The sequence below is a fragment of the Priestia sp. YIM B13491 genome, from assembly GCF_042787605.1.
Lineage (GTDB): Bacteria > Bacillota > Bacilli > Bacillales > Bacillaceae_H > Priestia > Priestia megaterium_E.
In genome coordinates, this window is the sequence record NZ_JBHZOR010000001.1 from 922747 (window position 1) to 979414 (window position 56668).

The 56668-nt window shown below is 39.4% G+C and carries 57 protein-coding genes, 1 tRNA gene, 1 riboswitch and 1 other annotated feature (2 of these 60 running past the window's edge); of the genes, 37 read left to right on the forward strand and 21 right to left on the reverse strand.

Going from position 1 to position 56668, the window contains the following annotated elements; genetic code table 11:
* Window positions 1-1018: the 3' portion of an alanine permease AlaP gene (gene alaP / locus ACFX4E_RS04715; protein ID WP_377237856.1), read on the forward strand. It extends 386 nt beyond the left edge of the window; the window shows 1018 of its 1404 coding nt (coding positions 387-1404); its start codon lies beyond the left edge, outside the window; its stop codon occupies window positions 1016-1018.
* Window positions 1019-1088: 70 nt separating this feature from the next.
* Here the strand turns inward: alaP and ACFX4E_RS04720 are convergent, their stop codons facing one another.
* Window positions 1089-3200, reverse strand: coding sequence for a TerD family protein (locus ACFX4E_RS04720; RefSeq protein WP_377237855.1), 2112 nt, complete (start codon window positions 3198-3200; stop codon window positions 1089-1091).
* Between the two features lie 233 nt (window positions 3201-3433).
* Complete coding sequence (locus ACFX4E_RS04725) at window positions 3434-3832, reverse strand: GNAT family N-acetyltransferase (RefSeq protein WP_377237854.1); 399 nt, start codon at window positions 3830-3832, stop codon at window positions 3434-3436.
* A 112-nt stretch (window positions 3833-3944) separates the two neighbouring features.
* Here ACFX4E_RS04725 and pdxR point away from each other — a divergent pair, with 112 nt between their 5' ends.
* On the forward strand, window positions 3945-5348 hold the full coding sequence (gene pdxR, locus ACFX4E_RS04730; protein ID WP_377237853.1) for a MocR-like pyridoxine biosynthesis transcription factor PdxR: 1404 nt from the start codon (window positions 3945-3947) through the stop codon (window positions 5346-5348).
* Window positions 5349-5376: 28 nt separating this feature from the next.
* Window positions 5377-5886, forward strand: a complete 510-nt coding sequence (locus ACFX4E_RS04735; RefSeq protein ID WP_377237852.1) for a hypothetical protein — start codon at window positions 5377-5379, stop codon at window positions 5884-5886.
* Between the two features lie 60 nt (window positions 5887-5946).
* Here the strand turns inward: ACFX4E_RS04735 and ACFX4E_RS04740 are convergent, their stop codons facing one another.
* Window positions 5947-6666, reverse strand: a complete 720-nt coding sequence (locus ACFX4E_RS04740; protein WP_377237851.1) for a poly-gamma-glutamate hydrolase family protein — start codon at window positions 6664-6666, stop codon at window positions 5947-5949.
* Window positions 6667-6924: 258 nt separating this feature from the next.
* Here ACFX4E_RS04740 and ACFX4E_RS04745 point away from each other — a divergent pair, with 258 nt between their 5' ends.
* Window positions 6925-7587, forward strand: coding sequence for an MgtC/SapB family protein (locus ACFX4E_RS04745; RefSeq protein WP_028410954.1), 663 nt, complete (start codon window positions 6925-6927; stop codon window positions 7585-7587).
* Window positions 7588-7675: 88 nt separating this feature from the next.
* Here ACFX4E_RS04745 and ACFX4E_RS04750 read toward each other — a convergent pair whose 3' ends face one another.
* Window positions 7676-7819 (reverse strand): hypothetical protein, encoded by a 144-nt coding sequence (locus ACFX4E_RS04750; RefSeq protein WP_377237850.1) that lies wholly within the window; start codon window positions 7817-7819, stop codon window positions 7676-7678.
* Window positions 7820-7974: 155 nt separating this feature from the next.
* On the opposite strand from ACFX4E_RS04750, the gene ACFX4E_RS04755 reads away from it, so the two are divergent.
* Both ACFX4E_RS04755 and ACFX4E_RS04760 read left to right on the forward strand, forming a co-directional pair.
* A complete protein-coding gene (locus tag ACFX4E_RS04755; protein WP_060747138.1) occupies window positions 7975-8616 on the forward strand; it encodes an NAD(P)-dependent oxidoreductase in 642 nt (213 codons plus the stop codon).
* Window positions 8617-8683: 67 nt separating this feature from the next.
* On the forward strand, window positions 8684-9178 hold the full coding sequence (locus tag ACFX4E_RS04760) for a GNAT family N-acetyltransferase (protein ID WP_028410956.1): 495 nt from the start codon (window positions 8684-8686) through the stop codon (window positions 9176-9178).
* Window positions 9179-9199: 21 nt separating this feature from the next.
* On the opposite strand, the gene ACFX4E_RS04765 is transcribed toward ACFX4E_RS04760, so the two are convergent.
* The gene (locus ACFX4E_RS04765; protein WP_016765247.1) at window positions 9200-9949 is read right to left on the reverse strand and encodes a sulfite exporter TauE/SafE family protein; all 750 of its coding nucleotides are present in this window, start codon (window positions 9947-9949) and stop codon (window positions 9200-9202) included.
* 155 nt (window positions 9950-10104) lie between these two features.
* On the opposite strand from ACFX4E_RS04765, the gene ACFX4E_RS04770 reads away from it, so the two are divergent.
* The 4 genes from ACFX4E_RS04770 (at window position 10105) to ACFX4E_RS04785 (ending at window position 13980) form a co-directional block, all read left to right on the forward strand.
* Window positions 10105-11004, forward strand: coding sequence for a LysR family transcriptional regulator (locus ACFX4E_RS04770; protein ID WP_028410957.1), 900 nt, complete (start codon window positions 10105-10107; stop codon window positions 11002-11004).
* Window positions 11001-11639: a hypothetical protein gene (locus ACFX4E_RS04775; protein WP_263033807.1), complete on the forward strand. Its 639-nt coding sequence runs from the start codon at window positions 11001-11003 to the stop codon at window positions 11637-11639. Before ACFX4E_RS04770 ends, ACFX4E_RS04775 begins: the two co-directional genes overlap by 4 nt.
* A gap of 121 nt (window positions 11640-11760) precedes the next feature.
* Window positions 11761-12327, forward strand: coding sequence for a TetR/AcrR family transcriptional regulator (locus ACFX4E_RS04780; protein WP_098965855.1), 567 nt, complete (start codon window positions 11761-11763; stop codon window positions 12325-12327).
* Between the two features lie 426 nt (window positions 12328-12753).
* Window positions 12754-13980, forward strand: a complete 1227-nt coding sequence (locus tag ACFX4E_RS04785) for a DUF819 family protein (RefSeq protein ID WP_060747143.1) — start codon at window positions 12754-12756, stop codon at window positions 13978-13980.
* A gap of 42 nt (window positions 13981-14022) precedes the next feature.
* Here ACFX4E_RS04785 and ACFX4E_RS04790 read toward each other — a convergent pair whose 3' ends face one another.
* Window positions 14023-15393 carry an amino acid permease gene (locus tag ACFX4E_RS04790; protein WP_098331968.1) on the reverse strand — a complete coding sequence of 457 codons (1371 nt, stop codon included), beginning with the start codon at window positions 15391-15393 and terminating at the stop codon, window positions 14023-14025.
* A gap of 67 nt (window positions 15394-15460) precedes the next feature.
* Window positions 15461-15692 (reverse strand) — a binding site (T-box leader).
* Between the two features lie 237 nt (window positions 15693-15929).
* Between ACFX4E_RS04790 and ACFX4E_RS04795 the strand changes: the two genes are divergently transcribed.
* From ACFX4E_RS04795 to ACFX4E_RS04825, 7 genes are all read left to right on the forward strand, one after another.
* A complete protein-coding gene (locus ACFX4E_RS04795; RefSeq protein ID WP_098792036.1) occupies window positions 15930-16814 on the forward strand; it encodes a DUF4405 domain-containing protein in 885 nt (294 codons plus the stop codon).
* A gap of 109 nt (window positions 16815-16923) precedes the next feature.
* Complete coding sequence (locus ACFX4E_RS04800; protein WP_057234040.1) at window positions 16924-17109, forward strand: Fur-regulated basic protein FbpA; 186 nt, start codon at window positions 16924-16926, stop codon at window positions 17107-17109.
* A 195-nt stretch (window positions 17110-17304) separates the two neighbouring features.
* Window positions 17305-18432: an NADH-dependent flavin oxidoreductase gene (locus ACFX4E_RS04805; protein WP_253351755.1), complete on the forward strand. Its 1128-nt coding sequence runs from the start codon at window positions 17305-17307 to the stop codon at window positions 18430-18432.
* 151 nt (window positions 18433-18583) lie between these two features.
* Entirely contained in the window at window positions 18584-19483 is a 900-nt protein-coding gene (locus tag ACFX4E_RS04810) for a DMT family transporter (protein WP_060747147.1), read from the forward strand.
* Window positions 19484-19535: 52 nt separating this feature from the next.
* A complete protein-coding gene (locus tag ACFX4E_RS04815) occupies window positions 19536-19889 on the forward strand; it encodes a cupin domain-containing protein (protein ID WP_060747148.1) in 354 nt (117 codons plus the stop codon).
* A gap of 406 nt (window positions 19890-20295) precedes the next feature.
* Window positions 20296-22218, forward strand: coding sequence for a lipoteichoic acid synthase (gene ltaS / locus ACFX4E_RS04820; protein ID WP_028410968.1), 1923 nt, complete (start codon window positions 20296-20298; stop codon window positions 22216-22218).
* Window positions 22219-22292: 74 nt separating this feature from the next.
* Window positions 22293-23273: an LCP family protein gene (locus tag ACFX4E_RS04825; protein WP_377237848.1), complete on the forward strand. Its 981-nt coding sequence runs from the start codon at window positions 22293-22295 to the stop codon at window positions 23271-23273.
* A 37-nt stretch (window positions 23274-23310) separates the two neighbouring features.
* Here ACFX4E_RS04825 and ACFX4E_RS04830 read toward each other — a convergent pair whose 3' ends face one another.
* A complete protein-coding gene (locus ACFX4E_RS04830) occupies window positions 23311-23892 on the reverse strand; it encodes a YitT family protein (protein WP_013058630.1) in 582 nt (193 codons plus the stop codon).
* 200 nt (window positions 23893-24092) lie between these two features.
* On the opposite strand from ACFX4E_RS04830, the gene ACFX4E_RS04835 reads away from it, so the two are divergent.
* Window positions 24093-24590, forward strand: a complete 498-nt coding sequence (locus ACFX4E_RS04835) for a GNAT family N-acetyltransferase (RefSeq protein WP_028410970.1) — start codon at window positions 24093-24095, stop codon at window positions 24588-24590.
* A gap of 27 nt (window positions 24591-24617) precedes the next feature.
* On the opposite strand, the gene ACFX4E_RS04840 is transcribed toward ACFX4E_RS04835, so the two are convergent.
* Window positions 24618-25331 carry a YoaK family protein gene (locus ACFX4E_RS04840; protein ID WP_028410971.1) on the reverse strand — a complete coding sequence of 238 codons (714 nt, stop codon included), beginning with the start codon at window positions 25329-25331 and terminating at the stop codon, window positions 24618-24620.
* A 123-nt stretch (window positions 25332-25454) separates the two neighbouring features.
* Window positions 25455-27497, reverse strand: a complete 2043-nt coding sequence (locus tag ACFX4E_RS04845) for a catalase (protein ID WP_098249119.1) — start codon at window positions 27495-27497, stop codon at window positions 25455-25457.
* A gap of 172 nt (window positions 27498-27669) precedes the next feature.
* Between ACFX4E_RS04845 and ACFX4E_RS04850 the strand changes: the two genes are divergently transcribed.
* Together ACFX4E_RS04850 and ACFX4E_RS04855 are read left to right on the forward strand one after the other, a co-directional pair.
* Window positions 27670-28641 carry an NAD(P)H-dependent flavin oxidoreductase gene (locus ACFX4E_RS04850; protein WP_028410973.1) on the forward strand — a complete coding sequence of 324 codons (972 nt, stop codon included), beginning with the start codon at window positions 27670-27672 and terminating at the stop codon, window positions 28639-28641.
* Between the two features lie 70 nt (window positions 28642-28711).
* Window positions 28712-29107, forward strand: coding sequence for a hypothetical protein (locus ACFX4E_RS04855; protein ID WP_013058625.1), 396 nt, complete (start codon window positions 28712-28714; stop codon window positions 29105-29107).
* A gap of 27 nt (window positions 29108-29134) precedes the next feature.
* Here ACFX4E_RS04855 and ACFX4E_RS04860 read toward each other — a convergent pair whose 3' ends face one another.
* Window positions 29135-30487 (reverse strand): cation:dicarboxylate symporter family transporter, encoded by a 1353-nt coding sequence (locus ACFX4E_RS04860; RefSeq protein WP_028410974.1) that lies wholly within the window; start codon window positions 30485-30487, stop codon window positions 29135-29137.
* A gap of 234 nt (window positions 30488-30721) precedes the next feature.
* Complete coding sequence (locus ACFX4E_RS04865) at window positions 30722-31486, reverse strand: sulfite exporter TauE/SafE family protein (RefSeq protein WP_025750122.1); 765 nt, start codon at window positions 31484-31486, stop codon at window positions 30722-30724.
* 271 nt (window positions 31487-31757) lie between these two features.
* Here ACFX4E_RS04865 and ACFX4E_RS04870 point away from each other — a divergent pair, with 271 nt between their 5' ends.
* Together ACFX4E_RS04870 and ACFX4E_RS04875 are read left to right on the forward strand one after the other, a co-directional pair.
* The gene (locus tag ACFX4E_RS04870; protein WP_028410975.1) at window positions 31758-33032 is read left to right on the forward strand and encodes an ATP-binding protein; all 1275 of its coding nucleotides are present in this window, start codon (window positions 31758-31760) and stop codon (window positions 33030-33032) included.
* 137 nt (window positions 33033-33169) lie between these two features.
* On the forward strand, window positions 33170-33367 hold the full coding sequence (locus tag ACFX4E_RS04875) for a hypothetical protein (RefSeq protein WP_240717348.1): 198 nt from the start codon (window positions 33170-33172) through the stop codon (window positions 33365-33367).
* 7 nt (window positions 33368-33374) lie between these two features.
* Here ACFX4E_RS04875 and ACFX4E_RS04880 read toward each other — a convergent pair whose 3' ends face one another.
* Window positions 33375-34277 (reverse strand): TetR/AcrR family transcriptional regulator, encoded by a 903-nt coding sequence (locus tag ACFX4E_RS04880; protein WP_028410976.1) that lies wholly within the window; start codon window positions 34275-34277, stop codon window positions 33375-33377.
* 264 nt (window positions 34278-34541) lie between these two features.
* Between ACFX4E_RS04880 and ACFX4E_RS04885 the strand changes: the two genes are divergently transcribed.
* A complete protein-coding gene (locus ACFX4E_RS04885) occupies window positions 34542-36065 on the forward strand; it encodes a DHA2 family efflux MFS transporter permease subunit (RefSeq protein ID WP_098526136.1) in 1524 nt (507 codons plus the stop codon).
* Between the two features lie 34 nt (window positions 36066-36099).
* Here ACFX4E_RS04885 and ACFX4E_RS04890 read toward each other — a convergent pair whose 3' ends face one another.
* Window positions 36100-37152: an aromatic ring-hydroxylating oxygenase subunit alpha gene (locus ACFX4E_RS04890; RefSeq protein WP_063248321.1), complete on the reverse strand. Its 1053-nt coding sequence runs from the start codon at window positions 37150-37152 to the stop codon at window positions 36100-36102.
* 209 nt (window positions 37153-37361) lie between these two features.
* Here ACFX4E_RS04890 and ACFX4E_RS04895 point away from each other — a divergent pair.
* The 5 genes from ACFX4E_RS04895 (at window position 37362) to ACFX4E_RS04915 (ending at window position 41857) form a co-directional block, all read left to right on the forward strand.
* A tRNA-Thr gene (locus tag ACFX4E_RS04895) sits at window positions 37362-37434 on the forward strand.
* Between the two features lie 265 nt (window positions 37435-37699).
* Entirely contained in the window at window positions 37700-38650 is a 951-nt protein-coding gene (locus ACFX4E_RS04900; RefSeq protein WP_098579882.1) for an ABC transporter ATP-binding protein, read from the forward strand.
* A complete protein-coding gene (locus tag ACFX4E_RS04905) occupies window positions 38650-40173 on the forward strand; it encodes an ABC transporter permease/substrate-binding protein (protein WP_028410980.1) in 1524 nt (507 codons plus the stop codon). Before ACFX4E_RS04900 ends, ACFX4E_RS04905 begins: the two co-directional genes overlap by 1 nt.
* 278 nt (window positions 40174-40451) lie before the next feature.
* Complete coding sequence (locus ACFX4E_RS04910; RefSeq protein ID WP_377237847.1) at window positions 40452-41198, forward strand: YwaF family protein; 747 nt, start codon at window positions 40452-40454, stop codon at window positions 41196-41198.
* A gap of 140 nt (window positions 41199-41338) precedes the next feature.
* Window positions 41339-41857, forward strand: a complete 519-nt coding sequence (locus tag ACFX4E_RS04915; RefSeq protein WP_060747166.1) for an NAD(P)H-dependent oxidoreductase — start codon at window positions 41339-41341, stop codon at window positions 41855-41857.
* Window positions 41858-41883: 26 nt separating this feature from the next.
* Here the strand turns inward: ACFX4E_RS04915 and ACFX4E_RS04920 are convergent, their stop codons facing one another.
* Together ACFX4E_RS04920 and ACFX4E_RS04925 are read right to left on the reverse strand one after the other, a co-directional pair.
* Window positions 41884-42249 carry a hypothetical protein gene (locus tag ACFX4E_RS04920; protein ID WP_014458652.1) on the reverse strand — a complete coding sequence of 122 codons (366 nt, stop codon included), beginning with the start codon at window positions 42247-42249 and terminating at the stop codon, window positions 41884-41886.
* A gap of 214 nt (window positions 42250-42463) precedes the next feature.
* Window positions 42464-43420, reverse strand: a complete 957-nt coding sequence (locus ACFX4E_RS04925; protein WP_371264487.1) for an LCP family protein — start codon at window positions 43418-43420, stop codon at window positions 42464-42466.
* 312 nt (window positions 43421-43732) lie between these two features.
* Here ACFX4E_RS04925 and ACFX4E_RS04930 point away from each other — a divergent pair, with 312 nt between their 5' ends.
* The 3 genes from ACFX4E_RS04930 to ACFX4E_RS04940 all read left to right on the forward strand — a co-directional run bounded on the left by ACFX4E_RS04930 (window position 43733) and on the right by ACFX4E_RS04940 (window position 46384).
* Window positions 43733-44407: a hypothetical protein gene (locus tag ACFX4E_RS04930; protein ID WP_098249107.1), complete on the forward strand. Its 675-nt coding sequence runs from the start codon at window positions 43733-43735 to the stop codon at window positions 44405-44407.
* A gap of 75 nt (window positions 44408-44482) precedes the next feature.
* Window positions 44483-45583, forward strand: coding sequence for a M24 family metallopeptidase (locus ACFX4E_RS04935; RefSeq protein WP_377237846.1), 1101 nt, complete (start codon window positions 44483-44485; stop codon window positions 45581-45583).
* Window positions 45584-45805: 222 nt separating this feature from the next.
* Window positions 45806-46384, forward strand: coding sequence for a suppressor of fused domain protein (locus ACFX4E_RS04940; protein WP_013084584.1), 579 nt, complete (start codon window positions 45806-45808; stop codon window positions 46382-46384).
* Window positions 46385-46425: 41 nt separating this feature from the next.
* Here ACFX4E_RS04940 and ACFX4E_RS04945 read toward each other — a convergent pair whose 3' ends face one another.
* From ACFX4E_RS04945 to ACFX4E_RS04955, 3 genes are all read right to left on the reverse strand, one after another.
* Complete coding sequence (locus ACFX4E_RS04945; RefSeq protein ID WP_377237845.1) at window positions 46426-47367, reverse strand: DMT family transporter; 942 nt, start codon at window positions 47365-47367, stop codon at window positions 46426-46428.
* Window positions 47364-48044 carry a GntR family transcriptional regulator gene (locus tag ACFX4E_RS04950; RefSeq protein WP_377237844.1) on the reverse strand — a complete coding sequence of 227 codons (681 nt, stop codon included), beginning with the start codon at window positions 48042-48044 and terminating at the stop codon, window positions 47364-47366. Before ACFX4E_RS04950 ends, ACFX4E_RS04945 begins: the two co-directional genes overlap by 4 nt.
* Before the next feature lie 75 nt (window positions 48045-48119).
* Entirely contained in the window at window positions 48120-48638 is a 519-nt protein-coding gene (locus tag ACFX4E_RS04955; protein ID WP_034649541.1) for an acyl-CoA thioesterase, read from the reverse strand.
* A gap of 150 nt (window positions 48639-48788) precedes the next feature.
* Here ACFX4E_RS04955 and cuyA point away from each other — a divergent pair, with 150 nt between their 5' ends.
* Window positions 48789-49781: a D-cysteate sulfo-lyase gene (gene cuyA, locus ACFX4E_RS04960; RefSeq protein ID WP_377237843.1), complete on the forward strand. Its 993-nt coding sequence runs from the start codon at window positions 48789-48791 to the stop codon at window positions 49779-49781.
* A 35-nt stretch (window positions 49782-49816) separates the two neighbouring features.
* On the opposite strand, the gene ACFX4E_RS04965 is transcribed toward cuyA, so the two are convergent.
* The gene (locus ACFX4E_RS04965) at window positions 49817-51166 is read right to left on the reverse strand and encodes a sensor histidine kinase (RefSeq protein WP_377237842.1); all 1350 of its coding nucleotides are present in this window, start codon (window positions 51164-51166) and stop codon (window positions 49817-49819) included.
* Complete coding sequence (locus ACFX4E_RS04970; RefSeq protein ID WP_028410990.1) at window positions 51163-51834, reverse strand: response regulator transcription factor; 672 nt, start codon at window positions 51832-51834, stop codon at window positions 51163-51165. Before ACFX4E_RS04970 ends, ACFX4E_RS04965 begins: the two co-directional genes overlap by 4 nt.
* A 222-nt stretch (window positions 51835-52056) precedes the next feature.
* Here ACFX4E_RS04970 and ACFX4E_RS04975 point away from each other — a divergent pair, with 222 nt between their 5' ends.
* Window positions 52057-53331 carry a S1C family serine protease gene (locus ACFX4E_RS04975; RefSeq protein WP_013084577.1) on the forward strand — a complete coding sequence of 425 codons (1275 nt, stop codon included), beginning with the start codon at window positions 52057-52059 and terminating at the stop codon, window positions 53329-53331.
* Complete coding sequence (locus ACFX4E_RS04980) at window positions 53328-54230, forward strand: peptidyl-prolyl cis-trans isomerase (protein WP_377237841.1); 903 nt, start codon at window positions 53328-53330, stop codon at window positions 54228-54230. The genes ACFX4E_RS04975 and ACFX4E_RS04980 overlap by 4 nt, the downstream gene beginning before the upstream one ends.
* Before the next feature lie 274 nt (window positions 54231-54504).
* Here the strand turns inward: ACFX4E_RS04980 and ACFX4E_RS04985 are convergent, their stop codons facing one another.
* The gene (locus ACFX4E_RS04985) at window positions 54505-54960 is read right to left on the reverse strand and encodes an Lrp/AsnC family transcriptional regulator (RefSeq protein ID WP_025750098.1); all 456 of its coding nucleotides are present in this window, start codon (window positions 54958-54960) and stop codon (window positions 54505-54507) included.
* A gap of 120 nt (window positions 54961-55080) precedes the next feature.
* On the opposite strand from ACFX4E_RS04985, the gene ACFX4E_RS04990 reads away from it, so the two are divergent.
* The 3 genes from ACFX4E_RS04990 to ACFX4E_RS05000 form a co-directional block, all read left to right on the forward strand.
* Window positions 55081-55539: a carboxymuconolactone decarboxylase family protein gene (locus ACFX4E_RS04990; protein WP_377237840.1), complete on the forward strand. Its 459-nt coding sequence runs from the start codon at window positions 55081-55083 to the stop codon at window positions 55537-55539.
* 115 nt (window positions 55540-55654) lie between these two features.
* A riboswitch (cyclic di-AMP (ydaO/yuaA leader) is annotated at window positions 55655-55799 on the forward strand.
* A 124-nt stretch (window positions 55800-55923) separates the two neighbouring features.
* Window positions 55924-56583 (forward strand): potassium channel family protein, encoded by a 660-nt coding sequence (locus ACFX4E_RS04995; protein WP_013058591.1) that lies wholly within the window; start codon window positions 55924-55926, stop codon window positions 56581-56583.
* 3 nt (window positions 56584-56586) lie between these two features.
* Window positions 56587-56668: the start of a TrkH family potassium uptake protein gene (locus ACFX4E_RS05000; protein WP_028410995.1), read on the forward strand. Its footprint extends 1238 nt past the window's final position; only the first 82 of its 1320 coding nucleotides appear in the window; the start codon lies at window positions 56587-56589; its stop codon lies beyond the right edge, outside the window.

Here is a 56668-nt window from a genome sequence, read left to right on the forward strand (position 1 = left end):
GGCGTTATCGGCGCTTGTCATCATGACAACAGTTAACTTCTTAGCTGTTAAGGCATATGGTGAACTGGAATTTTGGTTTGCACTTATTAAAATTTTAGCGATTGTGTTAATGATTGCCGTTGGATTATTAATGATTGTGTTTGGAATCGGCAACGGCGGCGTTGCGACTGGTATTAAAAATTTGTGGGACAACGGCGGACTGTTCCCGAACGGATTCAAAGGTATTTTGCTGTCGCTGCAAATGGTCATGTTTGCGTATTTAGGAATTGAAATGATCGGCGTTACCGCGGGAGAAGTGAAAAATCCGGAAAAATCTCTAGCAAGAGCGATTGATTCTGTCTTTTGGCGTATTCTGATTTTCTACGTCGGTGCGTTATTTGTCATTATGTCGATTTATCCGTGGCAAGAAATTGGTTCACAGGGAAGCCCGTTTGTATTAACATTTGAAAAAATCGGCATTCCAGCGGCGGCTGGTATCATTAACTTTGTTGTACTAACAGCAGCTCTTTCTTCTTGTAACAGCGGTATTTTTAGTACAGGCCGTATGCTGTTTAACTTAGCAGAACACGGAGAAGCGCCAAAAGGATATGGCCAGCTTACAAAAGGCGGCGTACCGGGAAAAGCTGTTTTAGCATCAGCAGGTGCGCTATTAGTCGGAGTAGCGTTAAACTACATTGTGCCTGCCAAGGTATTTACGTGGGTAACAAGCATTGCAACATTCGGTGCGATTTGGACATGGGGAATTATTTTGCTTTCTCAAATTAAGTATCGCAAAACGTTAAAAACAGGTGAAGAGGCAAAGCTGAAATATAAAATGCCTTTATTTCCGTTAACATCTTATGTGTCACTTGCGTTCCTAGCGCTGGTAGTGGTTCTCATGGCATATAATCCAGATACAAGAATTGCAGTTGTCATCGGACCATTATGGTTTATCGGTCTTATTATCGCGTACTACGCAAAAGGATTTCATAAACGAAGTCAAGGTTCAGCTGAGACTGAGCAAAAGCTAGTGAAATAAAAGAAAAGACCTCTTTCTTGGAAAGAGGTCTTTTCTTTTATTTTATTTGTTCTTAATTTCCTATAAATAATTAGTTTAGGTAGGTTTCAATAATTGTTTCAATATCATAAGGAGTAATACCTTCATCAAGCGAATAAATAGTGTCAGCTTTTTGTTTGTCATAGACAAGTGTTCCTCTAGCTTGTGCGTGAAATGAAAAAAGATCATAAAGCGTTGGCTTCAAAAGCTTTGTCATGGCTTTTCCCATAAGAGAGAGAGATCCATTGTTTTGTTCAAGATTATTTTGAAATTCAACATGATGATGCAGTGAAATATCCGTCCAGATTAATTTTCGCTCTTGTAAATCAAAAATTAAAGGGATGGAAATGGTGGAATCACTAGCAAGATCTACTTTATTTTGTACGGTAGAAGGTTCGAATATTTCGCCGGACTCTACGTGCTGTCTCATCATCCATCCTCCAAAGCATTCGGGGAGCATAACAAAAGGTTGAATGGAAAATGAATAAACGTTCATTAATACATAACGGCCGCCTTTTTTTAGAACAGTAGGGATATGCAAGTCAATAAATTCACATGCTCCCTTAGGGGCAGATGTAATATCTCCGCTGTGGAAAGCTTTGAAGCTTTTTGAAGATAAGTTTGTATAGGAAATATGCTCTTTATACAGCCAGTTTTCATCGTAAATTCCGGCAGATAAATCAATATCTACATTACCAGTGTGTTCACCATTACCAGTGTGTTCACCATTTACAAAGCCTTCTTTCCACCAAATGAAAAAACGAAGCGTGTCGCCTTCAGGTATTGTTAATTTACTGCCGCGGCTAATCGTTTTTAACGTTTTACTGCTTGAACGCTGTGAAAATGGTATAGTTTGTTCATGCAAACGTTCATCAACCCATACATTTCCAAGAGGTGGCAGCTTGGCAAAACGGTCATGTAAAGCATCTTTGCATGCATTTATTACACCTTCACAAAGATCCTTACGAAGAGAAGGTAAGGGATTATCAAGCGCCATTACTTTGGACACATTCCCTTTAGGAAACACTACGCGCATATCTTGTTTATGATGTCGATGCTTCATATGAGAATAGAGCTGAAGCAGTACTGGCGTAGAGACATGATGAGCGACCGTTGCAAATGCTGTAATAATAGAAGCTGCTTCTTGTTCCCCAGTAGATAAGCGCAGTAAATGGTCAATTCGTCTAGCAAAGTCACCTGGACGTTTTTCTAAAAGTGAAACTGCTTTTGAGACGTCTTTTTGCTCGAGTGCTTTCTCTACTTTACTATAGAAGGTCAATGGTTTTTTATGATTTCGAACAGCATCGAATCCTTTAGCAGCGCGAGGAAATCGATGTTTGTATTCCCCAGGATGTAAAATTTCACCTAAACGAATCCACTTTACTTTATAGCGAAACATATCTTCTTCTATGTTTGAAGTGCTTTCTAGCAGCTGCAACAAGCTTCGACGTTCAAAACGACTAAACTTCTTAAATAAAGTGGGTGATGAAAGGCTAATATCTCCATCAGATAAAGCGGTTGCCAAACGTAAAACGTCTGTTGCTGTTTTAAAATAAGAAGACAAGACATCAATAGGTAGTTTTTTTGTTTTAATTAAAACTGAGCTAACAAATGCACCATTTTCTTTTTGAGGAATGACTTCTGGAAGTAGGTCTAATGCATGTAAATGGACAAGCGACCATTCAATGTCTGCTCGATCCGTTTGCGATAATGAGGTATTGGCACCAATTAATTGACTCATCATAAGGCCGAATTCTTCATCTGTTCCGAGGTCAATAATCCGCAAATCTGTAGTATCTAACAGTGGGAAAACATCTTGTTTTTCACTGTTTGGTAAAATCCCAGTCAGATAGTGAACCACGGCATTTATGTATAGTTCTGCTTCCGACGCTTGCATGACTTCGTTTGGAAAGTTAGGATACATCGGTTTATATTTGACATGAGCGCCAACAAGTCTTTTTAAAGATAAGAGAAGCTGCTCATAAAAAGACATAAATTCGTAGAACGAAAGAGTGAGTAACCGATCAATTAAAGAAGCTGAAGCTGTAAATCCTAATGCCTCAATGTTTTTTAACATGGAAGCTACATAAGCAGGAGCTAATATATCTGATCCTTGATTTATAATTACTTTAGATTGTCTTCTTAAAAAAATATCGTTTTTCATTCAAACACCACCATGTATGATTTGCACAGAAAAAGCCAGGCGCTGTGCTTCCTGACTTTGAATATATGTATAGTTAGGTTAATGGATTAAGGAAAGGGATACCTCTAAATTCTAAGAGTTGGATGAGAAGGAAGAAGTATCATAGCCTTAATCTTTGAATATTGTACCATCATATTGAAAAGATGTAAAATAATAATAGTTTAGTAGGGCAGGAAGTTTTTTGTCTTTTTTACCTATCGAATTCTCCCAATTTTAAACCCATTATCAATTTGATGAAAGCCGACTTTTGGATAGTAGTTCATAGCAGAAGGAGCTGAAAGTAAAATCAGCGCGGTTTCTTCGCCGATTTCTGATTGAACATGTTTGATGAGCTGTGTACCGATTCCTTGCTTTTGATAGTCTTTTACAACAGCTAAATCCGATAAATAGCAGCAGTAGCTAAAATCTGTTAACGCTCTGGCTATGCCAATGAGTTGGCTGTCGTTCCAAGCGGTAATGGTAAGAGAAGCGTGATCAAGCATTCTTTGAATCCGATCAAGATCTTGTGCAGGACGTTTAATGCCTGAATGCACAAACACTTCAGCAGCTTGTTCGGCACGGATTGAGACGTTGGTTTTATAAGTAATAGTCATTGTGTCATCTCCTTGAGTTATAAGATATAGTTCAGTATATGAAGAAACTGAACTGAGAGTAAGTGTCAGAAACAGCGAATTTAATAGTATCAGTTAGAAAGGAAAGAACACTATGTTAGAGCTAATGCCTTTGCTTGATAAAAGAAAAGCAGATCCCTTGTACATGCAACTTTATATCTACATAAAACAACAAATTCAAAAAGGTACCATTCCGCCTCATGAAAAATTGCCTTCTAAACGAAAGCTAGCTCTTCATTTAAGCATTAGCCAAAATACGGTTGAAGCGGCTTATGTACAGTTAGAAGCTGAAGGCTATATTGAGATACTAGCCAGGAAAGGAGCATTTGTAAAAGAGATAAAAAATGAAGTCGTGCTTCAAGAACTGCCTCCTATCTCTATATCTCTGCAACAAGAAGATCAAAAATTAACTGCCCTTGATTTTAGCCATGGAAAGATAGAAGTAGAAAAATTTCCGTATAATACGTGGAAAAAGCTAACGGTTCAAGCTATTTATCATGATGAAAGCCAGCTTTTTTATAGCGGACATCCGCAGGGCGAACTGCTTCTTCGCCAAGAAATTGCGTCGTACCTTTACCACTCAAGAGGAGTGCGCTGCACAGCGGAGCAAATTGTGATAGGTGCAGGTACACAGTACCTCATGTGGCTGCTTTCTGTCATTCTGGGAAAAGAAAAGATAATTGGGTTCGAAAACCCAGGCTTTCACCGAACGAGGCACGTTTTTCAAGAACAAGGCATGTCGGTCGTCCCTGTTTCTCTTGATAGTTCTGGCTTGAAAGTCAAGGAACTGAAAGAAAGCGAAGCGGATGCGGTGTACATTACGCCGTCTCATCAATTTCCTGTTGGCATGGTCATGCCGATTGCAAGAAGGCTTGAACTACTAGAGTGGGCGAAGGAAGCGAACGGCTATATTATAGAAGATGACTATGACGGAGAATTTCGCTATAAAGGAAAACCGATTCCGGCCCTTCAAGGATTAGATCAAGACGATCGCGTTATTTATACGGGGACGTTTTCAAAATCGTTGATGCCTTCTCTTCGAATCAGTTATGCCGTGCTGCCACACCGGCTTCTTACAAGATATGTGAAGCACTGTGGACTTTTTAAACAGCCTGTTTCAAGACTTCATCAGCATACGCTTTTTCTTTTTATGAAAGAAGGACACTGGGAACGTCACTTGAATAAAATGAGAACAGCATACCGCAAAAAACAAGCGCTGCTGCTAGATTGTTTGACTGCTATTATGGGAGAACGTGTAGATATTGTTGGAGAACATTCCGGCTTGCATATTCTTCTTGAGGTGAAAAATGGAATGAGTGAACAGAAACTAATTGAAGCAGCTGCCAAGCAAGGGGTAACGATTTATCCAACGTCTATTTATTATCATAGTGCCGATGAAAACAAGACGCCCTATGTATTGCTTGGATTTGCGGGATTGTCTGATAAAGAAATAAAAACAGGTGTAAACCTGCTGTTTAAAGCTTGGTTTGAACAGTAAGATTGAGAGATATGCTGGGGGAATTTCGATGAAAGTAAAGCGGAAATTATTTGGCTTATGGACAGGAGAGTTTACGTCAGCTTTACTGTTTGCTGCGCTGTGGATAGGGTACTTAAATGGATTTTCGCATCTAGCTTTTTATTTAACAACGTTTTCAAGTGTGTATGCTTTTATTATACTTGAGTTTATCTTGTTTCAAGGAAGCTTGTACTGGTTTATGAAATGGAGGCGAGTGAGCCGAAAAGAAGATTCTCATTTGCCCTCCAGCTACATTCAGTTATTTCTGCTTTTTAAAAAAATGAATAAAATTCTTCTTACGTTAGGTTTAGGTGTACTCATTTACCACTATGTGCAGTTAGGGGTTAAAGGACTTGCTTTTTTTCTAGGCCTTTATGCGTTTGCTTGGATTGAATATATTAACTACTATGTGATTAGACTTTCTTATCAAAGTCCAAGTGAAATCAAAGAGTTTTTTGAGCAAAAAGGCTTTAAGCGGTCTATTTTAGCGAGAGAAATAGATAAAAACCAGCGCGTTTGACTACACAGACCGCGCTGGTTTTTTTGTCTGGAAATCAAGGAATAGGCAAGAGTCGATAAATTAGTGAACTTGAAGGTAAAGGAAAGTTTGATAGGAAGAAGATGCTTCTTGTAAGGAAGATACGAACGTATGAAAAAGCGGCGTTACATTCATGCGGTTGTTTCTCGACCAGTCATGGTTTGCGAAAAATGATTTTCTTAGTTCGGCCGTCAGTTCAATCTGGACTCCGGCTTTTAGCAAATTATCATTTACAATATTTTGTTCGCTTGTTCCGGCTACATCAGATGGGGCGTCACGGACTGTAAAGCCGTTTTTGCGTAGCGCTTGCTTCACCAGCTCTTTGTAAAGCTGATTTTTTCCGCCTACATATACGATAGGCTGGCTGCCGCTGTAGCCGTGAATCGTCAAAACGGACATACTTTGCTGAGCCATTCCTCTAGCAATCGGTTCGTCAAAATTTTCTGAGGTTATGTGCAGAACTCCGTTGTTAGTGGACTTGATGCCTTCGAATAAATAATAAGAAGCGGAAAAGCGATCAGCGAGTTCTTTGGCGACTTCTGATGTGCCCGGTTCAATTCCTCCGCCGTGAATGGCTATAATGGATAGGTAGCTAAAGCGCTGTTCGTAGCGAATATCGTAGTCTTGATGGAGAATCTCGTGCTGCTGCAGTTCTGCATAAGAGGAATAATAGTCACCGCTTGCATAAGAGGGAGGGAGAATCAAAAAGCAGCACATCAAAGGCAACAAAATGCTTGTACTCCATTTGAATAAACGGTTCATTAATAATCACCTCTATTTATCCTATGATAAATAGAGGTGATTATTAATATTTTCGCTTTTTGATAAAGTGCCAGTTTGTTTGAAATTCAATGGGTTCGCGTTCTAATCGTCCTCACTCAAGAAATATGCTGTAATAACTGATAATTTTATCTAATTTGATTAGCCTCCACTTCAAAAATTGGTTATAGTAAATTATAACAAAAATAGAAATAGTTAATAGGTCCATTTATAAAAAAGTGAAGAGAAAGGAGGGGGGAAATGACCGCAGCTTTTATTAGTCGTCTCGCGCTATCAGGTTTGTTAGGAGCTTTGGTTGGTTTAGAAAGAGAGTTTAGAGCAAAAGAAGCGGGTTTTCGCACTCATTTTTTAGTTGCTGTCGGTAGTACGCTCATTATGTTAATTTCCAAATATGGCTTTTCAGATGTGCTTCATCAAGATCATATGGCTCTTGATCCGAGCCGAGTTGCCGCACAAGTAGTAAGCGGTATTGGTTTTTTAGGAGCAGGTATGATTATTATTCAAAAGCAGCATGTTAGAGGGCTCACAACAGCCGCAGGCGTATGGGCAACGTCGGGAATTGGTTTAACCATTGGGGCGGGTATGTATACAGTCGGCATTAGCGCAACTATACTGGTGCTGATTGGCTTAGAAATATTGAACGTAATGTTTACATCTCTTTCTACTCATTCCCTTTTAATTAAGTTTCGTGCAGCGAATCAAGAGGATATTTATGAGCTCCTTGATAAGATTGAAAGGGGAAATATTATGATTTCATCCTATGAAATTCACCAGGATCATCATCAAGGTGAACTGCTTTATTTTGTTGAAATAAAAGGAAAAGCAAAAAAGAAAGGGAATAAAGTAGAATTGATTAAATCGATTCACTCTATGGCTCACGTGTTATTTATTGAAATTGAATAAGCACTTATTTATTTTTTGTCAAAGAGATTAAGACATAACTAAATTAATCTAAAATCGAACAAATGGATAAAGGGGCCAGTATGATCGTTTAGTACACCACGGCTGATTTCCGTGCAAGGCTTCGCTTTCCGCGGGCGGCCGGTGAGCCTCCTCGTCGCTTGCGCTCCTGCGGGGTCTCACTTATTCTGCTTTTCCCGCAGGACCTCCAATCAACCGTTAGAAGTACCTCCATATATGAAACCTACGTTTGGATCTTTCTTCAGCTAAAAAACTTTCGTTTCAGCCTCTTTATTCGTTCTCTATCTTGCTTAAATCGTTTCGCAGTGTTTTAGCATAGCAAAAAAAGGCTATTACCTAAATATAGAGAATTTTACTGGAGGTTATAAAATGAAAATTGGAGTCGTAGGTGCTACAGGAAAAGCAGGAAGTTTTATCGTGAAAGAAGCTTTAAATCGCGGCCATGATGTAACGGCAATCGTACGTGATGCGAGCAAAGTAGACGAACGAGATGTTCGTACACTGGAAAAAGACATCTTTGATATCACGGCAAAAGATATCGAAGGCTTGGATGCAGTAGTGAATGCGTTTGGAGCTCCTGAAGGAAAAGAACATCTGCATGTAGAAGCAGGACAGTCGTTAATTCGTGTATTTAAACAAGCTCCGGACGTTCGTCTTCTTGTTGTAGGAGGAGCAGGCAGTTTGTTTGTCGATGAAGAGAAAACGACGCGTCTAGCAGATACGCCTGATTTTCCAAAAGAGTATAAAGCGACAGCTGACAATCAAGCTCAAAATTTAAAAGATTTAGAAAGTACAAGCGATATTAATTGGACGTTTATTAGCCCAGCAGCATTTTTTAATCCTTCAGGAAAACGAACGGATGCTTATAAAACTGGGAAAGATCATGTTATTTTAAACTCAGAAGGAAACAGCCATGTCAGCTATGCTGATTATGCCATTGCTGTCATTGATGAAATTGAGCGAGGAGAGCATGTAAACGAACGCTTTACCGTTGTATCCGACGCTAGATAAAGGAAAAGCCGCTTTATGCGGCTTTTTTTGTGCATGTTATACTATGGGAAAAGGAGTAAGGTATAGAATGGATAATAAAGTAAACGTAGAACTAGCGTTTTATAGTGAAGCCTACGAGTCATCTATACATAGCTATACGCTGCCTGAAGCGCAGCTCATTTATACGGCACTTCCCGCTGAAGCCTTAGCTAAGTGTGAGCGGGAAAAGGACAGAACGCCTGTTTTGATTTTGGCAGAAAACAAACTAGCCGGCTTTTTCGTGCTCGACGCAGGGAAAGCTGTTAAAGAATATACTAAAAGCTCCGGCGCGCTTTTAATACGGTCGTATTCCATTCATCCTGATTATCAAGGAAAGGGAGTTGGCAAAAAGTCATTGAAACTTCTTCTTTCTTTTATCAACCAGCACTTTCCGACTAAAAATGAAGTGGTGCTAGGCGTGAACTATAAAAACACGGCCGCGCAGCAACTGTACAAAAGAAGCGGCTTTATCGACACAGGCGGACATATTTTTGGAAGCCAAGGAAAGCAGTTTGTTTATGAGATGGACATAAAAAAAGCTTGAACAAGAGTTCAAGCTTTTTTCTTATATAACAAGTAGGAAGCTAGAGCAAATAGGCAGTGCTACAAGGGACGTTTTTAATACGGGAGCAGGGACGCGATTTGTGAATTTTGCTCCAATATATGAACCGACCATTGTGCCGACTACTACTTGGATCAACAGTGGAATATCTAAAAAGCCCTGCTGATAATAGCCCATTCCTCCGCCGATGGCAATCGGAATAATAACGAGCATTGTCGTTCCGGCTGACTGACGAATAGACAAGCCTAACACCATCATAAGGCCAAGCTGGATAAATGGAGTTGATCCAATTCCAAACATTCCTGATAGAGCGCCGGTTATTAAGCCAATTAGTAAAGAATAGACGACAAATTTAGCTCCTGTTGGAACAGTACGTTCTTTTTGCTGACGGGAAAATAAAAACATACGCAGCCAAAGTAAAACACCAGATAATAAAAGCATACCGGCTGTTAGCCATTTTAGCTCGCCTTCTGGGATAAAGGATGAAAGGTTAGACCCAATCCAAGCGCCTAATGCACCGAGGATACCAACAGAGATACCGGATTTTAAAGATACGTTACCTTCGCGGTAATGACTGACGGCGCCAGATAAAGAAGAGAAAATCATTGCGGTAAGAGCCGTTGCGAGTGCAACGTGTACAGATACGCCGTACAGCAGCGTTAAAATCGAAATAATAAAACCTGATCCGCCTGCTCCGACAAATCCTAAGATTAGTCCGACGGCTAACATTGTTAAAACAATTGAAACATCCATAAACTAATTCCTTCTTTCAACACTTATTCTATGCAGACACATAACATTTTTAGCAAGTGCTACGTTCTTCATTTAAACATGAATTTTTTATGACGTCCAATGTATAATTTATATGAAATTGATAGTATTATGTAATAAGTAAAGGATGTGAAAAAATGGAATGGCAGCAGCTCGAATATTTTAATGTTGTAGCTCAAACGGAACATTTCACAAAGGCAGCGGAAAAATTATCAATCGCACAGCCTACGCTCAGCCGCTCAATTTCTAAATTAGAATCAGAGCTTGGCGTGCCGCTATTTGAACGAAAAGGAAGGCAAGTTATTTTAAATCGATATGGACGGCTTTTTTATGAACGAACGGTTAAAGTATTAAACGAAATGGAAGAAGCTAAACGTGAGCTTTCAGATTTGATTCATCCTCACCGCGGCAGTATTTCGTTTGCTTTTTTAAAATCATTAGGCGCTTCGTCCGTCCCAAAACTAGTTCATGCTTTTTTACAAGAGTATCCGAACGTTCAATTTCAAATTTTTGAGAACGCTACGAACATCATGCTTGATCAGCTTCAAACGGGTGAAATTGATTTTTGTATGTCTTCTGTAACGGAATCTAGGTCAGGCATTCAGTGGGAATATTTATGGAAAGACGAGCTGTACGCGTATGTCCCTGATACGCATTCTTTTGCCTCAAGGCAAGTACTTTCGATTTCAGAGTTGGCTCATGAATCGTTTATCGCGTTAAAAAAAGGATACGGAAGTCGAACAATTTTTGATCAGCTGTTTGAAGAAGCGGAGATTGTCCCAAATATTACGTTTGAAGGAGAAGAATTTTTGACGGTGATTGGTTTTGTAGCGGCTCATTTAGGAGTTGCCTTGCTTCCTGAAATAAAGGGAGTGGACTTACGAGGCATTAAAAAAATAAAGCTCAAAGAAGACACAGCTTCAAGAGTAATTGGGATTGCGTGGAACAAGGATAAATATTTAACTCCTGTTGCGAAAAAGTTCCAGGAATTTTTAATTCAGTATTTCAAAGACCATCATACAGGAGGAAAACGATGAAGAAAATTGCTTGCCTGCACGCTCATCATTCGAACATCTCTTATATAGAAAAAGCGCTGCCGTTTGCGAACTGTATGCATTTCGTAGACCCTGGACTTGTACATCGAGTAACAACCGACCCTAAGTTTGCAGCGGAGTCAGCAGCTGCAGAAGTAGAAAAGCAGTTAAAGTGGATGGAAGAATGTTCAGCGAATGCCATTTTACTTACGTGTACGAATTACATTGCTCTTTTACCAGAAGCATTTACAAGCGATATTCCAATTATTAAAATCGATGAGCCTTATTTTCACCGAATATGTGAAATAGAAGAACCGCAGCTTATCGTGTTTACAAATCCGGAAACCGTAGAAGGAACAATGAAGCGCCTAGACGAATTTGCATTTTATCAAAATGTAAAGATAAAGGTTCGCCCTGTTGTGATAGAAGGTGCTTTTGAACTAGTAATGACTGGAAACCTAGAGAAGTATAAACAGAAGGTAAAACATGTCTTACATGAGCTAATAAAAGAGCATAATACCGTTGTTTCAGTAGCGCAGCTCTCGATGGTAGAAGCGGCGGCGGAGGTAAGCGACCGTATTATTACGCCTCTTCAACCGTTAGCGGAAGAAGTAAGAAAAACAATTATTAGGTCATAAGAAACGAAAGAAAGAAAAAATAAATGGTAAAATATTCACTTTATTTTGACAAAAATTTCATTTCCTTATATGATAAGTAGTGTTATAGAAACCACTTATTATATAGGGGAGGCATCGTTTTGTGAAGAAAGCAAATGCACGCGATAAGATTTTAGAAACAGCATCGCGGCTTTTTCAGCTGCAAGGCTATCATGCAACAGGATTAAATCAAATTATTAAAGAGAGTGGGTCGCCAAAAGGGTCTCTTTATTATTATTTTCCAAAAGGGAAAGAAGAACTGGCGATTCACGCTGTTCAATATACGAATAAATACGTCCAAATCCAAATTAAAGAAAGTTTAAATAAATCTTCTGACGCAGCCCAGGCTATTCAGTATTTTATTGAAGAATTGTCCAAGCAGTTTGAACACGAAGAAAGTATTGCTGGTATGCCTGTTGGACTGCTGGCTGGAGAAACGGCGCTTATTAATGAACCGCTGCGAGAAGTCTGCTACGCAGCGTTTCAAGATTGGGAAAAACTTTTTAGAGAAAAAATGATAGAGAGCGGATTTCAAGAAAAGCAGGCAGGAGAGCTTGCAGTTGTGATTAACTGTATGATCGAAGGAGGAATCTTGCGTTCGTTAACAGAGAAAACAAGCGCTCCTTTGCAGCAGATTCAGCAGCAGATTCCAGTTCTTGTTCGTAAATAAAAAGTGAGGCTGGGACATCACAAAATGAATCTAAAGACTAACAATCGGGATACATGAGCTGGACTGCTTGTGACCCTGCTGTTGATTTCCGTGCAAGGCTTTGCTTTCGGCGGGAGGCCGCTGAGCCTCCTCGTCGCTTGTGCTATTGCGGCGTCTCATCTGTGCCGTTTTTCCCACAGGAGTCTTCGCCTTGTCCTCCAATCAACAGCTAGAAGTAGCTACCTACATAAAACCTACGTTCACCATAATCATAAAAAACACGAACTATTCATCCTTTTTGATAGATAGTTCGTGTTTCACTTTAACTAGACTACTTTGTCCTCGACTCTTTTTTATAGATTGACGGAATTTGGCATATATTGATAAAATTTAAAGTGTATTTTCTGAAAATTCTATTTCTTGCAAAGAGAAAGAAAGGAGTAGCTTGTGATTTTTACTATTATTCAAGCTGATGATACGTGGGCACTATGGGGAATTCTAGCGATTTGGGCTTCTGTTAGTATTTTTCTCGAACAAAAGTATAAGTGGGCTTCTTTTCTGTCAGGAGCTATTATTGCGCTAGCAGGAGCGCTTATCCTATCAAATTTAAAAATCATTCCAACAGAGTCTCCGGTTTATGATGCGGTTTGGGCGTATCTAGTACCGCTTGCCATTCCATTATTGTTATTTCAAGTCAATATGAAAGAATTATTTCAAGAAAGCCGGAAACTGCTTTTTATTTTCTTAATCTGTGCAGTAGGAACGGTTATAGGGAGCACGGCAGGCTTCTTGTTATTAAAAGATTATATTCCTGAACTAGCAAAAATTGCAGCAGCTATCGGCGCTTCTTATGTAGGCGGAGGGGTTAACTTTGCTACCGTTACGGCTAAATTTGAACCATCAAGTCAAATGGTTTCGGCGACGGTAGTTGCTGATAATATGGTCATGGCTTTACTGTTTGCCGTGTATATGTTCGTTCCTTCTATGAAGTTTTTTAGAAAACATTTTAAGACGCCTCATATTCAAGAAGTAGAGGCTGGGCAATATGGAGAAAATGATCGTCATACGCTTGCAGAAAAATATTGGGCAAAAAAAGAAATTTCGTTAAAAGACGTTGCGGCTTCAATTGGTACATCATTTTTTCTAGTGGTTGCATCGTTTAAATTAGCCGAATGGTTTGGAACAATCATTCCAACCGGTCCAAATGTTTCGGTAGTTCAAACATTATTACATACTATTTTGAGCGAAAAATACTTATTGCTTTCCACACTTACGTTTCTTGTCATTTATCTGTTCCCTTCTTATTTTAAAAACATTAGCGGAAGCCAAGAAATCGGCACGTACTTCATTTATATTTTCTTTGTTGTCATTGGAGTACCGGCGTCTATTCCATTAATTGTTGAAAAAGCACCTCTTTTGATTCTATTTGTGCTCATTGTGGGAATGAGTAATTTAATAGTGGGACTTATTCTAGGAAAAGTATTTAAAATTGATTTAGAACATATTTTACTAGCGAGCAATGCAACGGTAGGAGGGCCTACGACAGCAAGTGCAATGGCGATTGCTAAAGGATGGGGAAGTTTGGTTGGTCCTATCTTAGTAGTAGGAACGCTTGGCTATATTATTGGTAACTATATCGGTTTTGCACTTGGCTATTGGTACTTAACATTTTAAATAAAAAAGCGCCTCCTCTGATGACTCGGAGGAGGCGCTTTTTTATTTAGCATGCTTGGCTGCTGAAGATTGATAAAAGCGGCCTTTAAAGATATACGTAGCTGTAATAAATAAATAGATAGCTAGTGTAATAGTCGTAATAACAATGGAGGTTGTGCAGATAACGCCAATTAAAATAGCGCTTAGTGCAATTAGGGCAGCCCACGTCGTATAAGGAAACCATTTAACAGAGTAGCTGCTCGATGCTTCTGGCTGAACTTTGCGGGACTTTAAGTGTGCGATCGCAATAATCAACCAAATAAACAACACGGTATATCCTAAGGATCCCATCAAATAATCAAATGTTTTACTTCCTGCAAATAAGGAAATCAACACGCCCACATAAAGAGATGATGTACACATTAAGATTGCATAGACAGGAACTCTGTTAACAGAAAGTTTCGAAAATATCTTCGGCACTCGACCGTCTACTGCTTGCGTATACAAAATACGTGATGAACCGTAAAGCCCTGAGTTCATTGAAGAAATGACGGCTAACAAGATCACGGCATTCATAATATGATCTGCTCCGGGAATTCCAATCATTTTAAATACCATTACAAAAGGGCTTTGAGAAACGCCGTTCACTTCATTCCAAGGAATCAAGCTCACGATGATAAAAAATGGGAACAGATAAAAAGCAATGATGCGCGTTAATGTGCTGCGCACGGCTTTTGGTACTACTTTTTCAGGGTTTTTTGTTTCAGCTAGCGTTACCCCGATGATTTCAGTTCCACCGTAAGAGTAGATGACAACTAGCATCGCTGTAATTAACCCAGTTGGTCCTTTAGGGAAGAAACCGCCGTGATCGCTCAAGTTTGAAAAGCCCGCTGCGGTATGGTGACCAAATGATACAAATAGTAACAGAAGTCCAGCGATGATAAAGATTACAATGACCGTAATTTTAATTAATGCTAACCAGTATTCCGTTTCAGCAAATGCTTTGACCGAAAGCAAGTTAATAACTGTGACAATAACGGATACGCCTAAAGCAAGCATCCAAATTGGATAATCAGGAAGCCAGTACTGAATAAAAATAGCTGCTACAACAGCTTCAGCTGCAATGTTTAACACCCACATTTTCCAGTAAATCCAGTCTAAAAAATAAGCGGGGTAGCTTCCTAAAATCGACTGAACTAAATCACGAAACGTTCGTGCGTCACTGTTTCGAACCGCCATTTCAGCAAGACCTTGCATAATGAATAGTAAAATAATTCCGCCAATTAAATAAGCAATGATAACTGATGGTCCTGCCATATCAATAGCTGAGCTGCTTCCTTTAAATAAACCAGCGCCAATTGCTCCACCTAGCGCCATCATCATAATGTGACGTGAAGTCATTGTTCGCTGCAAACCTTGGTTGTCCTTCTTCATGACTTTTCCCTCCACTTTTTTATAAAATAAAAAAAGCTTATCGTCTCCTACCTCATTATCAAATGAGAGAAGAGACGATAAGCTTTAGCTAACCGCGGTACCACTCTTGTTGGCTCTTAAAGAACCCTGCTTAAAACCTGATAACGAAGGTTAGACGTTAAAACTTAGAGAATACTTCTGCATTCTTTCTGAATTACCACTCCTGGGCGAGTTCAAAGTATTATTGGACTACGTTACACCAACCCGTAGCTCTCTTGACCGAATAATAAGCTTCTACTACTCCCAATCGCTGTGTTTTTGATTAAAATCTGAAAGTTCTTGATGAATAACCATTACTATACGTGCTTCTTTTTTCTTTGTCAACAGCTATTTTCTAAAAAATAAAATGATGGAACTTTGTTTTTTATAGAACTCAGGACTGGTTATTTTGGTAAAAAAACCAGTCGTTTCACCTAATTTTCACCAACTCTGCTTACATTAAGAAATATGAAAAAGAGGTTGTTTTGACAAATACATAGCTGAGGAGAATGAATAGAGTGAAAAAGATGATGTACGTCCGATTCGGACTGGATCTTTTAATGGCCGTTACGTTTGTTTTATTTTTTAACAAACAAGTATTGGGAGGGTTAACGTTTCATGAAATTGCGGGGCTAGCGATTGCCGTCGCGTTTTTTACCCACGTGCTGCTAAACTGGCAGTGGGTAAAGAAAGTTACGGTTAAATTATTTGACCGCAAGCTTCCGCGCAGAACAAAGTTCGGTTACTTTTTAAATATCATGCTGTTGATTACGATGTCATTTATTATGATTAGCGGTATTTTTATTTCAAGAGTAGTATTTCCGAATATTAATGTTGGCAATGAACAATGGTTTAAGGTTTCACATATTTCGGTATCGTTTTTAGTGTTAATTTTAGTAGCCGCTCACATAGGCCTTCATTGGCAATGGGTTATAAATGTATGTAAAAACATAACGAGATTCAAAAAGTCAAAGAAAAGTTTAAGCATAGCAGCTAAGCTCGCAACCGTTGCCCTGTTAGTCGTTGGTATATACGAAATAAATGAGACGAGTTTTCTTGGAAAGCTTGGAGGAGTAGTGAGAGTGCTGAATTTAAGTTCCTCAGATATACCGCAAAAAGGCGGTGGAAAGCCGGATTTTGATCGCCATTCATTTAGCGAAAACAAATCTCCTGCGACGGCATCTGCTGGTCACAAACGCCCGAACTTTGATCATGATGGCGAAGGTTTTGAAAGAGGGATGAAAGGAAAAGAAGGCGGTTTTGAAAGTCCGAATCCTTTTATTGTAATCGGTACTTATTTTGCTATTATGTCGGTTTTTATTATTGTTATTTATTATATTGAAAAAATATTGTCAGGAGTAAAAAGACGCAAAAAAATGGCGGGTCCGGCTGCGGAAATTTAAAATAAAAAAACTCTCTATTTCACTGTTTTTTCATCGTACAGAAGTAAAATCATTTATGTAAAAGCGAATGCTTTGCAAAATTGATATGAGATAAACTTAGGTGGTGGAAATGGTGAAACAACACACACAGCCTGAAACGGAACATAAGAAAAATTGGTTTATTAATGCGCTATTGAATTTTGGTATTTATAAAAAAGGAAATCGGCACCTATACGAACTGACACTTCAAGAGTTAGAAGCTCAATATGTAAAAGTAAAAGCATTCATGTATAATCAGGGACCTCTTTCGCAATGATAAAAAAGCACTCAGTATATGAGTGCTTTTTTATATGAGAAAGTCTTATTCTTTGACAGGCGAAACTGTACAGATTAAAATCACAGTATATTTTAAAGTTACAGTTTTAAATGACACATATTATAAGAAGGAAAAACAGTTTCTACCTATAATATGCCAATATTTTTGACCGTATCATTTTTGGAGGGAAACAAAATGACAAATAAAAAGTATGAGCCGCTTTTACAGCCGTTTACTTTTTCAAATGGCATCAAATTAGATAACCGCGTTATTCTTGCGCCTATGACAAATTTTTCATCAAATGAAGATGGAACAGTATCAAATGCAGAAGTAGACTACTATGTACGACGTTCAAACGGTGTTAGCATGGTCATTACAGCATGTACATACGGAACGCCGAACGGCAAAGGATTTCACGGAGAGTTTGCTGCAGACAGCGATGAAATGATTCCTAGCCTGCGCCGTTTAGCAACAGCCATTAAAGATCAAGGAGCAAAAGCAGTTCTTCAAATTTTTCACGGAGGCCGCATGTGTCCGCCTGAGCTTGTTCCAAATGGAGAGGTTGTTAGCGCAAGTGCTGTTGCTGCAGAACAAGAAGGAGCACCGGTGCCTCGAGAGTTAACAAATGAAGAAATCGACGGCATTATTCATGATTTTGGTGAGATGACGCGCCGTGCTATTGAAGCAGGATTTGACGGAGTTGAAATCCACGGAGCAAATAACTATTTAATTCAGCAGTTCTTTTCTCCGCATTCTAATCGCCGCGAAGATAAATGGGGTGGCAGCGTAGAAAAACGATTAACATTCCCGCTAGCAATCGTAGACGAAGTAAAGCAAGCCGTTTCTAAACATGCAAAAGAGCCATTTTTAGTAGGCTATCGCTTCTCGCCAGAAGAGCCTGAAACGCCTGGAATTACAATGGCTGATACGTTGAAGTTAGTTGATGCACTAGCAGAAAAAGACCTTGATTACCTTCACGTATCGCTAATGGAATTCTGGTCAAAACCTCGCCGAGGCGTGGAAGATACTCGTTCACGTATTGAGATTATTCAAGAGCGCGTAGGAAGCCGCGTACCTGTGATGGGCGTAGGTTCTATTCATACAGCAGACGAAGCAGCAGCAGCTCTTGAAACCGGCATTCCACTGCTTGCGATTGGCCGTGAATTAATTATGGATCCAGACTGGGTTCAAAAAGTCAAAGAAGGCCGTGAAAATGAAATTGTGACAACATTAAGCAAAAAAGATCAGGAAAAGCTTGTGATTCCTGACCCGCTGTGGCAAGCCGTTATTAACACACCAGGCTGGTTTCCGGTTGAAGATTAAAAGAAAGACAGAAAAGCGCAAAGACGATGGGACTGACCCCGTGTCTTTGCGCTTTTTGCTTATTCATGGAACAGAGCTTATGAACCATTAATTTACAAATAGACTTCTTTATGTTTGAATAGTAATAGTTTTCTGAAAGTGAGGTGGAAAAATGAAAGCAGGCCCAATGGTAAAAATGATGGTTTCAATGAGTATTTTTGGTTCAATTGGCTTTTTCTCCACACAAACTGGACTTCCTTCTTTTGATTTAGTATTTGTTCGCTGTATTTGTGCAACGCTTTTTCTCGGAATGTGCTGGTTTGTAACCGGTGAATATAAAAGAGAGAAATGGAATGCCAAAGAAATAAAGCAGATTTTACTGTGCGGCATATTCCTTGTGTTTAACTGGGTGTTTCTATTTAAAGCATTTGAAATGATGTCCGTTACGGTAGCTATTTCTATTTATCATCTTGCACCCGTCTTAGTATTGCTTCTGGGAAGCTTTATCTTTAAGGAGAAATTAACAGTTCTTGGCGTTATGTCTATTTTCACTTGTTTTGTGGGAACACTTCTGATTATCGGGGTGAAGGAACTTACGATTGATGGCTTCATGTCTTCAGGAATACTGTGGGCGCTTTTAGCCGCTTTGTTTTATGCATGCACAACGCTGCTTGGCAAAGGAATTATTCATACGAGTGCTTACGCTGTTACATTTATTCAGACTTTTGTAGGGATTTTTCTATTATTGCCGTTTGTTCATTTTAGTGATTTTCATTTCTTAACAGCGGCCAATTGGACAGCTATTTTGGTAACGGGCTTTGTACATACTGGTTTAGTGTATTATTTGTTTTTCGACAGCCTGCGCTATTTAAAAACTCAGGTGATTTCGGTTCTAGTGTTTTTAGATCCAGCCGTTGCTATTTTATTAGATACAGCATTCACGGGATTTCGCCCGACGCTTTTTCAGCTGGCAGGCATTGTTTTGATCTTTTTAGGAATGCTTTTTACTTTGAAGCCAAAACCTTCATCTAAAAAAAGTATTTCCAATAGCAAGATTAAAAAAATCACATAGAATTTCTATTTCAACTGCAGGTCTTCATTTATTAGAAAAAGGGGAGCTAGTCATGAAAGTCAGTAAGCAAAACGCAGAACACTACGTGTGGGGAGGAAAATGCGATGGGTGGCACCTAGTGAAAAATAAAGACGTAAGTATTATTCATGAGCGCATGCCTCCTCATACGAAAGAGGTAAGGCATTATCACACGAGAGCACAGCAATTTTTCTTTGTGCTAAAAGGAACAGCTGCTCTAGAAGTAGACGGAATTATTTATGATGTAAAAGCACATGAAGGAATAGAAGTGCTTCCGTTCATTCTTCATCAAATGATGAATCGTTCGAGCGAAGAGATTGAGTTTCTAGTTATTTCACAGCCCTTTGCACACGGAGACCGCATAGCTGTTGATGAAGATAAAGACTAAGCATAGATCAGTCTATTTTTACTAGTCCTAACAGCAAGCGAAGAATAACGTCCAGTACAATAGTACCTTTTCATTCAGTATGTGAAATATTATGCCTAATAAAATAAAAATACTTTTATTGCAGAGCAGAAATGTGGTAAATTAATATGTATGCAATATAGGGAGAACAAAATTTACAAATTAACAATTGTGTAATATTAACATCACGATAAAAAATAAGAGATTACAAGTTGAAATGTAAATTTTGTAGATGACTAAAAAAAGAGATGAAGATGATATTGTTTGACAAATTGAATCATTTTCAGGTAATCTTTTGCAGGACGTAACCGTTACGATTTAATGTAGGGGACTTTCCTGAGGTTAGCTGAACATGAAATCTCTACTTTTTAGTGAAAGGAATTTGAAAATGAAAAAACTATTTTCAAAGCCGTTGTTTTACTTTTTTATAGCGGTTTTATTCATGTGGATCAAGTCTTACATGTCTTACAAAGTGGAGTTCAACTTAGATATAAGTGACTCAATGCAAAAAACGTTATTGTTTATTAATCCAATTAGTTCAACTTTGATCTTTTTAGGGTTAGCATTGTTTGCAAAAGGGAAAAGAGCCATCGTTTGGACGCTTATCCTTAGTACAATCATGACGGTCATTTTGTACAGCAATATTTTATATTATCGATTCTTCAATGACTTTGTGACATTGCCTACTTTAACGCAAACAAGCAATGCGGGTCATTTAGGAGGCAGTATCGCTGATTTAGTAAAAGCTCACGATATTTTTTACTTTGTAGATATCGTTTTACTGATTGCGCTATTGTTTGTTAGAAAAATCGAATGGCCAAAAGCACGCCTTAAATTCCGCTATACGTTCATGGTACTAGCGGCAGGAGCTATCGCTTTTGCAATTAACTTGCACTATGCTGAAAAAGATCGCCCTGAATTACTAACAAGAACATTTGATCGCAACTACCTAGTGAAATATTTAGGAGCATACAACTACACGGTGTATGATGCAGTTCAAACGTTTAAAAACTCAAAGCAGCGAGCATTCGCAAGCAGTGATGACTTAACAACAGTGAAAAACTTCAGTACAAGTCACTATGCAGCTCCAAATATTGAGTATGCCGGTAAAGCAAAAGGAAAAAACATTATTAAAATTCATCTAGAATCATTTCAGTCATTCCTGATTAACTACAAGTTAAACGGGCAAGAAGTAACGCCGTTTTTAAACTCATTAGCAAATGGAAATGAATTTATGTATTTTGATAACTTCTTCCATCAAACAGGACAAGGTAAGACAGCTGATGCAGAGCTTATGATGGATACATCATTATACGGCTTGCCTCAAGGATCAGCATTTAGCTTAAAAGGCCGCAACACGTACCAAGCAGCACCAGCGATCTTAGATCAAGAGGGCGGCTATACAAGTGCCGTTTTACACGGAGACTATAAAACGTTCTGGAACCGTAATGAAATTTATAAACAGTTCGGTGTGGATAAATTCTTTGACGCAAGTTATTACAATATGACTGGTGATAACAAAGTAAACTATGGATTAAAAGATAAGCCATTCTTCAAAGAATCTATGCCAATGCTACAGTCATTGAAGCAGCCTTTCTATGCGCATATGATTACATTAACAAACCATTTCCCATTTGTCCTTGATAAAGGCGATGCTAGCATTGAGCCGGCAAACACAGGAGATGGAACGGTAGACCGTTATTTCCAAACGGCTCGTTATTTGGATGAATCACTGCAAGAATTCTTTACAGAGCTAAAAGCTTCAGGCTTATATGACAACTCAGTTATTATGATTTACGGTGACCACTACGGTATTTCTGAAAATCATAACAAAGCAATGGAAAAAGTTCTTGGCGAGAAAATTACGCCATATAAAAACGCTCAGCTTCAACGCGTACCGTTCTTCCTTCACGTACCAGGCGTAAAAGGTGGAGTGAACCATACGTACGGCGGTGAAATTGACGTAGTACCTACGCTTCTTCACTTAGTGGGAATTGATAGTAAAGAGTATGTTCAATTCGGTACAGATTTATTATCAAAAGACCATGATCAGGTAGTAGCATTTAGAAACGGTGATTATGTTTCTCCGAAATACACGTCAATTGACGGCAAGTATTACGATACAAACACGGGAGAAAGAATCACAGCAACAGACGAAGCGAAAGCTTATAAAAAGAAAGTTGGAAGAGAGCTAGAACTTTCTGATAAAGTGTTATACGGTGATTTATTACGATTTAATAAATTAGATGACTTCAAACCGGTCGATCCATCAAAATACATGTATGGAAAAGACCAGGAAACAGAAAAGTAATGTAAGCTTTCAACCATACAATCCAAACAAGCAAGTAGAGGAGCTTTTTAAAAGCTTAGCTACTTGCTTGTTTTATGAGAACTTCATTGAAAAAGAAAGCTGGTGACAGAAACGTGGAGCGAACAAGACGCAAAAGAAGAAGAAGAGTTCGATGGGGCAGAGTGTTCTTTGCTTTGTTGTTTCTTTTTCTTATCATTGGAGGCATATACAGCTATTTCCAATATAAGCAAGGGCTATCAATGGCAAGCGATGGTAAATTTGCGGATGACGGCACGACATTTGAACAGTTTCAAGGCAGTCTCCCAAATAACGGAGAAGTAAATATGCTGCTGTTAGGAAGTGACTCGCGCGGGGAAGAGCATTCTCGTACAGACTCTATTTTAATTGCTCACTACGATTCTAAAAGCAAACACCCGAAAATTGTTTCCCTTATGAGGGATATGTACGTGGATATTCCAGGACATGGCAAGCAAAAACTGAATGCTGCTTACGCGTTCGGAGGTCCTGAGCTGCTGCGTCAAACGATCAAACAAAATTTTGATATCGATATTAACTATTATGCAGTTGTGGACTTCGAAGGGTTTTCAAAAATTGTAGATACGATTGCACCTGATGGCATTAAAGTAACCGTGCCTCACGATATGTCTTCAGGAATTGGTATGACGCTTCACAAAGGTACCCAAGTTTTACACGGTGAACAACTGCTTGGCTACGTGCGTTTTCGTCATGATAACATGAGTGATTTTGGACGCGTTCAACGTCAGCAAGAAGTCGTTTTAAAGCTTAAAGAAGAAGTAGCAAGCCTAAACAGCGTGTTTAAAATACCGAAGCTTCTCGGCGTAATGGATCCTTATATCGATACAAATTTAGATACAAAAAGCATGATGCTTCTGGCTAAAGATGTGGTAACAGGAAACATGAAAGATGTTCAAAGCCTGCGACTGCCGTTAGATGGATCGTTTGAAAACAAAACGTATAGCGGTGTGGGTATGGTGCTTGATATTGATTTAGACAAAAATAAAGAAGCGCTGCAAGAATTCTTAAATGACAAATAAAGAAAAGCCTCGAGATGCATTTCTCGAGGCTTTTTCCTTATACATAGACGATGATGCGTTTGAATGACGTAATTAAACTGGTCACTATACCGGAGCATACAACAATGAATAATGAATAAATAGCTGTATCGTTTTGAAGCAGTAAAATACCTGAAATAATAATAGATGCGTCAATCACTAAAATAATGATGCCGGGGTTTAAAGATAACCATTTCGCAAGTATCAGAGAAAATAAGTCGACCCCGCCTTGACTTGCGTGCTGCCGGAGCATGATGCCGGTTCCAATTCCGTTAAAAACACCTCCAAGGCAAGCGCTTAAGATAATGGGAAGGTGAAAAATCCCGTGAAGCGGAAACAACAAATCAATCATAACGGCTGAGAGAACCATGCCATAGATAGCATTTAAAAAATAAGAGCGGTTAAAACCTAGGGCGAGAAGGTAAATCGGCAAGTTCAAGCAAAAAATCATCACACCTACTTTATAGCCGAGTAAATAATTAATGATTAAACTAATTCCCGTAATGCCTCCTGTTACAAGCTGAAGCGGAAGAATAAAAACGTTAATTCCAATACTAACAAACACACTGCCAATTCCAATTGCAATCAATTTTTTATACATGCTGTCTCATCCTTGTCTATGAATCTCTTTATATGTATATGAAGACAAGCCGAGTTTCAGCACAAAGACCGCTTCAGAAACCATAATGAACGGATTAAATATATGCAAAGGAAGCTGTTTGAAAATGCAAATGTGTTGCATAAACATGGTTCACCATAGACAATAAGAACTAACGAAGAAGGTAAATGGAGGAGAAAAAATTGATCGTTCGAAAAGCTAGAGAAGAAGAAACATCATTTATTGAAACAGTGACGCTTGCTGCTTATGAGCAGTATGCAGCTGTAAAATCAGAAGCACACTGGAAAAGATATCGAAAGGGAATTTTACATACCCTGAGTGAAGAAAAGAAATTTGAGTGCATTGTAGCTGAAATCGATGGAGAAATGGCAGGAAGCGTTTTGTTTTATCCGCCGAATACGGATGTATACGGAGGATTGTTAAAGCCATTTCCATGGGCCGAAATTCGTCTGCTGGCAGTTGCTCCGTCTCATCGCCGAAAAGGAGTCGCCAACGCGCTTCTTGAAGCGTGTGAAAAAAAATCTCGGGAGCTAGGGTGTTCTTATTTAGGTTTACATACAGATCATTCAATGGAACATGCCATTAAGCTGTACACTAAAAGAGGTTACGTTCGCTTTCCTGATAACGATTTTTATCCGGTAAAAGATTTGCACGTTATGGCATTTAGAAAATCCGTTTAATCAAAAAAGCCTTTGAAATCATTGATTTCAAAGGCTTTTTTGAGATTCTGAATTTAAAATGACAAAAGCGAGAAAAAGAATAGCAGAAGCTAGCCAAACTGCTTTTGTCCCCAGGGTAAAAGTAGAAATAGAACCTAACAATGCACCGCTCAAAAAAGAGAGGATAATGGCGGTAAAACGAAGGCACTGATAAGCAGCGTTTTCATCGCGTTTGAATATAGCATAGTATGCTGCTTGAGAAGCAGTACGAAGGTTTCCGGTTGTCATGGTTGTATTATATGACCATTTTATCAAAGTTCTAAATGAAGAAACTTGAAGAGCAGCAACAAATGAAATTGTTACTGTAACCAACATATTAGAAACACTAGACGGTAAAAAACCAACGATAATGAGTACGACAATTTCTAAAAGCAATACGATACGAGAAGTATCAGGGAGTACAGATACAAATCGCGGCTGCTTAAATGTTTCGGTTACAGCAACACCTAGGATAAAGGCTACAATAGGGGGAATATGAAGAAAAGCTTCTGTCCATTGACCTTGCGCTGCCTTTACACCTAATAAGACGATATTTCCACTTTGTGCATTTGCGAATACTCCGTTTCTGCTTATATACGTATAAGCATCAAGAAAACCTCCCACAATAGCTAACAAAATTCCAAGGATAACTGAATTTGCCGTTGCAGCTTTTTTGAATCGTTTCGTTAATTGTAAAAAGTAAGATGATTTATTTGTGAGCATGTCTTCTTTCTGCCTCCTGAAAATCTAAGGTGCATTATCTAGTATAAGCAAAAGAGAAGCTTTTCTTCAATTACTGCGATTTCATAGAAAAAAGATAGGGTAGGTCCCTATCTTTTTTGTTATTTATATAACGTGACGATTCCAGTGGCGGTGAGCTGAAATAGCTTCAATAAATTCATCTGTAAAGCGTGTAGTTTCTCCAGTTACGACACCGGGACTGCTATCTAAACCAGCAGCTTTTAGCCACTTAACACCTTCATCCGTCGCGCCAATTGGTTTAAAATGCTCGAATGCTTCTTGAGCAAACGTCAGTGCTTCTTTACGAAACTTCTCATCAGCCGAGGCGCTTCCGACAACATAAATCGCATCGAATAAAACAGAATCACTTGTTAAGAACGTGTGCTGTACTTCAAGTTCTGACCCGTCTGTTCCTTTTACGTTTTGGAGGGTTGTGCTTACAATTTCAGGCTGAATGCCCTGTTGTTTTAAACTGTTTAACACTTGTGGTAGGTCACTGCTAAAGTCATTCGCTACAATGACAGCTACTTTACGCGTATTCGGCTTTTTAATCGTCTGTTCCTGACTAAGAGCCGGAGATGACTTGGTCACTGGCGCGTCTGTTCCTGATGGAGGCGTTGCACCAATCGCTTGTGCTACTTGTTTAGCTAGCACTGTACTGACGTTGGCAAACATATCAACAACTTGCTGCTGAACAGACTTGCTTTTCACTTTTCCAAGCTCAAAGCTAAAAGCACTGATAATATGCTCTTTTTCAGTGTCGCTCATGCTATTCCAAAATAGCGTTGCCTGTGAAAAGTGGTCTTTAAAACTTTCGCTTCGGCTTCGAACTTTTCTTCCTTCCACTTTTTCTTGATAGTGAGCATAACCGCCCTCTGACTCTGGTACAGGAGCCGGGGTATTGGCTGCTAGAGAGTTTCTGTGATAGCTGACAGGCCCTTTGTTAATCGTTTGACGTCCGTAACCGTCTCGTTGATTGTTATGAAACGGGCATACTGGACGGTTGATTGGAAGTTCGTGAAAATTCGGACCGCCAAGACGAATAAGCTGGGTATCCGTGTATGAAAACAATCTTCCTTGTAAGAGAGGGTCATTGGAAAAATCAATTCCCGGTACCACATGCCCCGGATGGAATGCGACTTGTTCCGTTTCGGCAAATACGTTGTCTACATTTCGATTTAAGGTCATTTTTCCAACCAATTTGACGGGAATGTCTTCTTCTGGCCAAAGCTTAGTTGGATCGAGAATGTCAAAGTCGAACTTAAATTCATCTTCTTCATCTATGATTTGAATGCCTAGCTCATATTCAGGATAGTCTCCGTTTTCAATCGATTCCCATAAATCGCGGCGATGAAAATCAGGGTCTTTCCCAGAAATTGTTTGAGCCTCGTCCCAAACAAGGGAATGCGTTCCGAGCACAGGCTTCCAGTGGAATTTGACAAAATGAGCTTTTCCTTCTGCATTAACTAAGCGAAAAGTATGTACGCCGAAGCCTTCCATCATACGCAAACTGCGTGGAATTGCACGGTCTGACATTGACCACATGACCATGTGAGCAGACTCTTGGTTATTGGCGACAAAATCCCAAAACGTATCATGTGCTGAAGCTGCCTGCGGCATTTCATTGTGTGGCTCAGGCTTAACAGCGTGAATTAAATCTGGGAATTTGATCGCATCTTGGATAAAGAACACGGGAATGTTATTTCCAACTAAGTCATAGTTTCCTTCTTCTGTATAAAATTTTGTTGCAAAACCACGGGCGTCGCGCACCGTTTCAGCTGAACCTTTAGAACCTGCTACAGTAGAAAAACGGACAAATACAGGTGTTTTTACAGACGGATTCTGTAAAAATTTAGCTTTTGTATATTCACTGAGCGAGTCATACAGTTCAAATTCTCCGTGAGCAGCAAAGCCTCGTGCATGAACGATGCGTTCAGGAATGCGCTCGTGGTCAAAATGCGTCATTTTTTCACGGAAATGAAAGTCTTCCATAAGGGTTGGACCGCGTTCACCTGCTTTCAAAGAAAATTCATCTTCGGAAAGCTTTAACCCTTGATTGGTTGTGAGCGCTTGGTTTCGATCATCTGTTTTAAACTGCTCGAGCTGTTCTTGCTTGCTTTTTTCATTTACAGGGTGCTTTTTTGTCATACATGTCTTCCTCCTTGATCTTCAGTTAATAATCATTACAAAATGTGTACCCTATCAAAAGTTGAAGCAAACAGAAATGTTGGAATTTTTTCGTAGGAAATCCGTTATTTTCTTGTTATGATTATGAATAAATATTCATAAATACAAAAATAAAAGGAGAGGGGATACATAGATGAAAACACGGGTAACAGATTTATTAGGGATTCAATATCCAATTGTACAAGGAGGTCTTGCGTATTTAGCGTACGCAGAACTTGCGGCTGCTGTCTCAAATGCAGGCGGGCTTGGACAAATTACGGCTATGACGCTCCGAACACCTGAGAAACTTCGAGCTGAAATTAAAAAAGTACGTTCTTTAACTTCGCGTCCTTTTGGCGTTAATTTTGCTGTTGGAGGTCAAACAGAAGGTTCTTATAAAGAACTTCTCGACGTAGCAGTAGAAGAAAGTGTGCCGGTTGTTTCCATAACAGGAGCAAATCCCGCACCTATTTTTGAGAGATTAAAAGGAACGGGAATTAAAACGCTCGTACTGGTAGCCAACGTGCGTCAAGCTCAAAAAGCTGAGAAGCTGGGAGCAGATGCTGTCATGGCAGTGGGGCAAGAAGCAGGAGGACATATCGGACGTGAGGATCTAGGCACAATGGTATTAATTCCTCGAGTAGCTGCGGCTGTGTCAATTCCGGTCCTAGCAAGCGGAGGGATTGGAAACGGACAAGGATTATTGGCAGCGCTATCATTAGGCGCTGAAGGGATAGAAATGGGAACACGTTTTATTGCGACAAAAGAATGTGTAGATGCCCATGATGCGTATAAACAAGCCATTATAGAAGCGAAAGAAACCGATACTGTGGTTATTAAACGTTCGTTCGGAGCACCTGGACGCGTATTGAAGTCCCACTACACTCTTGACATTATTAAGCGTGAGGAGCAAGGAGAGAGGTACGAAGAGTTAAAAGACGTCATTAGCGGAGGGGCAAACTGCAGGTATATTTATGAAAATAAAATTGATGAAGGCTATGGATGGGCAGGCCAAGTCGTTGGACTGATTGATAGTATCCCAACGGTGCAAGAGCTTTTTGACAGTATGAGAGAAGAAGTAGAAGCCGGTTCTGAACGACTGCTGAGTATCGTAGAAAAGAAGTAGAGATACAAGCCGTCATACTGCAGCAATTATTCGCATATTTATAATCTATATCTCTAAATGAGGTGAGAGAATGAAAAGGATGCGAGCATTTGCTATTATGACGTTTTTAGTAGTAGGTTCAGGGTATGCAGTTTTCACTAAAAAAGAAGAAGTTTTCAAGACTCAGCAAGCACAAGTGTACGAAGAAGCAAAGCCTGTTATTAAACAAATGGACAAACTGGATATTTGGCATAAAATCAGCAGCGGTTTAACTGAAGCGGGCTATGAATCAAGGGGCGTGAATTCTTCCCTTTATTCAAAAGACAGAGTAGAGCTGGATGTGTATATGGAGCCTTCCGTTTCAGCTGATGCCAAAACGCAAGAAACGATTAAACAAATGGTATATAAAATACTCGAAGAAAATAAGTTTCAGCAAAAGGCCTTTCATGTAACAATTAAATTCCTGCCCGAAAAACAAGCAAAATAGACTTGTCTCGGCCAGGAAATTTTTTTGTTAAATTGCTTTTTCATTGGCGGCTGGAATACTCTCTGGGAGAGAAATTTCAGCATTTTTGGGCTGATACGCAATTTTTCCGTCCAGCACATCATTTGCTTTTTGTAGATCTAATAAATTTTCCCATTGTGCGATAATAAAAGCAGCTACTGCATAACCAATAATATTAACTGTGGTCCGGTAATTACCCATAAAGCGATCAGGAGCGAGCATCAGAGCAACGGCTGCTACGGGAATGGATCCGGTTGCTGCTGCAGTAGCAGAGAGAGCAACAAAGGCTGAGCCTGGAATGCCAGCCATTCCTTTAGATGTAAGAAGAAGAACACCAAGCATTAAAAGCTGATCAGTGAGGCTCAAATCCACGCCCGTTGCTTGTGCTAAAAAGACGAGGGCGAGAGACAAGTAAATGGAAGCACCGTCTAGATTAAACGAATAGCCCGTAGGTACAACAAGGCCAACGACTGCTTTGTTGCATCCTGCTTGTTCGAATTTATCCATGAGCTGCGGCATAACGGCTTCAGTGGAACCCGTAGCAAATGCCAGCATAATTTCTTCTCGTATATATAGAATGACTTTCCACAAACTTAATTTTAAATAGATTCGTAAAATAACAGCTAAAACGAGAACAAATGCGAGACAAGCAATTGTCATAGCGATAAATAGCTTTCCGAATGCAGCAAGTGTTCCAAGACCGTACTGACTAACTGCAAATGCCATGGCACTAAACGTGGCAAGAGCCGTTAATTTCATAATGTATCCCATAATTTTAAACAACACATCATTTACTTTTTCCAATACATTTAAAAGGGTCTCTGCTGTTTTTCCACCTATATGGACAAGCGCGATGCCAAACAAACAAGAAATTAAAAGCACTTGAAGCATGGAGTTGCTTGAAAAAGCACCAACTGCACTGTCTGGAATCATATTAAGAAAAAAATCACCTTCACTCGGAAGTTCGGAGCCGTTAGTCTTCGCGTCTACTTCGCTTGTGCTTAAGCTTGAAGGATCAACATTCATACCGGTGCCGGGATTCATTACGTTTGCTACTAATAGACCGATCAATAGAGCGAATGTTGTGACAATTTCGAAGTAAAGAATGGTTTTTCCGCCGATACGCCCAACTGTTTTAATGTTTCCAACCTTGGCAATTCCAACAACGACTACTCCAAAAATAAGAGGAGCAATCAGCATTTTGATAAGCTTAATAAAACCGTCTCCAATCGGTTTCACAGCATTTCCAAAGCTTGGCCACAGATATCCTACGGCTATTCCAAGTACAATTGCCATCATAATTTGAAAGAAAAGACCTTTATAAAAAGGTTTTTGCTTACTTTTTGCCGCTGCTTGTGTCATGTGTTCTCCCTTCGTCGTACAATTTTTTAAATATCACAATAGATGTTATGTTTTTTTACATTTTAACGTAAGGTTGTTTGGAGTGTCATTGGTCTCTTTGACTAAAATTCAATAAAAATATTAGTTGAAGTGTATAAGAAGGGAAGGGAAGTGGTTTAAAACATTATTATTTTTAATGCAGATCTTTAAAAAAACTAATAAAAAGCACATGCAAAGGCATGTGCTTTTTATTAGTTAAATTAATTTAATTCCGCTAATTAGAATGATGGTTGCCATAATGGCTTGAAGCGGTCTTGAAGGCACTTTCGTTGATAAACGGCTTCCGATTAACACACCTGGAATAGATCCAGTTAATAGGTTAGCAGTCAACATGTAATCCACGCTTCCAAAGCTTGCATTTAAAATACCAGCCACCGTAACTAGAAGAAACGCGTGTGCAATATCAGTTCCAACCAGCTCAGATGTTTTGAGCTTAAATAAGTACAGCATCGCAATCGCAAATAATGAGCCCGACCCAATCGATGTTAGTCCGACAATGAATCCAAAGACTACGCCAATTCCGATTGTTAATCCTTTTTTCTGATTTAAGTCCATTTCTTGAAACCGATTTGGACGAATTAATTTATCAAAAAAGACGCGAAAGATAATTGAAATGGCAACCAGTGTCATGACGTATCCAAGAGCGTGCTTAATAATCGTTTCTTGATGCTCGTGAAAAGATGGAAATGCATGAAGTGTGACAATAGCCAGCACAGCGCTCGGAATACTTCCGAAGGCTAAATATTTTGCTAATTTAAAGTTAATGGTTCGCTGTTTGTAGTGCTGAGCGACTCCGAATAATTTTGTGATAGAATTGTAGACAAGATCTGTTCCTACGGCAATGGAAGGGTTAATGCCGAGAACAATCAGTAAAGGTGTTAATAAAGCGGCACCTCCAACCCCCGTTAAGCCTACAAGGGTTCCAACGAATAATCCCATTAAGGTAATTGATAGTTCCATATTTCGTCCTCCTACTCTCAAAACCAAGTACATTGATCTGATTATAGAGCATTGTAGCTCATATGTAAATAAAATTCTGAATATTTTTAGTGAAGTTGAAAAGGTTTTCTTAGCCTTCACTATTTTAGGGAACGGACGATAAAGTGATAGGAAGTTGTAAAAAAGTAAATAGAATACGTTTATTTATCTATGATTACGCTCTAATTTGTGTTACAAATGTAAATGCAATAAAAGAGTTTATTTTTATCTCATTTGAAAGACCGGTGAATGCATGAGTTTTGTCACGAAAGATTTGTTAATTAATTTTTTATTTATTTTATTGGCGCTGTTTTTAGTACAGATGTTTTATTTAATCAAGTATGCTAAAAAAATTCATTGGTGGAAAGATCGTTATATCGCGGTATTTCCGATTTTAGCTATTACCTTCTGCCTTTTGTTTCCGGTTAACGGAGCTTATGTCCCGGATGACTATCGAATGGATCTTCGAAGAATTCCTTATATTTTAGGAACGTTATATGGAGGCTGGCCGCTAGGAAGCTTGCTTTTTGTCTTTATTTTACTGCTGCGCTTGCTAATTGGCGGGTATGATGTAGGGTTTTTATCAACATTAATTGCTCTTCCGATTTTATCCATTCCTTTATTTTTCCTAACAAAATACTTTTTACATTTCTCATTAAAAAATAGAATTATCGTGAGCACCTGTCTTAGTATAATCGGTTCTTTATTAGCTATGCTTGTATCTATTTTTGTCTTGCACGTCACAAGCATTCCTATTAGCGTGTGGGTTCAATTCGCGATTTTAGATGTAGCAGGCATGTTTGTAATTACCATACTGTGGGAAGCGATACGGGCAAATTTACTAGTGCTGCAGCGCCTGATGAAAGCAGAGAAACTAGAAATTGTCAGTCATTTAGCTGCCAGCATCTCTCATGAAGTACGAAATCCTCTAACGGCAAGCAGAGGATTTATGCAAATGCTGCAAGAAGATGAAAAAGAACCTGCTAAAAAACGCTACATTTCCATTGCGATTAATGAACTAGACCGCGCAAAAGAAATCATTGATGATTACTTGCTGTTTGCCAATTCTGCACCAGAACGAAATGAAAAAATGAATATTTCAGAAGAGATCCATCACGTCACCCATATTATGACTCCTCTTGCTAATATGAATGGAGTCGCGATTGATTTTACATTTGATGAAGAAGTGAAGTGCTTCGTAATGGGAGAAAGAAGAAAGCTTCAGCAGTGTTTAATCAATTTATTTAAAAATAGTATTGAAGCGATGCAAGACGGAGGCACGTTAACTATTAAAGTAGGAAAAGAAGGCGGAGCTGTTATTGTGGATATTATTGATACGGGCTGCGGCATGACGCAAGAACAAATCAACCGGCTAGGTGAACCGTATTTTACAACAAAAGAAAAAGGTACGGGACTTGGAACGATGGTATCTTTCAGCATTATTCATTATATGAAGGGAAAAGTGAGTGTGTCTAGCGTAAAAGGAAAAGAAACGTGCTTTTCACTTGAGTTTCCACTTTGTGAATAAAAAGGTCGGGACAAAAGTTATTTAGTTGAAGGAAGATCCGAATGCGTTTGATTCTTGAGGGAGAATCAAACGCATTCGGATTTTTTCATTGGCAGGGTAAATGTAGGTTTCATCTATTTAGTCGCTTCTAGCGGTTGATGGGAGGGCAAGGCGAAGACTCCTGCAGGAAAAGCGGCACAGGTGAGAGCCCACAGGAGCGTACGCGACGAGGAGGCTTACCGGCCGCCCGCAGAAAGCGAAGTCTTGCACGGAAATTAACTGCGATGTCTCAAGCGATTCAGCTCATGTATCCCATTTATTCGACTTTAAATTGGAATGATTTAGTTACGTCTTAATCTCTTTTTAATGAAGTTCACTCACATACTGATCAATCATCGTCTGTAAATCCTCTAGCGTTGTCTTACTTTCGTCGACAGACAGCTGCTTTAACGATTGAAGGGCACTATCAACAACAAACTTGCGGGGATTTGATTGTTTAAACAGCTCTTCTTCAATAAAACTAATAAGCTCTGTGCATTTTTGACGTTCGAATTCATCCGTAAATTGTTTGTGAACCTGTTTTTTTAAATCGATAAGTGCTGCGGAAATGTCCTGTTCTATTTGATTTTTAGTATTGGGGCAAGATGGAAGCCATTCTTTAATCGTTTGCGGATCGAGCAAAATGTCTCTTGAATTTGCTACTTCGTCTACAAGAGGAAGCAGGCGCTTGACACTGTAGCTTATGATCTCATGCGGGTCAGTATTTGTGCCGTTAACCATAAAATTATAGTGAAAGTTGCGATGAAGCATGCCAAGAAACATAATTGCACAATCTAGCAGGTACGGTTTCTTTTCTTGTCCAAATAAATCAATGAACCGCTTGTAAACCCAGTTTACTTCAACAAACTGGGTTTTTTTTATGTATGCTTTTAAATCGGGATCATTGGAAACAAATACTTCTTCAAGTAATGTGAAAAATTTATGTTTATGATGGTTTTTCATCTGTGCATCAATCTGTTTAACAAATACATCTACATCGGTCAGGCTTTTACCAACCAGCAGCTGATTCCGCTCTTGTTCAATTGTTGTATGAAGCCAGGTGAAAACAGCGATTAATAATTCATTTTTTGAAGAAAAATAGTTGTAGAATGTTCCTTTCGAAATGCCGCTATAATCAATGATGTCTTGAATAGATGTAGCTTGAAATCCTTTTTCAACGAAGAGATGGTGTGCATTTTTTACAACTTGCTCTTTTCGGTTATTCATTATTATCACCTGAATGTAAAATTAGACTCATGGTCCAACTTTATGATACATGATTTAAAACGTTTACACAAATGTTCTTTTCAAAAAATGGACGATATCACGACAATATATTGATATAAAAGGATTATAGAACTGAAAAAGTCGATAAAATAAAGGACATGAACACAAGATTTTTCGCTTGCATAAATTGAACTCACAGTATAATATACTCTATGTAGAACATATGTCTAAAAAAATGAACTTAAAGTATAAGGAGGTATAATAATGAGTCAATCGATAAATCAAATGGAAAAGCCCCCTTATGGCATAATTGCTATTTTGTTAATTGGCGCTTTTATCTCATTGTTGAATGAAACGTTATTAAATGTGGCGCTTCCGTCTATTATGAAAGACTTAGATGTGACAACGTCAACTGTCCAGTGGCTTTCTACTGGTTATATGTTAGTGAATGGTATTATGATTCCAACTACCGCTTTTTTAATTCAGCGCTATTCTGTCAGAGGCTTATTTTTAACGGCGATGACTTTATTTACAGCAGGAACAATACTTGCCGGTGCTTCGCCCGTATTTTCGGTCTTGTTAACCGCTCGTATTATCCAAGCATCAGGCGCAGCCATTATGATGCCGCTTTTAATGAACGTATTGCTCACAAGTTTTCCGTTAGAAAAACGCGGAGCTGCGATGGGGATTTTCGGTTTAGTTATGATTTTTGCTCCGGCAATTGGTCCTACCTTATCAGGGTGGCTAATTGAACACTATGAGTGGAGAATGCTGTTCCACCTTGTTACGCCAATCGCTGCAATTGTATTAATAGGGGCTTTCTTTCTATTAAAAGACAAAAAAGAAAAAGTGGAAATCAATTTGGATTTTTTATCTCTTTTGTTATCTACAATTGGATTTGGAGGACTTCTATACGGATTTAGCTCGGCAGGGGATAAAGGCTGGGATTCTGTGGAAGTGTACGGCACGATTATCGTAGGAGCTGTGGCTCTGATTTTATTTATTACGCGTCAGTTCAAGCTTAAAACACCTATGCTTGAATTCCGCATTTTTAAATATCCAATGTTTGCTTTATCATCAACGATTTCAATGGTGATCACAATGGCACTATTCTCAGCCATGCTGCTAATGCCAATTTATGTTCAAACGGTACGAGGCATTTCTCCGCTTCATTCAGGATTACTAATGCTTCCAGGTGCGCTGCTAATGGGCGTGATGTCACCGATTACCGGGAAATTATTTGATAAATTCGGAGCGCGTGCACTAGCTGTAACGGGTCTAACGATTACAGCCGTTACGACGTATTTCTTCAGTAACTTAGAGCTTGATACGACGTATACAACGCTCATTACGCTTTACACGCTTCGCATGTTCGGAATGTCTATGGTGATGATGCCGGTTATGACAAACGGATTAAATCAGCTGCCGCAGCGCTTTAATCCTCATGGTACTGCGATGAATAACACGCTTCAACAAGTATCGGGAGCTATTGGTTCGGCTCTTTTAGTAACGGTGATGTCAAACCGTACAGCTACGCATGCAAAAGAGCTCGCTCAAGATGCAATGAGCGGAGCGGGAGCAGCGAATACAACCGCAGCCGGGGCAGCTCAAATGAAAGAACAGATTGGGATGCAGGCAATGGTACAAGGGATTAACGATGCGTTTGCCGTCTCAGTAGTACTAGTGGTGGTTGCCTTAATTCTTTCATTGTTTATGAAACGCGCAATGCCGGCAAGTGAAGATGAAGTGGTAAAGGAAAAAGCAGGACGCGAGCAGTTTGCTAAATGAAAAAGAAATCCCCGCTGAGACAGCGGGGATTTCTTTAGCTTGTATATCTAAAGCTTAAGCCCATTTTCTTTAATAATTTCCGGTAGCCGATGGACGTTTGATCAGCCATAATATGCGCTTCCATCTGCAGGTCTAAAGGCAAGTCTTCAGGTTTTTGGTTTTCAACCATTTCACGGTCTTCGTCAAAGACCCGAAGGTTAAAGTCATACACACCTTCAACGGGAGAATCTTTGTCAAAGTTTCGAGCGATTGGTGCGAATAAACGTGTTTCGCGGGCTGAAATAGGAGAGACTGCATTCATAATCCACAGCTCTGCGCCTTCTGGGAAGTATACTTTTAGCGTAGCTGTAAACGGCGGATAAACATCAAAGACGCGAAGCCATTTAAAATCAGGTGGATTTAAATGCTGCTGTTCTTTGGAATAATTGCTCACGGTGCTTGTATATTCTACATGAAGCCCATAATCTGTATCGCTTACTTTATATTTAGGCACAAAGGCGTTGTTTCGATCACCAAATGTGTCCGTGTGAACCCAGGCAAAATGAGCTACGTCTAAAAAGCCTTCCATTTGACGACCGGCCGAACCCATGATATCAAAGCTCGGACAAACAATCTGCTGAAAATCAGGATCCTCCCACGCATCGAAGTAAGGCAGGTTATCTTGTTCTCCTGTCAGGGAAGTCCACACTAATCCAAATCGTTCAATAACTGGATAGACGGCCATACACAGGCGGGGAGAAATGTTGGCATCAGGGTGAGCTGGAATCGACGTGCATGCGCCGTCCGTTGCATAGCGGAAGCCGTGGTAAGGACAGACAATTTCATCATCTTCCACCCAGCCCATGCTAAGCGGGGTGCCTCGGTGAACGCATAAATCACGAGCCGCTACTACTTTGTGTGTGGTACGGTATAGAACTAGATTTACATCTAGCAGTTTTACGGACGTTGGTTTCTCTGTTACATCACTGCAGCGTGCGACGGGGTACCAATACTTAGCGAGCGTCGTCCAATCTTCCAGGCTGAACGTGCAGTCTCTTGGGTAGGGAGTTGCCGTTTTTGATTTTGTCATGGTTGGTTGTTGTTCCATCTATTTTCTTCCCTTCTTTTGTAAGCTCTTTTACTAAGGGTAATATAAAAAAAGAAAATTCACACAATTTATGTAAGGAGTTCTAACATAAAATATGGAACTTTGTAGAAAGTGAGAATTTCAGAAGACGCAAATTAGAGAATATATCAATAAAAAATTTAAAAAAGCGCTTCCTAAATGAATTTAAACGTGATATAATTTTCCAAGACGCTGGTGTAGCTCAGTAGGTAGAGCACTTGCATGGTAAGCAAGAGGTCGCAGGTTCGATCCCTGTCGCTAGCATACTAAAAAACCTTCTTTCTTGTTGAAAGAAGGTTTTTTTATTTGTGTCGGCTTTAAAATTATTCTCCAAATTATTCTTTCCTGCCTTGTGAAAACTTTAACAGTTTGATAGCCTTACTAGGAGGCTGTGAGAAAATATGTGTATCTTTTCCACTATGTCTTATGAATCATATTTAGAAATATTCTTAAAAGAATGTTTATTGCCTCTAAGTGTTGGGTACACGAAACTAGGGGTTAAATTTCAACAGGGAGTGTGAACGATAATTTGATTACGTTTAAGAATGTGTCAAAGCAATATCCAGACGGTACGACCGCCGTGAAAAATATTAATCTAGAAATTAAGGAAGGAGAGTTTTTCGTTTTAATTGGTCCGAGTGGGTGTGGGAAAACAACCACCTTAAAAATGATTAACCGTCTTCATGATATTACCCAAGGAGAACTATACATAAAAGATAAGCTCGTATCGGACCACAACATACATGAGCTGCGCTGGAACATTGGTTATGTTCTGCAGCAGATTGCTCTTTTTCCTCATATGACCATCGCTGAAAATATAGCCATTGTACCCGAGATGAAGCATTGGAAGAAAAACAAAATCAAAACGCGCATTGATGAACTGCTTACCTTGGTAGGACTAGACCCAAAGCAGTATCGAAACCGAAAGCCGTCTGAGCTCTCAGGTGGCCAGCAGCAACGTGTAGGTGTAGCACGTGCCCTCGCAGCTGATCCCCCCGTTATTTTAATGGACGAACCCTTTAGTGCCCTCGATCCGTTAAGCCGCGAACAGCTTCAGCAAGATGTTATTAGCTTAAAAGAAAAAATCAAAAAAACATTTGTATTTGTTACGCACGATATGAGCGAAGCGATGACGCTTGGAGATCGTATCTGCCTAATGAAAGACGGGGAAATTGTTCAAGTTGGAACCCCAGAGGAATTCATTCAAAAGCCTAAAAATGAATTTGTAAAAACATTTATTGGAAATCAAGGAAATGCTTTATTTGAGACATTGGATATGTTTGTCAAAGAAAGTGAACAGCCAGACGTAGAACCTACTGAAGAGCTAGCTTCAACCGCCACTGTTCAGCAGGCAATGGACGCCCTTTACGACCATGAAGCAATAGCCGTGAAAAAAGGGAGCAAACGCATTGGCGTTGTAACGCGCAAAACTCTATTAGCGTTTCTTTCTGATAAAACGAAAGAAGGAGGAACGCTGTAATGAATGCACTAAGCACATTATTAGATCAACGAGGAGATGCACTGTTTCAAGCTCTTCTTGAACACATTCAAATTTCAGTACTGGCCCTTGTTATCGCCGTATTAATTTCAGTGCCGCTCGGACTGTACTTAACGAGGCATGACCGCATTGCTGAACCGATCATTGGTGTAACAGCCGTACTGCAAACCATTCCTTCACTCGCTTTATTAGGATTACTGATTCCTCTTGTCGGAATTGGAACCTTTCCCGCGGTTATTGCACTGTTTTTATATTCGCTTCTTCCTATTGTACGAAATACATATACCGGAATTAAAGAAGTGGACCCATCTTTAATTGAAGCATCCAAAGCCATGGGGATGAACTCATGGAGACGATTAATTAAAGTAGAACTTCCTCTAGCGCTTCCTGTCATTATGGCCGGAATTCGCACAGCGATGGTACTCATTATTGGTACAGCAACAATCGTGGCTCTTATCGGAGCGGGCGGACTCGGAAGCTTAATTTTGCTTGGTATTGACCGAAGCGATAATAGTTTGATTTTATTAGGAGCCATTCCAGCAGCATTATTAGCGCTTATTTTTGATGGAATTCTGCGAACGATTGAACACTCAGCTAAAAAAGGGTCCAAAAAACGCTCGTTTATTATGATCCTCGTATTAATACTCATTCTTGTTTCTCCGTTTGCAGCGATGAGCGCAACAAAACCAGACCTTGTTATCGGAGGGAAAATTGGTGCAGAACAAGATATTTTAATTAATATGTACAAAGAATTAATTGAAGATCAAACCGATATGAAAGTAAATCTTCGTTCGTCGCTTGGGAAAACGGTATTTGTATTTGAGGCTCTGCGTAACAAGGAAATTGATTTGTACCCTGAATATACGGGTACAGCCATTGTGACGCATCTAAAGGAACAGCCGGACAGCAAAGATGAAACAGAGGTGTACAAGCAGGCAAAAGAAGGATTTCAAAAGAAATTCGGCCTTGTCTATTTAGATCCAATGAAGTTTAATAATACGTACACATTGACCGTGACAAAAGAATTTGCCAAAGAAAACAATCTAACGACTGTTTCAGATTTGGCAAATGCAACAGATAAAGTAAAAGCAGGATTTACGCTTGAGTTTAAAGATCGTGAAGACGGCTATGTAGGCATTCAAAAAGAATATGGCCTTACCTTCCCGAATATTAAAACGATGGAGCCGAAGCTTCGCTATCGCGCTGTAGAAAAAGGCGATATTAACATGCTTGATGCTTACGCAACGGACCCTGAAATCAAACAGTTTGGTTTAAAAGTCTTAAAAGACGATCAGCAGTTCTTCCCTCCGTATCAAGGAGCGCCTGTGCTTCGTGAAGATACGCTAAAAGAGCACCCTGAACTGAAAAAAATCTTAAATCAACTGGGCGGTAAAATCAGTGATGACGAAATGCGTGAAATGAACTATCAAGTAAATGCGAAAGGAAAAACGGCTGAAGAAGTTGCTCATCAATTCTTAGTGAAAAAAGGATTAATTAAAGAGTAAAAACGAAGAAACAGAGCTAGGACAACAGTATGTTAGTTGAAAGAAGATCCGAATGATGAATCGTTCGGATCTTTTTAGTTTAGTTGTTTCTAGCAGTTGATTTCCCTTCAAGAAGTGATCTATACTCGATTATTTACTCCATTCGTCCGTCTTTAGATTGGCGTGATTTTGTTATGTCTCAATCTCTTTTTAATGCGAGAGAAGCATTAATGAAAACGAGGTTTTATGAACAAGCTAAAGGTACCGAATTTGTTTTCTGATGGAAGGGAGGCGCTTTTATGAATTCATTTTTTACGTGTCATTCTGTACAACATTCCTTTCAGCTTTTTTCAGTTGAACATCTTGTAACTTTAGCCATTATCGTGATCATAGGAGCATTTATTTTTTTGTGTCGAAAGCAGCTGCGAAAAAAGAGGTTTGTGTTTATTTTGCTTTCACTCATTCTAATTGCTTCAGAAACAGCCTACCAGGCTTGGGAAATCGGATGTCATCGGTGGTCTGCTGAAACTTCCTTGCCTCTTCAGCTCAGTGATATAGTCGTGCTGCTGGCTGCTGTTATGCTGATAACCAAAAGCAGGTTTCTTTTTTATTTTGTGTACTTCGCCGGAATCAGCAGCTCTGTTCAAGCGATGATTACCCCAGACCTTGGCGGCTATGCGTATGCCCAGTTTCGCTATGTGCAGTTTTATGTATCGCATGGCGGTGTGGTACTTGCTTGCTGTATGCTAATTGCTGTCTGCAAATATGAGCCAACGTTTCGTTCTTTATGGGTAAGCGTAGTAGTTGTTAATCTGTACGGAGGTTTTATCTATGTCATGAATCGTTTACTCGGGGCGAATTATTTATACATGATGAAAAAGCCAGAGCACGCTTCCTTGCTGGATGTTCTTGGACCTCATCCTTGGTATTTAGTATGGATTGAAGGAATTATGATTCTTAGCTTTCTTGTCCTTTATCTGCCGTTTTGGGTACATAAAAAAATTAAAGGTGATAAAAGCAAAGTCAATTTTGTTGAAGCAAAATGATAATACTGGTAGTTTATAAGTGTAAACTAACTCGGATTTCCTGAAGGAAAAGGAAAGAGTGACTGAATGAGCCGTGAGAGGCAAGCGTAAAAAATAGAAAAGAACAAAGCAAGCACAGACATCAGAAGGAGAGTATCAAAATGAAAACACTGGTTATTTTAGCGCATCCAAACTTAGCATCTTCTCGCATTAATAAAGCGTGGGCAGAGCGAGTAAAAAAAGAAGAGAATGTGTACGTTCATGATTTATACGCAAACTATCCCGATTTTAAAATTGATGTAGAAAAAGAGCAGGAGTTAGCTGTTCAATTCGATCGTATTGTTTTTCAATTTCCATTTTACTGGTACAGCTCACCAGCACTCTTAAAAGAGTGGCAAGATGTTGTCTTAACATACGGATGGGCTTATGGAAGCAAAGGTACTAAACTTCAGGGAAAAGAGTTTGTCGTAGCTACTTCGACAGGAGGACCTGCGGAAGCTTATCAAGAAGGGGGATACAACCGCTACCCAATGAATCATCTGCTTCTTCCGTTTCAAGCTACGGCAAATTTAACAGGTATGAAGTTCCAAACGCCATTTCTATTTCAAGGAGCAGGCGGTGAGCTGAGCGAAAAAGTCATTCAAGATAGTGCTGAAAGCTACGCTCAATTACTAAGGTAATAAAAAAAGCCGCGTTAACGCGGCTTTTAATTTACATTTGTTCGTGAAAAAGAAGTAAGCAGCTTTTGAGGAGCGATGTCTAATCCTTCAATTAGTAATCCTGTCATAGCCGTTAGACTCCCGACTTCAAATGATTCCCCCGCTCTCCAAAATGCGGATTCACCTTGTTTGATATAAATTTTCAGTCCGTTATCGCCAGCTACCCAGCCTTCCCCGTGAACGACTAGTAGAAGCTGTGGAATCGTAGCTTCTTGACGGGGGGTATAATCATTTTCTTGAAAAGATAAAAAGCTGATTTTGACATCTCCAGTATGAGAAAGCAATGGGTTTACTTTATAGGTAGAATGAAGAAAGGAACGCTCTTCTTCAGATTGAAAACCATATAATTTCATACGTTCATCTCCTTGAATCAAAAATATAAAAAAGAAGTCCTTCTCTTTTCATATACGCCTGTAACAGCAAAAATAGAACTTCAAAGAAATAGCTGTTTCCTGGAAAATGACTTCATTTTTTGTCGAAGCTGAAAATTTTTTGAAGGATAGGGAGGAAAAACAGAAGTTTTTTTGAATAGTATAAAAAAAGGTGTCCGCTAATGGACACCTTTTCCTAATTTAAAAATGACTGTAACGCTTGTTTGTTTTCTTCAAGGTCGATGCTTAAAACAGCACCAATACCGGATACTCGTTCATTTGAATAGGAACCTTCGACCGGTAAACGAAGAGATTTTAAATCTGGCTGATTCCCAACTAAGAAATCTTTTCCTATCACGATAAATGTTTTTGGCGGAATATTTGTATCCACATATGGATCAATGACGCCCCATAGCTTAGGAGCTTTCGCCAGCGTCTTTACTTGAAGAGCTTCATCCATTAATTTACCTATTACTTCTTGTTGACGCTTCACGCGCCCGAAATCACTTTGGCTATCATGTCGGAATCGCACGTATCCTAGTAATTTATCTCCGTGAAGAGTTTGTTTTCCAGGTTTTAGCGTCATGCCAATTCCTGATGACATTTCGTGCGGCACGGTAACCGTAATTCCCTCAGGGGCAATCGTATCGGCAACTTTAGAAAAACCTTTAAAATCAACAACGGCATAATAGTTTACATCTACGCCGAAATTTTCTTTAATTGTCTTACGCATTAATTCAGGCCCGCCAAATGCATAGGCTGAATTTAATTTGTTTTTGCCATGTCCAGGAATATCCACATATGAATCACGCATCAAAGAAATAATTTTAGGCTGATTGCTGTCTTTGTCATAATGAGCAATCATGATTGTATCGGCACGCGAATGTTCTTCACCTCGAGAGTCAATTCCAAGAAGCAGCACATTCATGCTATCTAAATTGGCACTTGCACCATTAAAATCAAATTGTCCATCTTTCCCAAAAGCTCCGTCTGCTTCTGCTAACCCTTGTTGGTATTGATAATACACATACGCACCAGCGGCGATTACAAGAATGAGAAAGAAAAGAAGTAGCTTTCTAAAGCGTTTCTTTTTTCTTTGCTTTTTTCTTTTATGTTGTTTACGTTCTGTACGTTCTTCCAAATGTCTCACCATCGCATTCAAAAATATTAATACTTTTTTGTTTGAAACCAATTATGCAAAAAATTATAAAACGACATAATAAAATTAACACTAAGGAATTAGATTAGCAAGTACGTTCACTAGTAAATCTGCGAAGACAGCTAAAATAAGAGAAGTATACAAATAGAAGAAAGAGGAAATAAAGGTTATTTTTTTCAAGAATCTTTGTTATAATCTATCATAGTTAGGGGAAAAGTTCTGTCTTTTAAGAATGGAATAAGAGGAAAGTCTCTATTTGGGGAGAATCAAATATAGGTCTAAATGTAGAAAAAAGGAGTGAAGCGAATGAGTATATATGTGTCATCTTCGAACCTTGTGCTGATTCCAGAAACGGCGTTAAGTCATTGGAAACCTTATGGCGCGGGGGAATTGACCGGAGCTATTATTTCAGGTAAAGATAGTGCTGAAATAATTAAAGAGCTTAATCAATCGTCTATTCTGCCTTTTACAAGTTTTTTCTATCGAAAGCATTTTGTTATTCTGTTTGATAAAGAACAAGTAAAAAATCATTTTGAACAGCTGCTTTTATTATATAAATCTCAGGGATATATTTTTTATTCTTCTACTTTATACGATGATCACTGGTCCCAGGTCCTTGAAGGAACGAAGCAGCTGCTAACGGTAAATGGACAAGTGGTGCCGGTGCTCGAGCTTGAACAAAACGGTGAATTTGATGTTGTGCGTGATGAATGCGGTCTGCACATTGTGATAGATGAGGACGAAGACGAAGAGAAGCAGCTAGAAAAAAAAGTTCATGAGCTTCCGCTTGAAGAAGGTACCTATTTTATTGGCGATCCGGGATTTGTTGAAAACCGGGACATGCTGGTAAAAGAATATTTTTCTAAAGGTACGTACGAATTTATTTATAGATACGGAGAAAATGGCTGGCTGATGAAAGTAAGTATTCAGCGAAAAGCGATTAAAGAGCAACTTACTACTCTTCACGCGGCTTTGTCTTAACCTCTATTCATTGTACAATATTGCTAAATAACTATGTTATAATAGTAATATTGCACAATGAAAGGGGTTTTTTTAATGGAAGCACGTTTAGAAAAAGTTGTATCGTGGCTGGAAGAAAAGAATGTAGAAACGGCCTTTATTTCGTCAACCGAAAACGTATTTTATTTAACTGGATTTCATACGGATCCGCATGAGCGTTTACTTGGCTTATTTGTGTTTAACGAAGCAGAGCCGATGCTTATTTGTCCATCAATGGAAGTGGGACAAGCAAAAGAAGCCGGCTGGAAGTTTGATGTGATTGGATATGAAGATCATCAAAATCCTTGGGAACTGATTAAAGAAGCTTTACATAAACGAAACGTAATAGATGTGAAAAAGGTTGCTGTAGAGAAAGAGCAGCTGCTGTATGCGAGAGCCGAAGAACTGCTTAGCCTATATCCAAACGCTGAGCTAGTCGGAGCAGAAGAGAAATTAAATCAGCTGCGTTTAATTAAAGATGAGCGTGAAGTTGAGATTCTGCAAAAGGCAGCTGATTTAGCTGATTTTGGTGTAGAAGTAGGCGTAGCGGCTTTAAAAGAAGGCGTTACGGAAATGGATGTTCTGGCTAAAATTGAATACGAGTTAAAGCGAAAAGGAATTCGTGAGATGTCGTTTTCAACGATGGTTTTATTTGGTGAAAAAACGGGAGAAGCGCACGGGAACCCAGGTCTTCGCACGTTAAAGCCAGGAGATATGGTTCTGTTCGATTTAGGTGTAGTGCTAGACGGATACTGTTCAGATATTACGCGTACAGTCGCTTACAAGTCTATTAATGATAAGCAAAAAGAAATTTATGAAACGGTACAGCGCGCTGAGCAGGCAGCTCTTGAAGCTTCCAAGCCCGGCACTCGCATTGGCGACTTGGACATGGTAGCACGCAATGTTATTACAGAAGCAGGATATGGAGAGTATTTCTTGCATCGTCTTGGTCATGGTCTTGGTATTAGCGTGCATGAGTTTCCTTCAATGAGCCGCAACAATGATGATGTGCTTCAAGAAGGCATGGTATATACAATTGAACCGGGTATCTATATTCCAGGACTTGGAGGCGTGCGTATCGAAGATGATGTAATCATTACAAAAGATGGATACGAAACGTTAACGAAGTACCCAAAAGAATTACAAATTATTTCATAATAATGTCATGAAAAATAGAGGCTGCCATGGTGCAGGCTCTATTTTTATGGAAAAAGAAAAAATTGGCCAAGGTTTCTTGTTTGCTTCTTGATACAATTTCATAGTATGTTACGAAACGATAACATTTCTATCACATTTTCTAAAAACTATATCGTAAGCGAGTGCAGTAGTATATGCTGTACAGTAGGGAGCCTTTTAAGGTCGCAAGCAAGGAGGTTTTTTATGAGTAATTTTACAAAAGATGAAGAATTAATTATACATAAAGCAATAGATGTATTTGGTCAAAAGGATCGAATTGAAGATTATTCAGATGAAAGAAAAAAGCATGGTATTCACGTTGTGGCGTGTGAAAATCATCCGCGTCAAGACGTAACCGCGTATGCAACGCTCGGTGGTCATCAATGTCCGACAGGCTATACAGTTGGGGGGATCCCGCTTCGAATTGAAATCGTTGGGGCTTGTCATGAGGAATTCGGTATTTATTCTGCTATTTTAGCAAACTGTATTTTCCATATGATGAAATCTCATGTGTCCATCTTCCCAGGAGCTATTTATAAAGACGTTATTGCAGTCCTTGATGACAGCTTTCATATGCAGCACATTTTGCTGATTCCGCCGTTTTTATGGGATAATTTTTCAACGATTGAACTATCTGATAAAAAAGTAACGTTCCTGCAGGCCGTTCCGATTTCAGAAAATGAACGTGCTTTTGCACTTGAGTACGGGGTAGATTCGTTGCTAAGCCGCTTTGATGCTGAGCAGGTGAATGTCTTCAATTTAGAAAGAAGATCTGTTGTATAAACAAAAAGAGCGCCGACTGAGACGCTCTTTTTTGTTATTGATTAGTAGGTCAATTCTTTTTGCGGTATAGCTTTTTTATGACTCGTTTGGTAGCTGTGAAGCACCATGCCTGCTATGATAACTCCCATTCCAACCCAAGAAAGAATCGATGGCAAAGGACTTGATAGAAGGAAGACCTCTCCTAGCAGGGCAAATAAAACTTCCATCGATTGTGTAGCTTCAACTGCACCTAGCTTTTGAGAATCTTTTTTAACAAGGTCGGTTGCTGCAAAAAATAAGACCGTTGCACATACTCCTGAAAGTAAAGCAACTAAACTGCTTTGATAAATTTGAGTTGTTTTTGGTAGTCCATCGGTCATGTAGGCATAGACAGAAAGAATAATCCAAAACGGCAGGCTTGAAAGCGTCATTCCAAGCACGCGCTGAAACGTATTAAGTGACGACACTTCCATCATTTTACGGTTGCCAAGCGGGTACGCAAAAGAGGCAATCAAAATGGGAACAGTACAAAGCAAGGCAGTAGCGGCCGACAGTTCAGTCGCATGTTCAAGCTGCATGAGCATAACTCCTATTAAAATAATAAACGAAAAACCTAGCTGTTTGAAAGGAATGCCTCCTCGCTTCTTTCCTTCCTTGTAAAACAAAGGAGCTAGGAGAGACCCCGATAAAATTGTGATTTGCCAAGTTCCTGCAATAAGCCAGCCGGGACCGTAGGCTGAAGCAAAACAAAGAGGAGCGTAAAATAAGCCAAATCCAACCGTGCTCCAAAGCAGCCATTTTTGCGGCTGGGCTTTTATTTCTGCCACCACAGGTTTAATACCACCCCAAAAATAAACGAGTACAAGCAAAAGAGGTACCATAAAAAAATAGCGCAGCGACGCGCTCCACGCCCAGCTGCCTCCGGATAAATCCATCGCTCTATTTAAAACGAATGTAAAAGCAAAAAAGAATGAGGCAGCAATGCCTAATAAAAGAGGCTTCACTTGAATTCCTCCTCACTTGTCAGCGCTTCACCTAACGTCAGCCAGTTCGTTTCGACAAGCTGCGATGTCAGGGCGGAATCTTTTTGACCGCAAGCGTTTATGATTTCTTTGTGCTGATCAACAGAAGCTAGGCTAGCAAGAGACGAAAAGCGAGCGATTTCCAGACGCTGAATTTTGGCGCTTGTTTGTTTTACAACACGTTCTAGCTCTATATTGTTCGCCCGTTTTAAAAAGACGGAATGAAATGCTTCATCCGCTTCGATCGCGTTAAGGGCATTTCTTGTTTTAATTGCATGTTCTAGAGATTGATTGTGCTTGATTAGTTGGCCCATATCTTCTTTTTGTAACGAAGTACAAGCCAGCTTAGCAGCAAGTGCATGAAGAGCTGCGACGACAATAAAAGATTGTTTTGCCTCCTCAAGGTTTAATGGAGCCACTTTTGTAGAAGAGCCGGGTGTCGTTTGGACAAGACCTTCATCTTCAAGTCTTTTTAATGCTTCTCGAACAGGAGTGCGGCTAACTCCAAATTGCTCAGCCAGTTCTTTATCCTGAAGCTTTTGTTCCGGCTGAAATTCAAGCATGACAATATTGTGTTTAAGTGTTTGATAGACTTCTTCTCTTAAAGACAGTCGTTTGAGAGGTTTAATATTATTTTTCATAAAACCAATATATCGCATATTACATTAAATAACAATGTGAAAACTAAAAAAACTTCGTCTAAAAAGCAGACAGCTGCTTTTTAGATGAAGAGCTTAATTACTGCTGCGCAAAGATTTAGATAAAATGCTCGCAATCGCTTTGCTGTGCTCAACCTGCGTTTTTTTGGATTCTTTTCGTTCAAGAGCTACTTTTTGAAGGCTTTTTTCTTCTTCAGTTTGAGCAATAACTTGAGGAACGGAGGCAGGTTTCCCGTTTTCTAATGCAACAAAGGTGAGAAAAGAAGTAGCTGCGATACGCTTAATGCCCGTTAATAAATTTTCGGCAATCACTTTAACAAAAATAATCATGGAGCTTTTTCCTGTAACAACAACGAATGCTTCATATGAAATAAAATCTTCTTCGGTGACGGGTTCGATAAAATCAACGTGATCAATGGAAGCCGTAACACACGTCTTTCGGGAATGTTTAGCTGCTGAAAGAGAAGCCGTCATGTCCATGTCAGCGACAATTTTTCCTCCAAAAAGGGTGTGGTGATTGTTTAGGTCATTTGGAAAAATGTGCTGTGATTTGACTACTCGTGAGACGCTGCAAAGTACTGCTTTTTCACTCATTGAAAACACTCCTTCAAACTGTTTATATGGTTTAATGTATGTTGACTACTTGTTCTTATGTATACAAGTTATAGAGAGCCCTTTCGTAAAAAGCTCTTCAAAAGCTTCTATATGGTAAAATAGAACAAATATGAAAGAGAGGATGAGAGCATGAACTTAACTCAATTTTCTAGAAGAAAATATACAGATTCCCCTACACCTTTAGAAAAGCTATCGGTTTTATCTCAGCAGTTAAATGGACCTTCAATTTATATGAAGCGAGATGATATGCTTGGACTGACAGGTGGAGGAAATAAGACACGCAAGCTTGAATATTTAGTAGCTGATGCAAAGGCGCAAGGAGCAGACGTGCTTGTAACGTGCGGTGCGATACAATCCAATCACTGTCGTTTGACGCTCGCTGCGGCTGTAAAAGAACAAATGAAATGCGTGCTCGTATTAGAAGAAGGGGAAAATAAAGCAAGTGATCAGCCGACAGGGAACTATTTTCTTTATCATTTATTAGGCGCTCATGACATGCGGTTTGTCGCTGAAGGTTCTGATTTGACAGCCGAAATGAAAACAGTAGAGCGAGAGCTAATTGAAAAAGGTCATAAACCGTATTTAATTCCAGTAGGAGGTTCGAATGTTATCGGTGCAACCGGATACACTGCCTGTGCACAAGAGCTGCTTATGCAAAGCTATGAGCAGCAAATAAAGCTTAGCCACGTGGTTTGCACAAGCGGCAGCGGAGGCATGCACGCAGGATTAGTGGCAGGCTTTCAAGGTCTTCAAAGTGACGTATCCGTTATTGGAATGAATGTTAGTCGTGCTAAAGAAGAACAAGAAGTAAAAGTTGCTAAGCTGACGAGTGAACTTTATGATCATTTACATAGTAAAACGCCTTTTAAAGAAGAAGAGATTGTGTGTATGGATGAATACGTAGGTCCAGGGTATGCTGTTCCAACAGAAGAGATGGTGGAAGCAGTCAAACTTGTGGCCAGTACGGAAGGGATTTTATTGGATCCTGTGTATACGGGAAAAGCGATGGCTGGTCTGATTGATTTAATTCGAAAAGGTTACTTTAATAAGGATGAAAATGTGGTGTTCGTCCACTCAGGCGGTTCACCGGCTCTTTATGCCTATACCTCAATTTTTTCATAAAAAAGCAAGGGATTCGACTCCCTTGCTTTTTTAGTTTATATAGGAATAGTAAGTGAAAACGTTACTCCAGTGTCTGTATTTTCAGCCGTAATCGCTCCATCGTGCATCGTCACAATACGCTTTACGATACTTAAGCCGATACCGAATTCACCGTTTGCTCCTTTTTTAAACGGTTCAAACAAGTGTTGAAGCACGCTTTGATCAATGGGCGGACCATCGTTGCTGATTGTACATTGAACGTTCGTTTGGTGTTTAGCAAGTGAAAGTGAAACCTTCGTCTCGGCATAGCGCAGCTGGTTGTCGAGTACATTTTCAAGAACTTTTGTCCACAGCTCTTTGTCTCCTTTAATCGTTGCGTTTGCGTCGTCAAATTCCCACTGTATTTCAGGGCGCCTCCACCGCAAGCGATCCACTACTTCATGAAGTAGTGCAGTAAAATTAAAGTCATCTTGTGCAAGCTGATGAGTGGACATATAGTCAAGCTTGGTTAAGTAAAGCAAATCGCGGATTTTTTTCTCGAGATTTTTGGATTCATCTTCAATAACTTTTACCGTTTGCGATAAATCACCTTTTGGATAAATGCCGTCTTGAATCGACTGAGCGTAGCTTTGAATCACCATAACCGGTGTTTTTAAATCATGTGAAATATTTTGAAGGAGCGTTTGCTGTGCTTCATCTTTAGATACGAGCCTTTTGCGCATTTGCTCGATGGATGCGCCTAGCTTGCCAATTTCATCTGAACGGTTCACTGTAACGGGCTCATGCCAATTTTGTTCGGCAATTTTTTTCACATCTTTTTCAAGCGATACAAGCGGCTTGCTTAAATATCTTGATAGCCAAATAGATGGAAGCCAGCTGAATAGAAATACAATTGAAATTACAAGAAGCAGCTGTTTAAATAGAGTAGAAGTGAGCGCGTTGCGATACGTATCCCACGAAAATGAAAGTAAAAAAGCAGGCTGTCCGTTTACACTTACTTTTCGTATTACATAAAAAAGCGTCCGGTTGCCAAGATCTTTTTCATAGCGAGCGACGATTTTTTGCTGATTGATTGCATCTTCCTGTGCTTTTCTCAAAAAGTCTTGAGGCAACACCCGTGATGAAAAATAAGAGATATCCGCATGTTCAGGCAATAAAATATGATCCACGGTTCGATTGCCAAGTGTTGGTTCACTGTCTTCATTGCTAAAGTAGTATTCACCTGAGCGGCTTGGCAGGCCGTATTCTTTTAAAATATGCTGTTCATTTTCAATAGTGGTATAAATTTCATTCGTGAAGAACTGCCTGAGCGTCGTTGGGAATAAAATAGCGAGCAAAATTGAAATAAGCAGTAAAATACCGGAGATGACGAGCCAAATTTGAAATGCAAGCGACTTGTTTTTCATGCTTTCATCATCCGGTATCCATATCCGTAAATCGTTTCAATTCGTGCTTGCGGCATTTTTTTACGCACGCGCCTTACTAAATCATCCACCACTCGGTCTGTGCCAAAATAATCTTCTCCCCAAATGAGATTCAGCAGCTGCTCCCGTGAAAAAGCCTGTCCAAGGTCTTTTGAGATAGTGACAAGAAAATCAAATTCTTTAGACGTTAAATCAATCGGCTTTCCATCTTCACTGACTGTACGGGTATGTAAATCGATCTCATAAGGAGTCAGCGTAATGGTATCGGTTTTCTTTTGATTGGAACCATATACGCGGTTTAGCAGTTTGTTTGCTCGAATAACTAGTTCACGAGGCAAAAAAGGCTTTGATAAATAGTCGTCGCTGCCCATTTCAAGCCCAAGAACCCGGTCAATATCGGCATCGCGGGCTGAGATAAAAATAACAGGCACTTGCGGCGTTTGCTGCTTGATTTCGCGAATGAGCTGATACCCGTCAATGTCAGGCAGCATAATATCTAAAATCCACAGATGCGGAGGAGTTGCAATCATTTCTTTGGCTTCCGTGCCGTTAAAAAATGAGCGAACGTCCCAGCCTTCTTTTTGAAGGTAAAGGGTTAAAACTTCGTTTAAATTTTGTTCATCCTCTACTAAATATAGTGTAAAGCTCAAATTTGACACCTTCCTCTGAATATATGAAAATTAAGGTAAATAAAGCATATTGCGCCATCTATGCGCGTGTCTTTAAAGGTCTATGTACCCGCTATTATACTACGTGTTTGCTGTTATAAAGAAATTTTTCACAATTTCACACATTGTTTTGATACTTATCCCAAACTTTTATTTTATAGTATAGATAACATAAAATTTGCTACGTTAAAAGGAGTGTTTTTCATGGATCCACGTGATTATGAAAGAGAGCAAGAACGAAAAGAAGAATACGAAAATCGCCAGCAGCGCTACGATCAGTATCAGCCTGCGTCATCATCACAGCCTCCAAGAAGACGCTTATTTCCAGTGATTGCATCTTCTATCGCCGGAGCAGTACTTGGAGGAGGAATTGTGTTATACGGTGCTCCCCAGCTGGGGTTAATGGATTCAGCTGATACGCAAACAGCGAATCAAACAACGCAGACTCAAACGGCAACAACAACGAGCACAACGCCTCGAACAGTAAGCACAACCGTCAATCAGTCAGATCTTGTTTCAGTTGTAAATAAAGTATCAGCTGCTGTTGTAGGCGTGAACAATATTCAGCAGCAAACAAATCCATTTTCTGGAGATACCCAAACGCAAGAAGCAGGAACGGGTTCCGGTGTTATTTTCAAAAAAGAAAATGGAAAAGCATACGTTGTGACCAATAACCACGTTATTGACGGCGCAAGCGAAGTAGAAGTGTCACTTTCAAACGGACAAAAAGAAAAAGCTAAAATTGTCGGAGCTGACGCGCTAACGGATTTAGCGGTGCTTGAGATGTCTGACAAAAATGTTGAACAAGTGGCGAAGTTCGGGAAATCATCGGATTTAGTAGCGGGTGAAACGGTGCTTGCAATCGGAAATCCTCTTGGTGAACAATTTTCTCGTACGGTCACACAAGGTATTGTGAGCGCAGCAAAACGCTCTGTCCCTATTTCAGAAAATTGGAACGTAGATGCAATTCAAACGGATGCGGCGATTAATCCAGGAAACAGCGGCGGTGCACTTATCAATTCTTCCGGTGAAGTAGTCGGCATCAACAGTATGAAAATTTCAGAAGACAATGTAGAAGGCATCGGCTTTGCTCTTCCAAGTGATGAAGTGCAGCCGACGATTGAACAGCTGATGAAAAACGGAAAAATAACGCGTCCATATATGGGGGTAGGTCTTCAAGATGTAGGTCAGCTTTCAGCTGCAACAAAACAAAACCAGCTAGGCCTAACCAGCGATACGTCTGAAGGAGTTGTCGTAACGACGGTTGAACCATTCTCTTCTGCTTCTGATGCAGGTTTACAATCAAAAGACGTGATTGTTGCCATCGATGGAAATGAAGTCAAAACATCCAGTGATTTACGTCAATATCTATACACAAAACGCAAAGTAGGAGACACGGTAAAATTAGACGTGTATCGAAATGGAAAAAAACAAACTATTTCTCTGAAGCTTTCAGAGCAGCAGGATAACAATGGATGAGTTCAACACCGTTAAAGCTGCTGCTAGCAGTATTAACAGCGTTCGGATTTTTAACCGGCTGCGGAGGGAAGCATTCAAACACGATGTTTCCTTCTGTAGAAATTAGTCAGCTATCTTCTACCAAAGAACTGGCAGCGTATGAGGGAGGCAAGGTGACAGGAGCTGAATTCAACCGTTTTTTAGCCGTTGAAGGGTTCTTAAATCCAGATGCTCCGCTAAATGATACAAGCTACCGCAAAGAGTTATTGCGGCAGCTTGTTATGCAAAAAATCTTAATTTCGCATCTAAAGACAAGCGATAAAGTACAAAAACAAGTCGAGGATATGTGGAAGCAAATTAAACGCTCATATGACCAGGATACAAGAAAACAAGGTTATGAAGTGTTAAATATTCGTTCCAGTGATGTAACCAACCAGCTAACGAATCAGTTTAAATTAGAAGAATATTTCCGTAAACAAATTACGTCTGATGAACTAACTGCTTACTATAAACGTATTGAAAACGATCTAACGCGTGTAGCTTTTACGCAGCTGGCTTTTTCCACTTTACATGATGCCTCTGCCGCTGCGGCTGAACTGCAAAAGGGAATATCCCTTCAAGACGTTCAAAAAAAATATGCTGATGTCCAGACAATCAGCAAAATAGAGAATGCTGGTAATCTAAAGCTTTCAAGTCTATCTCCCTCTTTTATAGATGTTTTAAAAAAACAGCACATCGGAGAGAGTAGTGAGCCCATTAAAATGGGTAAAGTCTATTACATTTTTATTTTAAAACAAAAAGATAAAAAAACGGAATCAGAAGTCAAAGAAGAAATGATGAAAGAACTTGTTTTGAATCATATCAACCGCTATATCCAGGATGAACTGCCAAGGTTTCACGTGACGTTCAACCTTAGGTAGTTCCCTTTTATATAGATTGATTGTTTTCAAAAAACAAGCAGGTAAAAGAGCTTTCTATTAATAGAGAGCTCTTTTACATTTTTAAGTAGACAGAAATGTCGGCACCTGATAAAATGAAGTTGTAAAACTTTCATTATTCGGAAAATTTATACCCTCCAGCTTTGGAGGGTTATTTTTTATGCTGTTGGACGAACAAAAGAGCTTGGGACAAAAGTAGTTTAGTGGAAAGAAGATCCGAACGATGAATCGTTCGGATTTTTTCGTTACGTTTCAATCACTTTTCATCTTTTAAATGACTCAATAACGCAGGAGCCATCTCTACGTGAGAAAGGGCGATGTGTGAAATCGTTTTGGCATAAGGTGTAATTTCGTTAATAAATTGTTCGAGTACGTGCAGGTGAGGAAGCTGAAGCTTTGTAATAAAGCAGGCTTGCCCGGCGATGCGTTCACAGAATAAAGCGTAGGGATAATGAGAAATAAATCGTTTAAAACGCTCGTGCTCGCCGTTTTTCATCGTTACTTCAATAAAACACGACACGGGCAGGTGCAGCTTTTCATAATCAATATCAATCGTATACCCTTTTATAACACCAAAGCTCTCTAGCTGCCTTACTCGCTCTGCCACCGAAGGAGGAGACAAGTTAATTTGTTTTCCTAGCTCTCGTAAGGAAAGGCGGCTGTTTTGCTGCAGCGCCTGCAAAATCGATAAATCAATTTCATCAATTTTCAATTGAAAACCTTCTTTCTCATTAACGTTTCATTTGATTAGTAATAGTAGATAAAATGTTTTATATGTAATCTGAAATTTCCATTTTTCTTACTATAATAATTAAAAAGGAGTGAGTAAAAAATGGCAAGAGTTTTGTTAGCAAACGAAGAGGGAACAAATTTTGAAAAAGCATTGAATTTAATTCCGCATGTAAAAAGATTGTATGATGAACTTTACAACACGCTTTGGAACAGCGATATAGTAGAGAGAGAGACTAAGGAAAAAATAAGGCTTTATCTAGCAGGTGTTAACGGCTGTGAGACATGTATGAGCATGTCATATGTAGGCGATGAGACGCTTAATCAAAAAGTGTTAAGAGAAAAAGAGCTGGAAGAAAAAGATCGACTGCTGTTTCGATTTATTGATGTATACCGAGTGCGTCCAAGGGAGTTGACCGATGCTGATATGGATCAATTAAAGAAATTTTACAGTGATACGCAGCTGTTAGAGCTTTTAGCTGTTATTAATTTATTTGATCAATTTCACAAAATGATTGTCAGTTTAGATTTATATGATTTTTGCAGCTTGCAGGGCAAGTGAGGTCTTCCCTAAAAATATCTTGACAGACAAAATTCACAGGAGTAAGATAGCTTTCGTGAAGTGAAACGTATCATGAATCGAATCGATTATTCTAAAAAATAGATCATAGACATTTGAATAAAAATCGCTTAATCCATTACGGAGCGGAGGACCCATTATTTACGCACATATTGTGCTTCGGGGTGAATCCTTAAAAAGGTAGGGTTACTCTTAAAACCCGAACCCGACAGCTAACTTCGCAAGCGTTTTGAGGGGGAAGAGTGTGAAAAAACACAGGAGCCTTCCTGTGTTTTTTTGCGCTTTTTTTAAGAAAAAGATGTAATTTTTTAGAAAAAGTATAAGCTAAGAGAACACACAGCAGTTGAAGAAAGGAATAAATACATTATGAAAAAACAGTTTGCTGTATTGGGATTAGGTCGTTTTGGAGGCAGTTTGGTTGAAGAGTTTGCTAATCTGGATGTGGATGTGCTCGCTATTGACCGCAATCAGGAGGTAGTAAATAAATTTAGCAACTCAGCTACATATGTTGTGCAAGCAAACGCGATTGATGAAGCTAGCTTAAAGGGGCTAGGTATTCGCAATGTTGATCATGCTCTTATTTCGTTTGGGGATGATATCGAAGCAAGCGTTCTCGCAACGATGCTTTTAAAAGATATGGGCGTTAAGCAAGTATGGGTAAAAGCAGTGAATATGTATCATCAAAAAGTGCTGGAGAAAATAGGAGCAGACAAAGTCATTCATCCTGAGCGTGATATTGCTAAACGTATTGCTCATCACGTAGTGTCAGAAAAAATCATTGATTACATTGAATTATCAAAGGATTATAGTATTGTCGAAATTGTCGCCTCTAAGAAACTTCATAATAAAACGCTGTTTGATTTAAACATTCGTGCCAAGTACGGCTGCAACATTATCGGCTTTCAGCGAAAAGACGGGGAAATGGTGATTTCGCCTACCGCGCATGAAATAATTGAACAAGGAGATATGCTTATTGTTATCGGACATAACCGCGATTTGAACCGTTTTGAAGAAGAAGGAGTTTAACTCATGAAAAAACAAATCATTAAACTCACCCCTCCGCAGCTGCTTGTCTCCATTTTTGGCGGAGGAATTATTATGGGTGCTCTTC

Excerpts from the sequence above, each read along its gene's own strand:
- ACFX4E_RS04815 (WP_060747148.1), top strand. The coding sequence starts at position 19,536 with ATGAAAGTCAGTAAGCAAAACGCAGAACACTACGTGTGGGGAGGAAAA.
- ACFX4E_RS04860 (WP_028410974.1), bottom strand. The coding sequence starts at position 30,487 with ATGACACAAGCAGCGGCAAAAAGTAAGCAAAAACCTTTTTATAAAGGT.
- ACFX4E_RS04800 (WP_057234040.1), top strand. The coding sequence starts at position 16,924 with ATGGTGAAACAACACACACAGCCTGAAACGGAACATAAGAAAAATTGG.
- ACFX4E_RS04760 (WP_028410956.1), top strand. The coding sequence starts at position 8,684 with ATGGATAATAAAGTAAACGTAGAACTAGCGTTTTATAGTGAAGCCTAC.
- ACFX4E_RS04955 (WP_034649541.1), bottom strand. The coding sequence starts at position 48,638 with ATGAGTGAAAAAGCAGTACTTTGCAGCGTCTCACGAGTAGTCAAATCA.
- ACFX4E_RS04885 (WP_098526136.1), top strand. The coding sequence starts at position 34,542 with ATGAGTCAATCGATAAATCAAATGGAAAAGCCCCCTTATGGCATAATT.
- ACFX4E_RS04855 (WP_013058625.1), top strand. The coding sequence starts at position 28,712 with ATGAAAAGGATGCGAGCATTTGCTATTATGACGTTTTTAGTAGTAGGT.
- pdxR (WP_377237853.1), top strand. The coding sequence starts at position 3,945 with ATGTTAGAGCTAATGCCTTTGCTTGATAAAAGAAAAGCAGATCCCTTG.
- ACFX4E_RS04830 (WP_013058630.1), bottom strand. The coding sequence starts at position 23,892 with ATGTATAAAAAATTGATTGCAATTGGAATTGGCAGTGTGTTTGTTAGT.
- ACFX4E_RS04950 (WP_377237844.1), bottom strand. The coding sequence starts at position 48,044 with ATGCGATATATTGGTTTTATGAAAAATAATATTAAACCTCTCAAACGA.
- ACFX4E_RS04775 (WP_263033807.1), top strand. The coding sequence starts at position 11,001 with ATGAAGAAAATTGCTTGCCTGCACGCTCATCATTCGAACATCTCTTAT.
- ACFX4E_RS04865 (WP_025750122.1), bottom strand. The coding sequence starts at position 31,486 with ATGGAACTATCAATTACCTTAATGGGATTATTCGTTGGAACCCTTGTA.
- ACFX4E_RS04965 (WP_377237842.1), bottom strand. The coding sequence starts at position 51,166 with ATGAAAAACAAGTCGCTTGCATTTCAAATTTGGCTCGTCATCTCCGGT.
- ACFX4E_RS04910 (WP_377237847.1), top strand. The coding sequence starts at position 40,452 with ATGAATTCATTTTTTACGTGTCATTCTGTACAACATTCCTTTCAGCTT.
- ACFX4E_RS04870 (WP_028410975.1), top strand. The coding sequence starts at position 31,758 with ATGAGTTTTGTCACGAAAGATTTGTTAATTAATTTTTTATTTATTTTA.
- ACFX4E_RS04995 (WP_013058591.1), top strand. The coding sequence starts at position 55,924 with ATGAAAAAACAGTTTGCTGTATTGGGATTAGGTCGTTTTGGAGGCAGT.
- ACFX4E_RS04735 (WP_377237852.1), top strand. The coding sequence starts at position 5,377 with ATGAAAGTAAAGCGGAAATTATTTGGCTTATGGACAGGAGAGTTTACG.
- ACFX4E_RS04840 (WP_028410971.1), bottom strand. The coding sequence starts at position 25,331 with ATGCTCACAAATAAATCATCTTACTTTTTACAATTAACGAAACGATTC.
- ACFX4E_RS04720 (WP_377237855.1), bottom strand. The coding sequence starts at position 3,200 with ATGAAAAACGATATTTTTTTAAGAAGACAATCTAAAGTAATTATAAAT.
- ACFX4E_RS04935 (WP_377237846.1), top strand. The coding sequence starts at position 44,483 with ATGGAAGCACGTTTAGAAAAAGTTGTATCGTGGCTGGAAGAAAAGAAT.
- ACFX4E_RS04925 (WP_371264487.1), bottom strand. The coding sequence starts at position 43,420 with ATGGTGAGACATTTGGAAGAACGTACAGAACGTAAACAACATAAAAGA.
- ACFX4E_RS04745 (WP_028410954.1), top strand. The coding sequence starts at position 6,925 with ATGACCGCAGCTTTTATTAGTCGTCTCGCGCTATCAGGTTTGTTAGGA.
- ACFX4E_RS04975 (WP_013084577.1), top strand. The coding sequence starts at position 52,057 with ATGGATCCACGTGATTATGAAAGAGAGCAAGAACGAAAAGAAGAATAC.
- ACFX4E_RS04980 (WP_377237841.1), top strand. The coding sequence starts at position 53,328 with ATGAGTTCAACACCGTTAAAGCTGCTGCTAGCAGTATTAACAGCGTTC.
- ACFX4E_RS04765 (WP_016765247.1), bottom strand. The coding sequence starts at position 9,949 with ATGGATGTTTCAATTGTTTTAACAATGTTAGCCGTCGGACTAATCTTA.
- ACFX4E_RS04920 (WP_014458652.1), bottom strand. The coding sequence starts at position 42,249 with ATGAAATTATATGGTTTTCAATCTGAAGAAGAGCGTTCCTTTCTTCAT.
- ACFX4E_RS04880 (WP_028410976.1), bottom strand. The coding sequence starts at position 34,277 with ATGAATAACCGAAAAGAGCAAGTTGTAAAAAATGCACACCATCTCTTC.
- ACFX4E_RS04930 (WP_098249107.1), top strand. The coding sequence starts at position 43,733 with ATGAGTATATATGTGTCATCTTCGAACCTTGTGCTGATTCCAGAAACG.
- ACFX4E_RS04990 (WP_377237840.1), top strand. The coding sequence starts at position 55,081 with ATGGCAAGAGTTTTGTTAGCAAACGAAGAGGGAACAAATTTTGAAAAA.
- ACFX4E_RS04850 (WP_028410973.1), top strand. The coding sequence starts at position 27,670 with ATGAAAACACGGGTAACAGATTTATTAGGGATTCAATATCCAATTGTA.
- ACFX4E_RS04750 (WP_377237850.1), bottom strand. The coding sequence starts at position 7,819 with ATGGAGGTACTTCTAACGGTTGATTGGAGGTCCTGCGGGAAAAGCAGA.
- ACFX4E_RS04940 (WP_013084584.1), top strand. The coding sequence starts at position 45,806 with ATGAGTAATTTTACAAAAGATGAAGAATTAATTATACATAAAGCAATA.
- ACFX4E_RS04770 (WP_028410957.1), top strand. The coding sequence starts at position 10,105 with ATGGAATGGCAGCAGCTCGAATATTTTAATGTTGTAGCTCAAACGGAA.
- ACFX4E_RS04825 (WP_377237848.1), top strand. The coding sequence starts at position 22,293 with ATGAGAACTTCATTGAAAAAGAAAGCTGGTGACAGAAACGTGGAGCGA.
- ACFX4E_RS04915 (WP_060747166.1), top strand. The coding sequence starts at position 41,339 with ATGAAAACACTGGTTATTTTAGCGCATCCAAACTTAGCATCTTCTCGC.
- ACFX4E_RS04875 (WP_240717348.1), top strand. The coding sequence starts at position 33,170 with ATGGGAGGGCAAGGCGAAGACTCCTGCAGGAAAAGCGGCACAGGTGAG.
- ltaS (WP_028410968.1), top strand. The coding sequence starts at position 20,296 with ATGAAAAAACTATTTTCAAAGCCGTTGTTTTACTTTTTTATAGCGGTT.
- ACFX4E_RS04725 (WP_377237854.1), bottom strand. The coding sequence starts at position 3,832 with ATGACTATTACTTATAAAACCAACGTCTCAATCCGTGCCGAACAAGCT.
- ACFX4E_RS04905 (WP_028410980.1), top strand. The coding sequence starts at position 38,650 with ATGAATGCACTAAGCACATTATTAGATCAACGAGGAGATGCACTGTTT.
- ACFX4E_RS04755 (WP_060747138.1), top strand. The coding sequence starts at position 7,975 with ATGAAAATTGGAGTCGTAGGTGCTACAGGAAAAGCAGGAAGTTTTATC.
- ACFX4E_RS04890 (WP_063248321.1), bottom strand. The coding sequence starts at position 37,152 with ATGGAACAACAACCAACCATGACAAAATCAAAAACGGCAACTCCCTAC.
- cuyA (WP_377237843.1), top strand. The coding sequence starts at position 48,789 with ATGAACTTAACTCAATTTTCTAGAAGAAAATATACAGATTCCCCTACA.
- ACFX4E_RS04740 (WP_377237851.1), bottom strand. The coding sequence starts at position 6,666 with ATGAACCGTTTATTCAAATGGAGTACAAGCATTTTGTTGCCTTTGATG.
- ACFX4E_RS04790 (WP_098331968.1), bottom strand. The coding sequence starts at position 15,393 with ATGAAGAAGGACAACCAAGGTTTGCAGCGAACAATGACTTCACGTCAC.
- ACFX4E_RS04805 (WP_253351755.1), top strand. The coding sequence starts at position 17,305 with ATGACAAATAAAAAGTATGAGCCGCTTTTACAGCCGTTTACTTTTTCA.
- ACFX4E_RS04810 (WP_060747147.1), top strand. The coding sequence starts at position 18,584 with ATGAAAGCAGGCCCAATGGTAAAAATGATGGTTTCAATGAGTATTTTT.
- ACFX4E_RS04845 (WP_098249119.1), bottom strand. The coding sequence starts at position 27,497 with ATGACAAAAAAGCACCCTGTAAATGAAAAAAGCAAGCAAGAACAGCTC.